At 69.4% G+C, this 57,671-nt stretch carries 47 protein-coding genes, 1 other RNA gene and 1 riboswitch (1 of these 49 running past the window's edge); of the genes, 28 read left to right on the top strand and 20 right to left on the bottom strand.

Annotation, left to right across the window (positions count from 1 at the left end):
* Window positions 1–25: the 5' end (the start) of a sensor histidine kinase gene (locus tag D9R12_RS07545; RefSeq protein ID WP_244671948.1), read on the bottom strand. Its footprint begins 3,506 nt before the window's first position; the window shows 25 of its 3,531 coding nt (coding positions 1–25); its start codon is at window positions 23–25; its stop codon lies off the left edge, out of view.
* A gap of 223 nt (window positions 26–248) precedes the next feature.
* Between D9R12_RS07545 and D9R12_RS07540 the strand changes: the two genes are divergently transcribed.
* Genes D9R12_RS07540 through D9R12_RS07530 form a run of 3 tightly spaced genes read left to right on the top strand, consistent with a single transcriptional unit; the run spans window position 249 to window position 2,121 of the window.
* Window positions 249–965 (top strand): YceI family protein, encoded by a 717-nt coding sequence (locus tag D9R12_RS07540; RefSeq protein ID WP_244671955.1) that lies wholly within the window; start codon window positions 249–251, stop codon window positions 963–965.
* Window positions 962–1,549 carry a cytochrome b gene (locus D9R12_RS07535; RefSeq protein ID WP_122229517.1) on the top strand — a complete coding sequence of 196 codons (588 nt, stop codon included), beginning with the start codon at window positions 962–964 and terminating at the stop codon, window positions 1,547–1,549. The genes D9R12_RS07540 and D9R12_RS07535 overlap by 4 nt, the downstream gene beginning before the upstream one ends.
* Window positions 1,550–1,551: 2 nt before the next feature.
* Complete coding sequence (locus D9R12_RS07530; protein ID WP_122229515.1) at window positions 1,552–2,121, top strand: YceI family protein; 570 nt, start codon at window positions 1,552–1,554, stop codon at window positions 2,119–2,121.
* A 61-nt stretch (window positions 2,122–2,182) separates the two neighbouring features.
* On the opposite strand, the gene D9R12_RS07525 is transcribed toward D9R12_RS07530, so the two are convergent.
* On the bottom strand, window positions 2,183–2,410 hold the full coding sequence (locus D9R12_RS07525) for a glutaredoxin family protein (protein WP_122229512.1): 228 nt from the start codon (window positions 2,408–2,410) through the stop codon (window positions 2,183–2,185).
* A gap of 76 nt (window positions 2,411–2,486) precedes the next feature.
* On the opposite strand from D9R12_RS07525, the gene D9R12_RS07520 reads away from it, so the two are divergent.
* The 3 genes from D9R12_RS07520 to D9R12_RS07510 all read left to right on the top strand — a co-directional run bounded on the left by D9R12_RS07520 (window position 2,487) and on the right by D9R12_RS07510 (window position 8,730).
* Entirely contained in the window at window positions 2,487–3,869 is a 1,383-nt protein-coding gene (locus D9R12_RS07520) for an L-serine ammonia-lyase (protein ID WP_122229510.1), read from the top strand.
* A gap of 60 nt (window positions 3,870–3,929) precedes the next feature.
* A complete protein-coding gene (locus D9R12_RS07515; RefSeq protein ID WP_122229508.1) occupies window positions 3,930–7,025 on the top strand; it encodes a ligand-binding sensor domain-containing diguanylate cyclase in 3,096 nt (1,031 codons plus the stop codon).
* Window positions 7,026–7,176: 151 nt separating this feature from the next.
* The gene (locus D9R12_RS07510) at window positions 7,177–8,730 is read left to right on the top strand and encodes a sulfatase family protein (protein WP_122229506.1); all 1,554 of its coding nucleotides are present in this window, start codon (window positions 7,177–7,179) and stop codon (window positions 8,728–8,730) included.
* A 14-nt stretch (window positions 8,731–8,744) separates the two neighbouring features.
* Here D9R12_RS07510 and D9R12_RS07505 read toward each other — a convergent pair whose 3' ends face one another.
* Window positions 8,745–10,490 carry a GGDEF domain-containing protein gene (locus tag D9R12_RS07505; protein WP_043291346.1) on the bottom strand — a complete coding sequence of 582 codons (1,746 nt, stop codon included), beginning with the start codon at window positions 10,488–10,490 and terminating at the stop codon, window positions 8,745–8,747.
* Between the two features lie 312 nt (window positions 10,491–10,802).
* Between D9R12_RS07505 and D9R12_RS07500 the strand changes: the two genes are divergently transcribed.
* Window positions 10,803–11,792, top strand: a complete 990-nt coding sequence (locus D9R12_RS07500; protein WP_425476622.1) for an alpha/beta fold hydrolase — start codon at window positions 10,803–10,805, stop codon at window positions 11,790–11,792.
* A 107-nt stretch (window positions 11,793–11,899) separates the two neighbouring features.
* Window positions 11,900–12,187, top strand: a complete 288-nt coding sequence (locus D9R12_RS07495) for a hypothetical protein (protein ID WP_147475063.1) — start codon at window positions 11,900–11,902, stop codon at window positions 12,185–12,187.
* Window positions 12,188–12,245: 58 nt separating this feature from the next.
* Here the strand turns inward: D9R12_RS07495 and D9R12_RS07490 are convergent, their stop codons facing one another.
* Together D9R12_RS07490 and metX are read right to left on the bottom strand one after the other, a co-directional pair.
* A complete protein-coding gene (locus D9R12_RS07490) occupies window positions 12,246–13,463 on the bottom strand; it encodes an O-succinylhomoserine (thiol)-lyase (RefSeq protein ID WP_122229502.1) in 1,218 nt (405 codons plus the stop codon).
* Window positions 13,460–14,494, bottom strand: coding sequence for a homoserine O-succinyltransferase MetX (gene metX / locus D9R12_RS07485; RefSeq protein ID WP_122229500.1), 1,035 nt, complete (start codon window positions 14,492–14,494; stop codon window positions 13,460–13,462). The genes D9R12_RS07490 and metX overlap by 4 nt, the downstream gene beginning before the upstream one ends.
* 82 nt (window positions 14,495–14,576) lie before the next feature.
* Window positions 14,577–14,701, bottom strand: a riboswitch (SAM riboswitch).
* Window positions 14,702–14,833: 132 nt separating this feature from the next.
* On the opposite strand from metX, the gene D9R12_RS07480 reads away from it, so the two are divergent.
* From D9R12_RS07480 to D9R12_RS07455, 6 genes are all read left to right on the top strand, one after another.
* Complete coding sequence (locus D9R12_RS07480) at window positions 14,834–15,934, top strand: NHL repeat-containing protein (protein WP_122229498.1); 1,101 nt, start codon at window positions 14,834–14,836, stop codon at window positions 15,932–15,934.
* Between the two features lie 44 nt (window positions 15,935–15,978).
* Window positions 15,979–16,833 carry a M23 family metallopeptidase gene (locus tag D9R12_RS07475; protein ID WP_244671952.1) on the top strand — a complete coding sequence of 285 codons (855 nt, stop codon included), beginning with the start codon at window positions 15,979–15,981 and terminating at the stop codon, window positions 16,831–16,833.
* An 83-nt stretch (window positions 16,834–16,916) separates the two neighbouring features.
* Window positions 16,917–17,435, top strand: a complete 519-nt coding sequence (locus D9R12_RS07470) for a MarR family winged helix-turn-helix transcriptional regulator (protein WP_170159196.1) — start codon at window positions 16,917–16,919, stop codon at window positions 17,433–17,435.
* Window positions 17,432–19,588 carry an FUSC family protein gene (locus D9R12_RS07465; protein ID WP_122229491.1) on the top strand — a complete coding sequence of 719 codons (2,157 nt, stop codon included), beginning with the start codon at window positions 17,432–17,434 and terminating at the stop codon, window positions 19,586–19,588. Before D9R12_RS07470 ends, D9R12_RS07465 begins: the two co-directional genes overlap by 4 nt.
* Entirely contained in the window at window positions 19,575–19,778 is a 204-nt protein-coding gene (locus D9R12_RS07460; protein WP_014161499.1) for a DUF1656 domain-containing protein, read from the top strand. The genes D9R12_RS07465 and D9R12_RS07460 overlap by 14 nt, the downstream gene beginning before the upstream one ends.
* A gap of 9 nt (window positions 19,779–19,787) precedes the next feature.
* On the top strand, window positions 19,788–20,813 hold the full coding sequence (locus D9R12_RS07455) for an HlyD family secretion protein (RefSeq protein WP_122229939.1): 1,026 nt from the start codon (window positions 19,788–19,790) through the stop codon (window positions 20,811–20,813).
* Between the two features lie 402 nt (window positions 20,814–21,215).
* Here the strand turns inward: D9R12_RS07455 and D9R12_RS07445 are convergent, their stop codons facing one another.
* The 4 genes from D9R12_RS07445 to D9R12_RS07430 all read right to left on the bottom strand — a co-directional run bounded on the left by D9R12_RS07445 (window position 21,216) and on the right by D9R12_RS07430 (window position 26,534).
* On the bottom strand, window positions 21,216–22,496 hold the full coding sequence (locus D9R12_RS07445) for a citrate synthase (protein ID WP_122229489.1): 1,281 nt from the start codon (window positions 22,494–22,496) through the stop codon (window positions 21,216–21,218).
* Between the two features lie 235 nt (window positions 22,497–22,731).
* On the bottom strand, window positions 22,732–22,974 hold the full coding sequence (locus tag D9R12_RS07440; RefSeq protein WP_014161502.1) for a type B 50S ribosomal protein L31: 243 nt from the start codon (window positions 22,972–22,974) through the stop codon (window positions 22,732–22,734).
* Between the two features lie 77 nt (window positions 22,975–23,051).
* Window positions 23,052–23,990, bottom strand: a complete 939-nt coding sequence (locus tag D9R12_RS07435; RefSeq protein WP_122229487.1) for a nucleoside hydrolase — start codon at window positions 23,988–23,990, stop codon at window positions 23,052–23,054.
* 114 nt (window positions 23,991–24,104) lie between these two features.
* Window positions 24,105–26,534: an ATP-dependent DNA helicase RecG gene (locus tag D9R12_RS07430; protein ID WP_122229485.1), complete on the bottom strand. Its 2,430-nt coding sequence runs from the start codon at window positions 26,532–26,534 to the stop codon at window positions 24,105–24,107.
* Between the two features lie 235 nt (window positions 26,535–26,769).
* Here D9R12_RS07430 and D9R12_RS07425 point away from each other — a divergent pair, with 235 nt between their 5' ends.
* A complete protein-coding gene (locus D9R12_RS07425; protein WP_014161505.1) occupies window positions 26,770–27,126 on the top strand; it encodes a hypothetical protein in 357 nt (118 codons plus the stop codon).
* A 65-nt stretch (window positions 27,127–27,191) separates the two neighbouring features.
* Here the strand turns inward: D9R12_RS07425 and D9R12_RS07420 are convergent, their stop codons facing one another.
* The 6 genes from D9R12_RS07420 to D9R12_RS07395 form a co-directional block, all read right to left on the bottom strand.
* A complete protein-coding gene (locus tag D9R12_RS07420) occupies window positions 27,192–27,575 on the bottom strand; it encodes a RidA family protein (protein ID WP_122229483.1) in 384 nt (127 codons plus the stop codon).
* 233 nt (window positions 27,576–27,808) lie between these two features.
* On the bottom strand, window positions 27,809–29,974 hold the full coding sequence (locus D9R12_RS07415; RefSeq protein WP_122229481.1) for a RelA/SpoT family protein: 2,166 nt from the start codon (window positions 29,972–29,974) through the stop codon (window positions 27,809–27,811).
* A 90-nt stretch (window positions 29,975–30,064) separates the two neighbouring features.
* Window positions 30,065–32,581, bottom strand: a complete 2,517-nt coding sequence (gene glgP / locus D9R12_RS07410; RefSeq protein ID WP_122229479.1) for an alpha-glucan family phosphorylase — start codon at window positions 32,579–32,581, stop codon at window positions 30,065–30,067.
* A gap of 307 nt (window positions 32,582–32,888) precedes the next feature.
* Complete coding sequence (rpoZ, locus tag D9R12_RS07405) at window positions 32,889–33,185, bottom strand: DNA-directed RNA polymerase subunit omega (protein ID WP_014161509.1); 297 nt, start codon at window positions 33,183–33,185, stop codon at window positions 32,889–32,891.
* A gap of 237 nt (window positions 33,186–33,422) precedes the next feature.
* On the bottom strand, window positions 33,423–34,037 hold the full coding sequence (gene gmk, locus D9R12_RS07400) for a guanylate kinase (RefSeq protein WP_014161510.1): 615 nt from the start codon (window positions 34,035–34,037) through the stop codon (window positions 33,423–33,425).
* A 104-nt stretch (window positions 34,038–34,141) separates the two neighbouring features.
* Window positions 34,142–35,002 carry a YicC/YloC family endoribonuclease gene (locus D9R12_RS07395; RefSeq protein ID WP_122229477.1) on the bottom strand — a complete coding sequence of 287 codons (861 nt, stop codon included), beginning with the start codon at window positions 35,000–35,002 and terminating at the stop codon, window positions 34,142–34,144.
* A gap of 102 nt (window positions 35,003–35,104) precedes the next feature.
* Here D9R12_RS07395 and rph point away from each other — a divergent pair, with 102 nt between their 5' ends.
* The 7 genes from rph to pepQ all read left to right on the top strand — a co-directional run bounded on the left by rph (window position 35,105) and on the right by pepQ (window position 42,082).
* Complete coding sequence (rph, locus tag D9R12_RS07390) at window positions 35,105–35,830, top strand: ribonuclease PH (protein ID WP_014161515.1); 726 nt, start codon at window positions 35,105–35,107, stop codon at window positions 35,828–35,830.
* 10 nt (window positions 35,831–35,840) lie between these two features.
* Entirely contained in the window at window positions 35,841–35,987 is a 147-nt protein-coding gene (locus tag D9R12_RS15755) for a hypothetical protein (protein ID WP_170159195.1), read from the top strand.
* Window positions 35,984–36,589 carry an RdgB/HAM1 family non-canonical purine NTP pyrophosphatase gene (gene rdgB, locus D9R12_RS07385; RefSeq protein ID WP_170159194.1) on the top strand — a complete coding sequence of 202 codons (606 nt, stop codon included), beginning with the start codon at window positions 35,984–35,986 and terminating at the stop codon, window positions 36,587–36,589. The genes D9R12_RS15755 and rdgB overlap by 4 nt, the downstream gene beginning before the upstream one ends.
* Window positions 36,590–36,621: 32 nt before the next feature.
* Window positions 36,622–37,785: a radical SAM family heme chaperone HemW gene (gene hemW, locus D9R12_RS07380; protein WP_122229473.1), complete on the top strand. Its 1,164-nt coding sequence runs from the start codon at window positions 36,622–36,624 to the stop codon at window positions 37,783–37,785.
* Window positions 37,786–37,874: 89 nt separating this feature from the next.
* A complete protein-coding gene (locus D9R12_RS07375; protein WP_122229471.1) occupies window positions 37,875–40,250 on the top strand; it encodes a DUF1631 domain-containing protein in 2,376 nt (791 codons plus the stop codon).
* The gene (locus D9R12_RS07370; RefSeq protein WP_122229469.1) at window positions 40,247–40,585 is read left to right on the top strand and encodes a PilZ domain-containing protein; all 339 of its coding nucleotides are present in this window, start codon (window positions 40,247–40,249) and stop codon (window positions 40,583–40,585) included. Before D9R12_RS07375 ends, D9R12_RS07370 begins: the two co-directional genes overlap by 4 nt.
* Window positions 40,586–40,753: 168 nt before the next feature.
* Window positions 40,754–42,082, top strand: a complete 1,329-nt coding sequence (gene pepQ, locus D9R12_RS07365) for a Xaa-Pro dipeptidase (RefSeq protein WP_425479066.1) — start codon at window positions 40,754–40,756, stop codon at window positions 42,080–42,082.
* Window positions 42,083–42,143: 61 nt separating this feature from the next.
* On the opposite strand, the gene glgB is transcribed toward pepQ, so the two are convergent.
* The 5 genes from glgB to D9R12_RS07340 all read right to left on the bottom strand — a co-directional run bounded on the left by glgB (window position 42,144) and on the right by D9R12_RS07340 (window position 53,040).
* Window positions 42,144–44,318, bottom strand: coding sequence for a 1,4-alpha-glucan branching protein GlgB (glgB, locus tag D9R12_RS07360; RefSeq protein WP_210538940.1), 2,175 nt, complete (start codon window positions 44,316–44,318; stop codon window positions 42,144–42,146).
* A 20-nt stretch (window positions 44,319–44,338) separates the two neighbouring features.
* A complete protein-coding gene (gene treS / locus D9R12_RS07355; protein WP_122229467.1) occupies window positions 44,339–47,689 on the bottom strand; it encodes a maltose alpha-D-glucosyltransferase in 3,351 nt (1,116 codons plus the stop codon).
* Window positions 47,686–50,805: an alpha-1,4-glucan--maltose-1-phosphate maltosyltransferase gene (locus D9R12_RS07350; protein ID WP_122229465.1), complete on the bottom strand. Its 3,120-nt coding sequence runs from the start codon at window positions 50,803–50,805 to the stop codon at window positions 47,686–47,688. The genes treS and D9R12_RS07350 overlap by 4 nt, the downstream gene beginning before the upstream one ends.
* Before the next feature lie 367 nt (window positions 50,806–51,172).
* A complete protein-coding gene (locus D9R12_RS07345; protein ID WP_014161525.1) occupies window positions 51,173–52,501 on the bottom strand; it encodes an aminopeptidase P N-terminal domain-containing protein in 1,329 nt (442 codons plus the stop codon).
* A complete protein-coding gene (locus tag D9R12_RS07340) occupies window positions 52,501–53,040 on the bottom strand; it encodes a UPF0149 family protein (RefSeq protein ID WP_122229463.1) in 540 nt (179 codons plus the stop codon). Before D9R12_RS07340 ends, D9R12_RS07345 begins: the two co-directional genes overlap by 1 nt.
* Window positions 53,041–53,197: 157 nt before the next feature.
* Between D9R12_RS07340 and D9R12_RS07335 the strand changes: the two genes are divergently transcribed.
* The 6 genes from D9R12_RS07335 (at window position 53,198) to D9R12_RS07310 (ending at window position 57,523) form a co-directional block, all read left to right on the top strand.
* Window positions 53,198–55,447 carry a putative bifunctional diguanylate cyclase/phosphodiesterase gene (locus D9R12_RS07335; protein ID WP_122229461.1) on the top strand — a complete coding sequence of 750 codons (2,250 nt, stop codon included), beginning with the start codon at window positions 53,198–53,200 and terminating at the stop codon, window positions 55,445–55,447.
* 69 nt (window positions 55,448–55,516) lie between these two features.
* Complete coding sequence (locus D9R12_RS07330; protein WP_014161528.1) at window positions 55,517–55,735, top strand: TIGR02449 family protein; 219 nt, start codon at window positions 55,517–55,519, stop codon at window positions 55,733–55,735.
* Window positions 55,732–56,022: a cell division protein ZapA gene (locus D9R12_RS07325; protein WP_014161529.1), complete on the top strand. Its 291-nt coding sequence runs from the start codon at window positions 55,732–55,734 to the stop codon at window positions 56,020–56,022. The genes D9R12_RS07330 and D9R12_RS07325 overlap by 4 nt, the downstream gene beginning before the upstream one ends.
* Window positions 56,023–56,224: 202 nt before the next feature.
* Window positions 56,225–56,408: non-coding RNA, 6S RNA (gene ssrS, locus D9R12_RS07320), on the top strand.
* A 54-nt stretch (window positions 56,409–56,462) separates the two neighbouring features.
* A complete protein-coding gene (locus D9R12_RS07315; protein WP_122229459.1) occupies window positions 56,463–57,050 on the top strand; it encodes a 5-formyltetrahydrofolate cyclo-ligase in 588 nt (195 codons plus the stop codon).
* Window positions 57,047–57,523: an EVE domain-containing protein gene (locus tag D9R12_RS07310; RefSeq protein WP_122229457.1), complete on the top strand. Its 477-nt coding sequence runs from the start codon at window positions 57,047–57,049 to the stop codon at window positions 57,521–57,523. The genes D9R12_RS07315 and D9R12_RS07310 overlap by 4 nt, the downstream gene beginning before the upstream one ends.
* The last annotated feature ends 148 nt before the right edge of the window (window positions 57,524–57,671 follow it).

Here is a 57,671-nt window from a genome sequence, read left to right as displayed (position 1 = left end):
ACAGGAACAATCGTCGTGCCCACATCTGCTGTTGCCCTCATGGCATTGGCGCATGCACGGCTGCGGCCGTCCGGGGCGTGCGGCCTGCGCGCAGCGCCATCGTGCAAGCAAGCATGGAGGCCTGGCAACCGTTGCATGGCGTGTGCGAACCCCGCGCCGGCGACCGCGACACGCCGCCGTGGGCGTGGACCGTGTGCAGCTTCGGCAGCGCCAGCGGGCAGGGCTGGCAGATGTCTACAATCCGCGCCATGCCTCGATCCGCCACCCTGCTGCGCCTGATTCCCGCCGCCTGGCTGTCGTGGGCCGCGCTGTTGCCCTGCGGCCCGGCCTGGGCGACGCCTGCGGCCTACCAGCTCGATCCGGTCCATACCCGGGTGCTGTTCGCCGTCTCCCATGCGGGGTTCTCGCAAGCGATGGGCACGATCTCGGGCAGCACCGGCGTGCTGGAATTCGACCCGGACGACTGGGCCAGCGCGCGGGTGGAAGTGGCCGTGCCACTGGACCGCGCCGACCTGGGCGATGCGGCCTGGAACAAGGCCGTGGCCGCCGGCAACCTGCTCGACAGCGACGACCATCGGCAGGCGCGCTTCGTCTCCACCGGGGTGGTCGCCCACGATGCCAGGCGCGCGCAGGTCACCGGCAACCTGACCCTGCGCGGGGTGACCCGGCCGGTCACCCTGGAGGTGGTCTTCAACCAGCTCAAGCGCCATCCGCTGCCGCCATTCCGGCGCACCGCCGGGTTTTCGGCCACCGCCACGATCAGCCGCGCCGACTTCGGCATCACCGCATGGAAATCGGTGATCGGCGACACCGTGCAGCTGATTATCCAGGCCGAGGCCACCCGCACCGGCCAGGACCTGGACACGCCGATGCCCGATGCCACGCAGATGCCGGCCACCGCTGCCGCCGAACCCGGCGTAGACTCACAGCCAGCACAGTCCACGCCACAGGATTCCACGCCATGACCAGACCCAACGCCGAACGCTGGGGCGCCGTCAGCCAGGCCCTGCACTGGCTCATCGTGCTGATGATCTTCGGGCTGGCGGTGGTCGGCCTGACCCTGGACGAGCTGCCCAGGACGCCGAGCTACTTCTGGGTGTACACCGCGCACAAGTCGATGGGCATCACCGTGCTGGCGCTGGTGCTGGTGCGCCTGGCCTGGCGCCTGTACGCCGGTGCGCCGCGGCCGGTGCCGGGCACGCCCGGCTGGCAGCACGCCACCGCCGTGGTCACCCACGTGCTGCTGTACGCGGTCATGTTCGCCATGCCGCTGTCGGGCTGGCTGTACGACTCGGCCAGCGGGCTGCGTCCGTTCAAGCTGTTCGGCCTGTTGGAGATGCCCAAGCTGGTCGCGCCCGATGAGGCCATCGCCGCGACCGCCCACGAGCTTCACGAGTGGGGCCTGTACGTGCTGATCGTGCTGGTGGTGGTGCATGCCGGCGCCGCGCTGTACCACCACCTGTTCCTGGGCGATGCCACCCTCACCCGCATGCTGCCGCGCGGCTGGTTGCGCGCGTCCGCTCCCGCGGCGCCGGGCAAGGAGCCCTGACCATGTCCGGCAAGTTGCTCTCCCCCGCGCTGACCGCTGCCGCGCTGGTGGCGATGTTCTGCACCGCTGCGGCCAGGGCCGCCGACTACGTGCAGGCGCCGGGCTCGACCCTGGCATTCGCCAGCAGCTACGACGGCGAGGCCTTCACCGGCACGTTCGGCAAGTTCGACACCACGGTCAGTTTCGACCCGATGCGCCCGGACCAGGGCTCGATCGAGGTCACCATCGGCCTGGCCAGCACCAATACCGGCAACGGTGACCGCGACGCGACCCTGGCCGGCGCGGACTTCTTCGACGTGGCCAGGTTCGCCCAGGCCACCTACAGGGCCAGGGGCTTCAAGGCGCTCGGCGGCAATCGCTACAGCACCGACGGCACCCTGACCCTGCGCGGGGTGTCCAGGCCGGTGACGCTGACCTTCCTGTGGACGCCCGGCCCGCAACCGACGCTGGCCGGCAAGGCCACGCTCAAGCGCCTGGACTTCGGCGTGGGCGGCGGCGACTGGAAGGACACCGACACCATCCCCGATGCGGTGGCGGTGAGCACCAGGGTCATCCTGAAGCCGGCCAGCTGATTGCCGCGCGGATCCGGGATCGCGCGCAGGCGCCCGGTGCCCGGCATTCGCGCACGGCCGCTCAGCGGCCCAGGAATGTCGCCACCGCCTGCGCATCGAACGGCCAGTCCAGCTCACGGCCGCTGCGTGGATCGCACAGCACCGGGACACGGGGGCCATAGCGCGCTTCCAGGGTGGGGTCCTCGTCGATGAAGACACTCTCCAATGCCGGCGCGCGTGCCGTGGCCAGCACCTCCAGCGCCAGGTCGCACAGGTGGCAGTCATCACGCTGGTAGAGGATCAGGGGCATGCGGCAAGCCTGCACCAAAACCGGCGGCCTGTTGTACCGCGCAGCAAGCCTGGCGGGCGCGGCCTAGAATAGGCCCATGGCGGTCAGCACCTTTGATTTGTTCAAGATCGGCATCGGGCCCAGTTCCTCGCACACGGTCGGCCCGATGCGGGCCGCGGCGCGTTTTGTCTCGCGCTGGCTGGGCGAGCCCGGGCGCCTGCCCGAGGTGGCCCGGATCCGCGCCGAAGTCTACGGCTCGCTGGCGCTGACCGGCCGCGGCCACGGCACCGACAAGGCCGTGCTGATGGGCCTGGAAGGACACCTGCCCCACCTGATCGATCCGGACATCATCCCGGCCACGCTGGCGCGCGTGCGCGGTGAACAGCGCCTCATGCTGGGCGGCAGCCACGCCATCGCCTTCGAGGAAAAGCGCGACCTGGTGATGAACAAGCGCCAGAAGCTGCCCTTCCACAGCAACGGCATGCGCTTTACCGCCTTCGATGCAGCCGACCAGGTGATCGCCACGCGCGACTACTACTCGGTTGGCGGCGGCTTCGTGGTCAATGCCGATGAAGCCGCCGATGACCGCATCGTCGCCGACCAGACGCCGCTGCCGTATCCGTTCCACAGTGGCGATCAATTGATCGCACGCAGCGCGCACAGCGGCCTGTCGATCGCCCAGCTGATGTTCGAGAACGAAAAGAGCTGGCGCAGCGAGGCACAGATCCGCGCCGGCCTGCGCCAGATCTGGACGGCGATGCAGGCCTGCGTGGCCCGCGGCATCGTCCAGGAGGGCACCCTGCCCGGCGGCCTGCAGGTGTCGCGGCGCGCCCCGGCGCTGCATCGCGAACTGTCGGCCAAGCCCGAGGCGGCCATGCGCGACCCCCTGACCACCCTGGACTGGGTCAACCTGTACGCGCTGGCGGTGAACGAGGAAAACGCCGCCGGCGGACGGGTGGTCACCGCCCCCACCAACGGCGCGGCCGGGATCATTCCGGCGGTGCTGCATTACCTGGACCGGTTCTGCGCCGACAGCGACGAGCAGAAAATCTTCGATTTCCTGCTGACCGCCGCGGCGGTGGGCATCCTGTACAAGGAAAACGCCAGCATCTCCGGCGCCGAGGTCGGCTGCCAGGGCGAGGTCGGCGTGGCCTGTTCGATGGCTGCCGCCGGCCTGACCGCGGCCCTGGGCGGCAGCACCAGCCAGATCGAGAACGCCGCCGAGATCGGCATGGAGCACAACCTGGGTCTGACCTGCGACCCGATCGGCGGATTGGTGCAGATCCCGTGCATCGAGCGCAACGCCATGGGTGCGGTGAAGGCCATCAACGCCAGTCGCATGGCCATGCGCGGCGACGGCAAGCACAAGGTGTCCCTGGACAAGGTGATCCGCACCATGCGTGACACCGGCCGCGACATGCGTGACAAATACAAGGAAACCAGCCGGGGAGGCTTGGCGGTAAACGTCATCGAATGCTGAGTCGCTTCAGCCGCTGACCTTGCTGCCGTTAACCGGATCAGGGGAAAAGGCGACGTCAGCATGGGCGAGGCGGTTCCGGGATTGCACCAGCACACGCGCGGCGGCCACTGGCTGCGGCGCGGCTTGCTGTGCGCGCTGGCCGCCTGCGCCCTGCCCGGGCACGCGCTGCAGCCGGACAAGCGCTTCCAGGACTACGTCACCAGCAACTGGTCGGTCGAACAGGGCCTGCCGCAGCTGAGCGTCACCGCGCTGGCCCAGGACAGCACCGGCTATGTGTGGATGGGCACCCAGGCCGGACTGGCGCGTTTCGACGGCATCCAGTTCACCAGCTACGACGGCCACGCCTGGCCGGGCCTGAACAGCGGCGACATCCGCGCGCTGCTACCCGAGGCCGATGGCCGGCTGTGGGTCGGCACCAGCCGGGGGCTGGCGGTGTTCGCACAGGCCCGCTTCCGCCAGCTCGATCCGCAGCCGGCGCCGGCCGGCCCGTTCGAGGTCACCGCCCTGTCCCACGACCCGCAGGGCCGGGTGCTGGTGGCCTCCAGCCAGGGCGTGTACCGGGTCGACGGCGATCACCTCACCCGCCTGCCCGGCCTGGAAAGACCCGCCACCGCCCTGTTGCACGAGACCGGCACGCTGTGGGTCGGCGGCGTCGGTCAGGTCCAGCGGATCGACGCGCAGGGCCAGCGCACCACCCTGGCCCTGCCCGATCCGGCCACCACCGCCTCGGTGCACCTGCTGCAGCGCGCGCAGGACCGGCTGTGGGCCGGCACCAGCGCCGGGTTGTATGTCCTGCAGGCCGGGCGCTGGCAGCCGTATACGGCCGATCCGCTGCTGCGGCGCGCCCCGGTGGAGGCCATGCTGCTGGACCGCGACGACAACCTGTGGATCGGCACGGCCGATCACCTGATGCGCCTGCGCGCAGGCCAGGTGGTCGAACGGATCACCGGCGATGTGCGCCTGGCCGCGCGCAGCCTGATGCAGGACCGCGAGGGCAACCTGTGGATCGGCACCCTCACCTCTGGCGCCACCCGGGTGTGGAACGGCACCACGCGCCGCTATTCGCGCAGCGACGGGCTGAGCGACCCGCTGCTGTGGTCGGTTGCACCCGGCCGCGAGGGTCAGATCTGGGTGGGCAGCAACGATGGCGTGGCGCTGTTCGACCAGGGCCGCTTCCGCACCCTGGTCACCGGCCGCCAGCTGCCACATCCGGCCGCCTACACGCTGCTGGTGGAAAGCGAGCGCACCTGGATCGGCACCCGCGCCGGGGTGGCGGTGCTGCGCCAGGGCGTGGTCCAGCGCCCTGCCGAGCTGACCCCGATGGACGGCGCGCAGATCAACGGCATCATTCGCGACGGCCAGGGCACGCTGTGGTTTGCCACCTCCAACGGGCTGTTCCGGCTCAGGGGCCAGGCCCTGACCCGCTACGGCATCGCCCAGGGCCTGGCCGACCCGCGCGTGCGGGTGCTCCATGTCACCGGCGACGGGCGCCTGCTGGTCGGCACCTACAGCGGCCTGTACCAGTGGCGCGACGAGCGCCTGGTGCCGCTGGGGCGCGACACCGGCTTTCCGGCCCAGACCCACGTCACCGCCCTGTACGAGCTGCCCAACCACCAGCTGCTGGTCGGCAACCTCTCGCGCGAAACGCTGCTGCTGTTCGACGGCCGGCGCTGGATCGAGCTGGGCCGCGAGCGCGGCGTGCCGGCCAATCCGGTGTTCGCCATGGCCGCCGACACGCGCGGCCAGCTGTGGCTGGCGGGGCTGCGCGGCATCTACCGCTTCCCATTGAGCGAGATCGCCAGGGTCCAGGCCTCGCCCAGCGCCAGCCTGCAGATCCGGCAGCTGCTCAACGAACGCGGCGACCGCCACGGCGGCCAGAAAGGCGACTGCTGCAACGGCGCCGGCAACGCCCGCGGCCTGCTGCGCGATGGCGCGTTCTGGCTGCCCACGCGCGATGGCCTGCTAGCCATGGAGACGGCCCGGGACCACAGCAACCCGGTGCCGCCGACGCCGCGCGTGGAGCGCGTGCAGGTGCAGGGCCAGTGGCGCGATGTGGAAGCCGGCGGCGACTGGACCCTGCCGGCGCAGGCCCGCGACCTGCGCTTCCAGTTCACCGCGCTGAGCTTCCAGGCGCCCGAGCACATCGACATCCGCTACCGCCTGCGCGGCTACGACGCGCAGTGGATGACCCTGGAGAACATCGCCCAGCGCAGCGTCAACTACACCAACCTGCCGGCCGGGCAGTACGTGTTCGAAGTGATCGGCGTGAACAACAGCGGGGTGCAGAGCCTGCAGCCGGCGCAGCTGGCCTTCCGGATCCAGCCGTTCTTCTACGAGCAGCTCTGGTTCGGCCTGGGCGCCGGGCTGGGCGTGCTGCTGCTGATCGCGCTGGGCTACGGCTGGCTCTCGCGCCGCCACGCGCGCCAGCGCGCGGTGCTGGAAGCCCTGGTCCAGCGGCGTACCCAGGCCCTGCAGGATGCAAACCAGCGACTGGAGGCGCTGACCGTCACCGACCCGCTGACCGGCCTGCACAACCGCCGCTACCTGGGGCGGCAGATCCCGCTGGACCTGGCCTTCTACGAGCGCGACACCGGCGTGGACATGCAGCGCGACGCGCTGATGTTCGGCCTTCTGGACCTGGACCACTTCAAGCAGATCAACGACCGCTTCGGCCACGACGCCGGCGACCGGGTCCTGCAGCAGGCGGCCCAGTGCCTGCGCCAGCTCACCCGCGAGGGCGACTACGTGGTGCGCTGGGGCGGCGAGGAATTCCTGCTGGTGTTCCGGCCGATGCCGCGCGCGCAGCTGCATGCGCTGGGCGAACGGGTCTGCCAGGCCATCGCGCAAAAGCCCTTCGCGATCGGCCAGGGCCGGACGCTGCAGGTCACCGTGTCACTGGGGCTGATGGAGTACCCGCCCTTCCCCGAGGCGCCGCACCTGCTGGGCTGGGAACAGATGGTCACCCTGGCCGACCGCGCGCTCTACCACGTCAAGACGCATGGCCGCAACGGCTGGGCCGCGTATCGGCGCGCCCCGCACGCCACCCAGGCCGGCATTGAAGCGTGCAATGGCAATCCCGCGCAGCTGGTTGAAACCGGGCAGCTGGTGCTGGTCGGGTCCAGCCCGCAGGTGGACCAAGCAGCCCCGCCAAGTTAGCCATCGGCGGGATCAAGCCGCCCGCCGCTGCGCCCATGCACGGCGCAGCCTGCGTTGCGCAGCGCGGCGTGTAACCGCTTCCAATCGCCGCTAGGATGGACAGCCCCCGCGCGGTCACGCCGACGGCCGCGCCCACACCCGGGAGCCGCCCATGCCTTCACGCTTCAACCGTCGCACCGCCCTGCAGCTGCTCGGCGCCGGCACCGTCCTGCCGCTGGCCGCGCGTCTGGCCGCCGGCACGCCGGCCGACGACGCGCCGCGGCGTAGCGCGCCCAAGGGCGCGCCGAACATCATCTTCATCATGACCGACGACCAGGCGCAGGACGCGCTGGGCATCTACGGCAATCCCATCCTCAAGACGCCGAACATGGACCGGATCGGCCGCGAGGGCATCCGCTTCAACCGGGCCTTCGTCACCACCTCGGTGTGCGCGCCCAGCCGCGCCTCCTACCTGACCGGGCTGTACGCCCACAGCCACGGGGTGACCAGCAACGGCGAGGAGCCGGGCTGGTACCAGCAGATGGGCCTGCGCCACGACCAGATCACCTACCCCATGCTGCTGCGCCGGGCCGGCTATCACACCGCGATGGTGGGCAAGTGGCACATCAAGTCGATGCCGACCGGCTTCGACCATTGGGCCATCCTCCAGGGCCAGGGCAGCTACTTCGACCCGCAGTTCATCGTCAACGGTGCGCCGGTGCGCTTCCGCGGTCACACCGACGATGTGATCGGCGACCAGGCCATGGCCTATCTGCAGCAACGCCCCACCGACCGGCCGTTCTGCCTGTGCTACCAGTTCAAGGCCCCGCACGGGCCGTGGGAGCCGGACGCGCGCTTCTACGATGCCTTCAAGGACGTGCAGATGCCGATCCCGCCGGGCTTCGGCCAGCCGCAGCCCGAAGGCGCCCCGGAGGCCTTTTCCAGGACCACCCAGCAGGTCATCCCCAACATGCGCGACTTCTTCCACAAGGCCGAGCGCAGGCCGCCGCAGGTGGACCAGAACCTGCCGCGCCCCGAGCGCGACCACGCGGTGCTGCAGGCCTTCCTGCGCAACTACTACCGGGTGCTGCTGGGCGTGGACGAGAACGTCGGCCGGGTCCTGGATTTCCTGGACCAGAACGGGCTGGCCGAGAACACCATCGTGATCTACACCTCCGACAACGGCATGTTCCTGGGCGAGCACGGCTTCTACGACAAGCGGATGATGCTGGAGCCCTCGATCCGCGTGCCGATGCTGGTGCGCTGGCCGGCCCGGATTCATCCTGGCCGGGTCAATGACCAGGACATGGTGCTCAACATCGACGTGGCTCCCACCCTGCTGGACATGGCCGGGCTGACGCCGCCGGACTGGATGCAGGGCCGCAGCTGGCAGAAGATCGCCCTGGACCAGGGCAACGCCGGCTGGCGCCAGGATTTCCTGTACGAGTGGTTCGAGTACCCGGCCGTGCACTGCGCACGCAAGCACCGTGGTGTGCGCACCCAGCGCTGGAAGCTGATCCACTTCTGGGAAACGCCGGAGGAATGGGCGCTGTACGACCTGCACGCCGATCCGGGCGAATTCCACAACGTGGTCGACGAACCCCAGCACGCCGAGCTGGTCGCCCAACTCAAACAGCGCATCACCCAGTTGCGCGCACAGACCGGCGATGTCGACCCACCCGGCGACGTGCCGCCCCGGCGTGAAACCGGCAAGTGCCCGGCCTGAGAGGCTGAGTCGGCTCACTGCGACAGCACGAACACCCCGCGCTGCTGGCGCTTGGCCTGGCGCTTGGCGCTGGCCGCCAGCGAGGCGATCTCCTCTGCACTGGTGAATTGCCCCGGCAGTGGATACACCACGCCGATGGCCAGCGTGGTCAGGGCAAAGGTCGCATAGCGGCCGCTGCGGTCCTCGCCTTCCAGCGAACCGCGCGCGGCATCTTCCGGGTCGAACAGCGCTATGGCCGCGGCGTTGAACTCGGCCACGATGCGCTCGCAGCGCACCTGCCAGTCCTCGCTCTGCAGCAGCACCACGAAATCATCGCCACCCACATGGCCGACGAAATCCCAGCGCGGGTCAGTGTGCCGGGCCAGGGTCGTGGCGACCAGCTGGATCATGCGGTCGCCACGGAAATAGCCGTACTGGTCGTTGAACGGCTTGAAGCTGTTGAGGTCGCAGTAGGCCGCGGCAAAACTCTGCCCGCTCTCCAGCAGCCGGCCGATGTGCTCGGTGATCGGGATGTTGCCCGGCAGCAGGGTCAGCGGATTGGCGTAGCGCGCCGCCTCGATGCGCAGCTCGGTGACCCGGCGCACCAGTGCCTCGGACGCGCCCACGCCCCGGTACCTGCCGTCCTCGACGATGATGAAACCGTCGGACAGGTAACGCTGGTCCTCGCCCAGCAGGATCTCGGACATCGCATCGATGCTCTGGCCGATATCGCACACCACTGGCGCGCTATGCATGTACATCGTGCAGGGCTTGCGCCCGCTCAGCTCGCGGGCGAAGGGCATCGCCATGCGCTCGTTGAACACGCGCCGGTTGAGCAGGCCCAGCGGGATGCCCTGGCTGTCCACGACCGGTAGCGCCGGCAGCTGCGGGTTGTTGCGAAACAGCTGCTCGGCCTCGGCATTGCACGCATCGTGCAGCAGGTATGGCGCCTCGATCATCAGGTGCTCGGCGGTGATCCGGCGGAAACTGCTGTTGCGCGTACTGCGCGGCAGCACCGGCAGCTTGCCGCCCTCGGTATCGAAGGCGCCACTGCTGACCTGGGTAGCCACCTGCACGTGCGGGCGGCCGAGCAGATAGCCCTGCGCGTAGGGAATCCCCAGGTCCTGGAGGATGCGCAGGTCCTGCACGTCTTCCACCCCTTCGGCCACCAGCTCGGTGCCCAGGCTTTCGGCGACCTGGACCAGCGCCTTGACGATGCTCAGGCGGCCGGCGCTTTCGTGGATGCGATGGACCAGGTAGCGATCGAGCTTGACGAATTCCGGCGCCAGCTCGTGCCACAGCTCGAAGTTGGAATGTCCGTTGCCGAAATCATCCAGCGCGATGCGCACGCCGGCCGCGCGCAGGAACCCTAGCGCATGCGCCAGCCGGGCCGAATCCTCGACGATGTCGCGCTCGGTGATCTCGATGACGAACCGGCGCAGGTCGTAGCCGCAGGACTGCAGGCTTTCCAGCACCTGCTGCGGGCGACGTGGACTGTGCAGCACGGCGTGCGCACTGAGGTTCAGGAACAGCAGCCCGCCGTGGGCGAAATCGAAACAGGACGTCGCCCGGCGCACCGCCAGGGTTTCCAGCTCACCCAGGCGGCCGACATCGCGCGCCGCATCCAGCAGCGCCAGCGGCGACTGGCCATCGTGCGGCCGCATCAGGGCTTCATGCGCAATCACCCGCTGGCTGTCCAGGCGCACGATCGGCTGGAACACCATGCCGAATGCCTGCGCGCCCGGTTCCAGCGGCGACGCGGTGGTCTGCAGCTCAAGCACGGCGACCTCCGCCCATGGCATGGGCAGCGAACAGGACATCGTTGAATGGCGCGAACATCTTCGCGCGAGGGCAGGCAGAGGCAGGCATTGCAGGTTCCAGGCAGGTAGAGGAAACGCGCCGACCTGGCCGGGGGATGTTTCAGGCCCGGGGCATCCCGCCCCCGCAATGCGGTCCGTTGCAATCGCGCGATTAGACATGTTCAACATGACGCCCGCAAGACACTCCTCCCTGACCGTGGCCTCACCCGAGCTCGGCGCCGACGCCGCTAGCCTGAAGGCCCTCCGCCGTTGCAAGGAATCCCCGTGCGTCCGATCCTCACCGCCCTGGCACTGGCCATCGCCCTGCCCGCCTCCGCCGCCGAACAGCCCGCCTATGGTCCGCGCCTGGAAGGCTTCGACTATCCGCATCCGGTCAGGACCCATGCGTTCAGCTCGCAGAGGCAGGACCTGGAAATGGCCTACATGGACATCGCCCCGACCGGTCCGGCCAATGGCCGCACCGCGCTGCTGCTGCACGGCAAGAACTTCTGCGCGGCCACCTGGAAGGACACCATCACCGCGCTGGCCGGGGCCGGCTACCGGGTGATCGCGCCGGACCAGGTCGGCTTCTGCAAGTCCTCCAAGCCTGCCCATTACCAGTTCTCGCTGGCGGGGCTGGCCGACAACACCCATGCGCTGCTGAAGGCGCTGGGCATCGACAAGCCGGTGGTCATCGGCCATTCGATGGGCGGCATGCTGGCGATCCGCTACGCGCTGATGTTCCCGCAGGAGGTGCAGCACCTGGCGCTGGTCAACCCGATTGGACTGGAAGACTGGAAATCAGTCGGGGTGCCCTACCAGAGCGTGGACCAGTGGTACGCCAGCGAGCTGAAGACCAGCTTCGAGCGCATCAGGCAGTACCAGATGGACGTCTACTACGCCGGCACCTGGAGGCCGGAATTCGAACGCTGGGCGCGCATGCAGGCCGGGCTGTACGCCGGTGCCGGCAAGCAGGTCAATGCCTGGGACCAGGCGCTGACCGACGACATGGTCTACAGCCAGCCGGTGGTCTACGAGTTCCCCCGGATCGCGGTGCCCACCACGCTGTTGATCGGGCAGCTGGACCGTACCGCCATCGGCAAGGCCGCCGCGCCGGCCCAGATCCGGCCCACGCTGGGCAACTATCCGGTGCTGGGCAAGCGTGCGGCCCGGGCGATCCCGGGCGCGCGGCTGGTCGAGTTCGCCGAGCTGGGCCACTCGCCGCAGGTCCAGGACCCGGCGCGGTTCAACGCCGCCCTGCTGCAGGCGCTGGCCACGCCGTGACGGCGGGCGCGGCGTGAGCCCACGCCGCGCCAAACCGTGGCTGTCACGGCGTCACGGACGATTTTTCAGGCGAGGTCACAGTTTCACAGGCGGATTTGGCACGCACCATGCGCCAGGGTATTGCAGGCATCTGCAATTCCAGGGAAACACCCGTCATGCAACCCGAATCACTGACCGCCGCATGCTTCTGCTGCGACACAAAACTGCATTTCACGCCAGATTCTGACGCCGGGCAGGTCATCGAACGCTACGGCGTCGTCGTCTGCACGCCGTGTTTCCAGGCCAATGCCGCCGGCTGGGCGCCCAAGTACGAGGAAAAACTGCTGCGCCAGCTGCAGCGCAGCCACATTGCGCCGCCGGCGCGCAACCGGTCCGGCCGGCTGCCGCTCGACTGAACAGGACGGCTGTCAATTCCACACCGTTGCCGTCCCGCATCGAGCCGGACCACGCGCTTCATGCATCGACCAGCTTCCGCTGCCCCTGGACCTGCACCGCGCGCGCGCGGGCCAGGCCGGCCTGCAGATCGGCGACCAAATCGGAGGTGTGCTCGATGCCCACCGATAGGCGCAGCAAGCCATCGCCGATGCCGGCCTTGGCACGCGCCTGGGCACTCATCGCCGCGTGGGTCATGGTGGCCGGGTGGGCGACCAGGCTTTCCACGCCGCCCAGCGACTCGGCCAGGGTGAAGTACTTCAGGCCATCGACAAAGGCGCGCACGGCCGCCTGGCCGCCGTCCAGCTCGAAGGAGATCATCGCGCCGAAGCCACGCTGCTGGCGCGCGGCCACGGCGTGGCCCGGATGCGCGGCCAGACCGGGGTAGTAGACCTGCGACACCGCTGCATGGCCGTCCAGCAGCGCGACGATGGCCGCGGCGTTTTCCTGGTGCACGCGCAGGCGCGCATCCAGCGTGCGCAGGCCACGCAGGGTCAGGAACGCATCGAACGGCGATCCGGTCAGGCCCAATGCATTGGCCCACCACACCAGCTGCTCGTGCAGCCCGGCATCGCGCGCGATCACCGCGCCGCCGACCACGTCGCTGTGGCCGTTGACGTACTTGGTGGTCGAGTGCAGCACCAGGTCGGCGCCGAATTCGATTGGCCGCTGCAGCGCCGGCGACAGGAAGGTGTTGTCCACCACCACCAGTGCGCCGACCTTGTGCGCGGCCTCGATGACAAAGCGCAGGTCGGTGATGCGCAGCAACGGGTTGGACGGGGTTTCGATCAGCACCAGCCTGGGCGAGGCGGCCAGCGCATCAGCCAGCGAGCGCGGATCGGTCAGGTCGGCGGTGATCAGTTCGAAGTGGCCCTTGTCTGCCAGCGCGTTGAACAGGCGCCAGCTGCCGCCATAGGCATCGTGCGGCACCACCAGCTTCTGGCCCGGCTGCAGCAGCGCGTTGAGTACCAGGTTGATCGCGCCCATGCCGGTGGCGGTGATCACCCCGCCGGCGCCGCCTTCCAGCTGCGCCAGCGCCTCACCCAGCAGGTCGCGGGTGGGATTGCCGCTGCGCGTGTAGTCGTACTGGCGCTTGTTGTTGAAGCCGTCGAAGGAGAAGTTGGACGACAGCACGATCGGCGGGGTGACCGCGCCGTAGGCGGTGTCGCGGTCGATGCCCGCGCGCACCGCGGTGGTGGCAGCGCTGCAGGGGATGTCGTGGTGGCTGGAACGGCTCATGCGGTGTCTCCGGTGGAGCGAAGGGCAGTGGCGAGGATCGCGTCGATGCGATCGGTTTCTTTCAGGAAGGCGTCGTGGCCGTACGGCGAGCGCAGCACGCGCAGGTGGCCGTTGGGCCCCAGGCCTTCGACCAGCGTGACCAGGTCGGCCAGCGGCACCAGCCGGTCGCCTTCGACGGCCACCACGGTGGTGGGCACGGCAATCGTGGCCGGGTCGATGCGGTGCAGGTCGATCGATTCGGACAGGCGCAAAAAGGCGGTGACCGGGGTGCGCGCCACGTACTGCGCGCCGGCGGCATCCAGATAATCCTCGGCGGCCACGCGCACCCGGCCGTTGACCAGTTCCGGCGCGGCGTCGAAGCGCTCGCCGAATTCTTCCGGGGTGCGGTAGCTGAGCATTGCGAACTGGCGCGCCAGCGACAGGCCCTGCTGCTCGGCGCACTGGAGCTGGCCCAGCGCCACCGCGTGGCGCTGCAGCGCGCGCCAGGCCGAAGCGAACGGATGCGGGCGATGTGCGCCGCTGACTGCGACCAGGCGCTCCAGGCGCTGCCGATGGCGCGCGGCCAGGTGCTGGCCGACCAACGCACCGTAGGAATAACCGACGAAGGCGCGCAGCCGCGGGATGTCCAGCGCATCGAGCAGGGCGGCGATCGCGTCGGCCTGGTCGGCCGGATCGATCGGTGCATCCAGGGTCCCGTCGGCGCCGATGAAATCGAACGCCAGCACGCGCACGCGCGCCGGGTCCAGGGTGCGGCCGGCGCCGACCAGCGCGTTGGCCCAGCCGGCTTCGGGGAACTCGACGCTGGCGGCGGCATGGCGATGGGCGGAGATGCCGCCGGCCAGGAACACCACCGGCGCATCGCCCGGCCCCTGCAGCTCGTAGCGCAGGGTCAGCGTGTGCACGCCGGCATGGCGCAGCGCCAGCGCCACCGGCAGCTCGCCGCGCATCGCGCGGGCACGGCTGGCCGGCGTCGGCGACGCGGCTTCATCGAAGCAGGGGGCAGTGGCGGTGGCGGTGTTCACGAGGCGCATGGCGGATCCGGGAGGAACGGCCATCGAGCCTTCGCGGGGAAGCTCGCGTTCGTCGTGCAGGCAATCCACTGCTGCGCGGGACGAACCATCTTTCGGTCAAAACGCAAAGGCGTCGCCGCAGGATTTGGCACCGACACGACACGCTGGACTGGGTCGCTGGCTGCCCCGGCTTCAAAGGGCCTGTCCCTCTGCCGGTCTCGATGGTGGCGCAAGGTTGCCAGCCTGCGGGGGTGATGTCAATCGCTCCATCAAGATGGAGCGATGGTTGCTGCAGAAACCGCTGTCAGGCCCGTGCCAGGTGCACTTGGCGGTGACATGGCATGCGCATAATCGCGTTCCATGATCCGCCTTTCCTCGTTCAGCACCGCCGCCGCGCTCCTGCTGCTGGCCGGCTGCGCCAGCCTCGCCCCACCGGCCGCCGCGCCGGTTGCCGGTCCCGCCCTGCCCGCTGCGCGCGCCGACGCGGTGGTCAAGGAGGCCTGGATCTCCGAGCAGATCCCGGACGCCGGGCTGGACTCGCTGGCGGTCTGGCCGACCGAGGACGACGGTGCCTGGCTGATCGCCACGGCCAAGGCCGCCGACCAGCTGGTCGTGTTCGACGCCGACACCGGCCGGCATCTGCGCACCGTCGGCGGGCCGGGCGAGCTGCCCGGGCAGTTCAGGCGGCCCAACGGGATCGCGGTGTGGGCCGACCTAGCGTTCGTGGTCGAGCGTGACAATCACCGCGTGCAGGTGCTTGGGCTGCCCGACTTGCGCCCGCGCGGCTTCATTGGCGCCGACACGCTCAAGGTGCCCTATGGCCTGTGGCTGCAGGAGACCGCGCCGGGCGAACTGGAACTGCTGGTCACCGACAGCTTCATGACCGATGTCCAGGCCGGCGTGCTGCCGCCGCGCGCGCAGATGGACCAGCGCGTGCGCCGCTTCAAGGTGCAGCTGGACCAGGACGGGTCGATCACCGGCACCGACGCGGGCAGCTTCGGCGACACCGGCGAGGCGGGCATGTTGCGCCTGGTCGAATCGATCGGCGGCGACCCGGCCCACGACCGCCTGCTGATTGCCGACGAAGACCGGCGGGTCGGCTCGACCCTGCGCGACTACACCCTGGCCGGGCGCTTCCGCGGCGGCAGCCTGCCGGTCTTCAGCGCCGATGCCGAAGGGGTCGCGCTGTGGGACTGCGACATGGACAGCGGCTGGTGGATCGCGGTGGATCAGCTGACCCCGACCCTGTTCCGGGTCTACGACCGGGTCAGCCTGGCGCCGCTGGGCACCTTCACCGGCGCGCAGGTCAGCCAGACCGATGGGATCGTGCTTTACGCCGCGGGCACGCCGCGGTTTCCCGCCGGGGCGCTGTTCGCCCAGCACGACGATCGGGCCGTGGCCGCCTTCGACCTGCGCGATGTGGCCCGCGCCCTGCAGCTGCACGGCCACTGCCTGCCGTGACTCCACGCGCGGCCGCCGCGCTGGCGCTGGGCGCGCTGCTGCTGATGGCCGGGATGTCCGGCGCGCAGGCCCAGTGGCTTGAGCGGTGGAAGCCGGCCCGGCAGGCCGCAGGCCCGCCTGCGCGCCAGCCCGGCAGGGCCGGCGATGCCATTCCGTTTCCATCCACCGCCAGCGCCCTGGCCCGACTGCGCCTGGAGAAGACCCCCACCCGCTACCGGGCCTGGGCCGACAACCCGCTGCCCGGCCCGGTCCAGGTCGAACTGCGCGCCATGCGCAGCAGCGGCGTGGTGGCCTCGCCGGCGCTGCCGGTGCGCACACGGGTGCCGGCGCGCGGCAGCGTGCTGCTGGCCACGCTGATCGTGGCCGATCCACGCGCCGCCAGCGACTTCCAGCTGCAGCTCGACGCCGTGCCCGGCGAGCCCGGCGCCAAGCCGCTGGGGGTGCGCTACCAGCTGCCGTTTGCCGCGCCGGTGCGGGTGGACCAGGGGCCGGGCGGGCATTTCAGCCACGACGATGCGCAGAACCGGGACGCGGTCGATTTCGCCCTGGCCGAAGGCACACCGGTGCTGGCCGCGCGCGATGGCGTGGTGCTGCAGGTCGAGGGCGACTTCAACCAGACCGGCCTGGACCGGGAAGCGTTCGACGGGCGCAGCAACTTCATCCGCATCCTGCACGGTGACGGCAGCATGGCGCTCTATGCCCACCTGCAGCCCGACGGGGTGCTGGTCCGCCCGGGCCAGTCGGTGCGCGCCGGCGAGCGCATTGGCCGCTCGGGCAACACCGGGTTTTCCAGCGCGCCGCACCTGCACTTCGTGGTCCAGGTCAATGCAGGGATGCGCCTGGTGTCGGTGCCGTTCCAGCTGCGCGGGCCGTTGGGCACCCTGCACTTGCCGCGCTGAGTTGGCCCGCAGATGGCAGGCCGGCCGGCATCTTGTTGCGATTGCCAGCTGCGAAATTTATTACACAAGTGTAATATCGGCCGGTGAATCGACCCGACCCTGCCGCCAGCCGCTTCGATGCGACCCAATTGCGCCTGCAGGCCACCTGCCGCAAGCACCGCAGCTTTCCCAGGCCGGCGGCCACGCTGGTGCGGTTGGTCAAACTCCTGCACCGGCTCGCCGTGGACCATGGCAACGAGCTGCTGCGCGCACACGGGCTGGGCTACCCCGAATACAACGTGCTGATGATGATCGATGCCAGCCCGGACGGCGCGCTGAGTCCGTCACTGATCGCCGAGGCCGCCGGCGAAAAATTCGCCAACGTCACCCGCCTGACCAACCAGCTCGTCGACAAGGGCCTGCTCGCGCGCGCGGCCAGCGCGCAGGACCGGCGCATGTCGCTGCTGCGGCTCACCCCGGCCGGCCATGCGCTGATCGCTGCGTTCCTGCCCCAGGTCAGCCGCCAGCTGCGCCACTACACCCGGCACCTGGACACCAGTGAACAGGCCCAGCTGCAGGCCCTGATGCTCAAGCTGCTGCGTGGCATGGAGGAGCCGCTGTGAATGCCACCAGCCCGCAGGCCGCCGCGGCCGCGCGCGTGTCCTGGCCCGACCAGGTGCGCCAGGCCCTGCGCGGCGAAGGCGCGGCGTGGATGTTCGTGTTCAAGGTGCTGCTGTCGATCTACCTGGCCGGGATGATCGCCATGCGCATGGGTTTCTCCTCGCCGTCCACCGCGATGATCACGGTGATCGTGGTGATGAACCGGCAAAGCGGCATGGTCCTGGCCAAGGCGTTCTATCGCATCCTTGGCACCATCGTGGGCAGCATCGCGGCGGTGGTCATTACCGCGCTGTTCCCGCAGCAGCCGGTGTTGCTGCTGCTGGCCACATCGATCTGGGTGGGCCTGTGCGCCGGCGGGGCGCTGATGTTCCGCAATTTCCTCTCGTATGGCTTCGTGCTGTCCGGCTACACGGTGGCCATCATCGCCCTGCCCGCGGTCAACCAACCCACCGAGGTGTTCGACCTTGCCGTCTCGCGCCTGACCGAGGTGCTGCTGGGTCTGTTGGTCAGTGCGGTGGTGTTCGACGTGGTGTTCCCGGCGCGCCTGCGCAACAGCCTGCGCACAACCACCGAAGGCCTGATCGCAGGCTTCCTGGATTTCGTCCGTGACGGCACGCGCGGTGCGCTGCCGCGCGAGAAGATGGAGCAGGCGCACCTGCGCTTCGTGCGTGGGTCGATGGCGCTGGAGGACCTGCGCGCGTCGGTGGTGTTCGAAGACCCGGAGGCACGGGTGCGCAGCCGGCGCATGCGTCTGCTCAACCAGCGCTTCATGGCCGCCTCGACCCGCTTCCAGTCACTGCACCACCTGATCAACCGCCTGCTGCGCGGCGATCCGGATGATGCCGTGGCCGGCGCACTGATGCAGCTGTACCGGCCACTGGGTGATGCCCTGGCCGCGCGCCAGGCCGGCGACCACGACGATGTGACCGTACGCCTGGACGCGGTGCTCGCCGCCCAGCCGGCACGGGCGGCGGCGCTGCGCGCGACGCTGCCGGCGGTGCGTCTGGACGACTTCGAGACCGGCGCCTCGCTGCTGCTGCGTTTTACCAGCGAACTGCGCGACATGACCCATACCGCCGCCGCATTGCGGCGCCCGGGACTGAGTGGCCCGTTGGCGCGGGCCAGCGAGAAGGTGCGCTTCAGCTATGCCACCGACTACTTTTCGGTGGGCGTGACCGTGCTGCGCAGCTTCCTGGTGTCGCTGATCCTGGGCCTGGCGTGGATCCAGAGCGGCTGGGCCAGCGGCGCCAACGCGATGGCCAACGTCATCGCCTTGACCGCGATCCTGGCGGCGGTGCCAAACCCCCACGTGACCGCTGCACAGATCGCCAAGGGCTTTTCGATCGGCCTGGTCTTCGCCTTCCTGTGCCTGACCCTGGTGATGCCGCGCATCGACAGCTATCCGATGCTGGTGCTGGGCACTGCGCCGTTCCTGATGCTGTCGGTGTACCTGTCCACGCGTCCGCCGCTGTTCGGTCTCAGCCTGGGAATGTGCCTGGGCACGCTGGTCCCGCTGGGGGTGGGGCTGGAGCCCAATTTCGACGTGGCTGCCTTTCTCAACAACGGCGTGGCGTTCCTGGTCGGCGCGGTGCTGGCGCTGGTGGCCTTCCAGCTGATCCCCTCGGTGATCGGCACGCTGGGCCAGCGCCGTCGCCTGCTCACCGAACTGCGCCACCAGGTGGCCCTGGCCGCGCGCGCGCCGCTGGACGGCCTGGCACCGCGCTTTGAGAGTGTCAGCCGCGACCTGTTCCTGCAGGTGGTCAACCACACCCCGCCGGGCAGCGCCGAATCACGCACCCTGCTGGCCTGGGCGCTGGCCGTGCACGAAATCGGCCGGACCCTGATCGAACTGCGCCACGACAGCATCGACGCCGCAGTGCCGCGCGCGATCGAGGCGCACATCGACGCGGCGGTTTCGGCGATCGCCCGCCTCTACGAGCACCTGGATCCCGCCGACCACGAAGCAGCGCTGTCGCACCTGGACTCGGCCCTGGCCGACACGCTCGTCCAGGGCGCGGTGCCGGCGGCGCTGCGCGCCGTGCGCCAGCACCTGCACCTGCTGCGCAGCGCACTGCGCGATGCCGACTCGGTCCTGGCCGTCGCTGCCGGCGGCGACATTCATCTCCCCGCGGAGCCGTCGCATGCTGCCTCCTGAAATTTCCATCGGCGGCGTCTACGCGCCGGGCCTGCTGATCCTGGCCATCGCGGTGTTCGTCCTGTTCTGGATCCTGGACGGCATCGCCGGCCACATCGGCCTGTACCGCCACGCCTGGCATCCCCCCCTTTTCCGCCTGGCCCTGTATGTCTGCGTGTTCGGGCTGCTTGGCCTGACCCTGCTCAACTGAACGATGACCATGAACCCCCAGTCCCTGATCCGCATTGCACTGACCACGGTCGTGGTGGCCGCCGCCGCCCTGATCGGCTATGCGCTGTGGAAGCACTACATGTATTCGCCCTGGACCCGTGATGGCCGCGTGCGCGCCGAAATCGTGCACGTGGCACCGGATGTCTCCGGCCTGGTGGCGGAGGTCCAGGTGCATGACAACCAGCTGGTGAAGGCCGGCCAGGTGCTGTTCCGCATCGACCCGCGCCGGTTCCAGCTGGCCCTGGCCCGTGCCGAGGCCGACCTCGGTGCGGCGCAGGCCGCCGCACGCGCCGCTGGCGCCAGCATCTTCGCCGCCAGTGCCGGCACCGCTGCCAGTCAGGCCGACTACGAGAAATACCGGGCCCAGGCCGAGCGCCGCGAGCGCGCGGCCTCGGTGATTTCCGCCGAGGCCCGCGCCGATGCCGTGGCCACCGCGCGTGCAGCCCAGGCCGCGGTCGAGCGTGCCCGCGCCAACCGCGATGCCGCCACCGCTTCGCAGGCCCAGGCCCTGGCGGCAGTCGAACAGGCCCAGGCCGCACTGGAGCTGGCCAAGCTCAACCTGGAGCGCGCCACCGTGCGCGCCAGCGCACCGGGCTATATCACCAACTTGAACCTGCGCGTGGGTGACTACGCCAGCGCCGGCAGCGCGCGCCTGGCGTTGGTGCGCAGCGACAGCCTGTGGGTCTACGGCTACTTCGAGGAAACCAAGCTGCCGCGGATCCACACCGGCGACGCGGCCGAGGTGCGCCTGATGAGCGGTGGCCGCGCGCTGCACGGGGTGGTGGAAGGCATCGCCCGTGGCATCACCGATGCCGACAACCCCACCGGCAGCGATGACCTGCTGGCCTCGGTCAGCCCGACCTTCAACTGGATCCGCCTGGCCCAGCGGGTACCGGTGCGGGTCCGGATCGACCCGGCCAGCATCCCCAGGGACATGGTCCTGGCCGCCGGCATGACCGTCTCGGTCAGCGTGCATCCGGCAGACAGGAGCACCAGCGGCACCAAGGCGGACTGACCGCCTGTCAGGAGCAACCTCGTGGAGCGGTCGAGCCCCTTCACTTCTTTCATCGCAAGCTTCGACCAGCCCCGCAGGAGCGGCCCACGGCCGCATCGCTGGGATTTGCCCCCTCTCCCCCGCTCGCGGGGCGAGAAGGCAAGGCTTGCGCGCCACTGGCGCGCAAGCCTTGGAGCGCCCGCGCCGCTGGCGCGGGCCGGGGTGCGAAGCAGAGGGTCGGGGTGAGGGGGATAGGGGTGACGGCGATGCCGACGACGACACATCAACGTTCCGGAGCCGGCTGCGGTTTGCTGGGCTTCAAGCAAAAGCCCCCCTCACCCCAGCCCTCTCCCCCGCAAGCGGGAGAGAGGGAGCCCCCGAACGCGTCGAGCAGAAAGTTGCTCCCACCCAGCCAGGCTGCGATCAGCCCCTGGTGTAGTCGCGGCTCGGCGAGCCGGTGTAGATCTGGCGCGGGCGGCCGATGCGCGCTTCCGGGTCGGTCTGCTGTTCCAGCCAATGCGCCACCCAGCCCGGGGTGCGGCCGATGGCAAACATCACCGTGAACATCTCGGTCGGGATCTTCAGCGCCTTGTAGATGATGCCGCTGTAGAAATCCACGTTCGGGTAGAGCTTGCGCTGGACGAAGTAATCGTCCTGCAGCGCGGCTTCTTCCAGCTTCATCGCCACTTCCAGCAGCGGATCGTTGACGCCCAGTTCGCCCAGCACCTTGTGGGTCATCTCGCGGATGATCTTGGCGCGCGGGTCGAAGTTCTTGTACACCCGATGGCCGAAACCCATCAGGCGGAACGGGTCGTTCTTGTCCTTGGCCCGCTCGACCGCCTTGGCCACGTGCCTGGCGTCGCCGATCTCGGCCAGCTGCTTGAGCACGGCCTCGTTGGCACCGCCATGGGCCGGACCCCACAGCGCGGTGATCCCGGCGGCGACCGAGGCATACGGATTGGCGCCGGTGGACCCGACCAGGCGCACGGTCGAGGTCGAGGCGTTCTGCTCGTGGTCGGCATGCAGGATGAACAACAGGTCCATGGCCTTGGCCACCACCGGGCTCAGCTCCAGCTCCTCGCTCGGCACCTCGAACATCATGTGCAGGAAGCGCTCGACGTAGCCCAGGCTGTTGCGCGGATAGCGGATCGGTTGGCCCGCGGTATAGCGGTGCGCGGCGGCGGCCAGGGTCGGCATCTTGGCGATCAGGCGGATCGCGGCCAGGCGGCGCTGCTCGGGATCGTTGAGGTCGAGCGTGTCGTGGTAGAACGCCGAGAGCGAGGCGACCGAGGCGGCCAGCATGGCCATCGGATGCGCATCGTGGCGGAAGCCCTGCAGGAAGCTCTTGAGCGACTCATGCATCATCGTGTGATGGGTCACTTCGTCTTCGAACTCGCCCAGCTCCGCTGCGCTGGGCAGCTCGCCGTGCATGAGCAGGTAGGACACCTCGGTGAAGCTCGACCTGGCGGCCAGCTGGTCGATGGGATAGCCGCGATACAGCAGCACACCCTGGTCGCCGTCGATATAGGTGATGGCCGATTTGCAGCTGGCGGTCGCGCCAAAACCGGGGTCGTAGGTAAACAGCCCCGTTTCCTTGGTCAGCTTGGAAATATCGACACAGTCGTTGCCAAGGGTGGGTTTCAGTACAGGCAGGGCCACCGATTTTTCGCCGGCGGTCAGCGTGACCTGGTCAAGTTCGGACACAGTGCACTCCTTCGTGGGGAAGCGCCAAAGCCTGTCGGCCGTGGCACAGGACAGGATCCGCAGCAACAGCCGCTACGGAGTCCGAGAATTATCGCATACGGCCCCGCAGCGATGCCTGTCTTGAAAGACCGGCAGCAAGCCCTCCGATGACGTTCCGGCCACGATGGGCAAACGAAAACGGCCGCGCCCCAAGGGGACGCAGCCGTGGTCCGGACTGCCGGAACGAACCGTTCGCTCAGCGCGCGTAGCGCTTCTGGAACTTGTCGATGCGCCCGCCAGTGTCCATGACCTTGTGCTTGCCGGTGTAGAACGGGTGCGAGGCGGAAGACACTTCAACCTTGACCAGCGGGTATTCGTTGCCGTCTTCCCACTTGATGGTGTCCTTGCTGGCAAGGGTCGAGCGGGTCAGGATCTTGAAGTCGGAAGTGACATCGTGGAAGACGACGTCACGGTACTGCGGATGGATGTCGGCTTTCATGCGGCACCAGGAAGATGGAAAATTCGAGCCGGTCATTCTAGCGGCCTGGCCGAGCCCGTGCAAGCCAAAGCCAACGCTCAGGTCGCGGCCAGGGCCGCCTGGACCAGCGCCTCGAAGCGCCTGCGATCGTAGGCCAGCAGCAGGCGCGCGTTGTCCGGACGTCCGGTCTGGCGATTCCAGTCGGTGACGGTGGCGCCGCGGGTCAAGATGCCGGCCAGTTCCACCGCCAGCGGGCGCTCGGCCAGCGAGGTCGCGCCTTCCGGGTGCAGGGCCAGCGCCATGGCCAATGCATCGGCGCTGTGCCAGTGGTCGCCGCGGCGGTCGGCCGACCACAGCCGGGTCTGGCGCGAGATCTGCTCGTAGAAGGCCGCCCGCGGTGAGGGCGCAGCCAGCCACTGCTCGACGCTGGCATGGGGCAGGCCGTGGGCCAGGGTCGCTTCCCAATCGACCACGTCGAATGTGGGAAAGGCATCGAAGACCAGGTGCGCCGCCTCCGGATCGAAGGCCACGTTGAACTCGGCCGCCGGGGTCAGGTTGCCGTGCGCCGACACCGCCCCGCCCATCACCACCAGGCGTGCCACGCGATGGGGCAGGGTCGGGTCCAGCTTCAGCGCAAGCGCCAGATTGGTCAGCGGACCCAGGGTCACCAGCAGCAACCTGCCGGCGTGCACGTGCGAGAGGCGCAGGATCGCCAGCGCCGCATGCTCGGCCTGGGTGCCATGGGCGGCCGGCGCGTAGCCGACATCGCCAAAACCATCGCGCCCGTGCACGTCGGCCGCATCCGGGGAGGGATGCAGCAGCGGGCCGGGACAGCCGGCGTAGACCGGCACGTCGCTGCGGCCGGCAACTTCGCACAGCTTCAAGGCATTGCGCACGGTGCGGCCCAGGCCGACGTTACCGGCGGCCACGGTCAGGCCCACCACTTCGTGCGCGGTGTCGTTGAAGGCCATCAGCAGGGCGAGCGCGTCATCCACGCCCGGGTCGGTATCGATCAACAGCGGAATCTTTTCGGTCATTGCCCATTATCGCCGGTCACGCGCCACCACTGTCCAACGCCGCGGGCATGCGCCGCCAGGGCGGCAACTGGCGCTTGGCCGCGGCCAGTAAGGCATGGGCGGGTCGGCCCCGGCTCAGGCGCTGGCATAACGCGCGGCGCCGCCGGTCCAGCGCTCGCTGATGCGCTCGGCCAGGGCAGGTGATGAAGCCAGCAGCGTGTCGGCCAGCGCGTGCACCTGCGGCAACAGGTCCGCATCCCGTGCCAGGTCGGCGACACGGAACGCTGCCAGGCCGGTCTGGCGGGTGCCGAGCAGCTCGCCGGGGCCGCGCAGTTCCAGGTCCTTTTCGGCGATGACGAAGCCGTCGTTGGTCTGGCGCATGGTGTCCAGGCGCTGACGGGCCAGCGCAGACAGCGGCCCCTGGTAGAGCAGCACGCACGAGGAAGCCGCCGCACCGCGCCCGACCCGGCCGCGCAGCTGGTGCAGCTGGGCCAGGCCCAGGCGCTCGGCGTTTTCCACCACCATCAGCGAGGCGTTGGGCACGTCCACGCCGACCTCGATCACGGTGGTGGCCACCAGCAGATCGGCCTGGCCGTCCTTGAAGGCACGCATCACGGCCTGCTTCTCGGCCGGCTTCATGCGCCCGTGCACCAGCGCCACGCGCGCCTGCGGCAGCGCCTGGGTGAGCTGCTCGAAGGTGGTCTGCGCGGCCTGGGCTTCGATCCGCATCGCAGGACCACCGCGCGTAGCGGGTGCGGCCTTGGGGTCGTCCTCGGCTTCTTCGATCAGGGTGCAGACCCAGTAGACCTGGCGGCCTTCGGCGCAGGCGGCGCGGATGCGCTCGATCAGCTCGGGCCGGCGCTCGGCGCTGAGCGCGATGGTCTGTACCGGCGTGCGGCCCGGTGGCAGTTCGTCGATCGCCGAGACATCCAGGTCGGCGTAGGCGGCCATCGCCAGGGTGCGCGGAATCGGGGTGGCGGTCATCACCAGCTGGTGCGGAAACAGACGCCGAACGGATGCTTGATCACCGTCCCCGGCGCTTTGTCGCTCGCCCTCCATGGCACCCGGTGCTGAAGTCGACGCACCGCCTGCCAAACCTTCCGTGGGGCATGGCCGCTCGCCATCCATGGCACTCGGTGCTGAAGTCGACGCACCGCCTGCCAAACCCTCCGTGGTGCATGGCCGCTCGCCCTCCATGGCGCTCGGTGCTGAAGTCGACGCATCGCGTGCCAAACCTTCCGTGGTGCATGGCCGCTCGCCATCCATGGCTCGCCCGGACGGTGCCTGCGGCTCCGCCCGACCCTTGTCGCGCAGCGCCAGGCGCTGGTGCACGCCGAAGCGGTGCTGCTCGTCGACGATCACCAGGGCCAGGTCGTGAAAGGCGACCGATTCCTGCATCAGCGCATGGGTGCCGACCACCACCTGGGCGTGGCCGCAGGCGACCTCCTCCAGCACCCTGGCCCGGGCCTTGCCGGTGACCTTGCCGGCCAGCCAGGCCACGCGCACGCCCAGCGGTTCCAGCCAGCCGCGCAGGGTGGCCAGGTGCTGCTCGGCCAGCAGCTCGGTGGGTGCGGCAAGTGCGACCTGCTTGCCGGCTTCCACCGCCAGCATCGCGGCCAGCGCGGCGACCACGGTCTTGCCACTGCCCACATCGCCCTGCACCAGCCGCAGCATCGGCCGCGGCCGGGCCAGGTCGGCGCGGATCTGGGCGAAGACCTTCTGCTGGGCGCCGGTGAGCTGGAACGGCAGCGCCTGCAGCAGTTGCGCCACCAGCGTGCCCGGCCCGGCCAGGGCATGGGCGCCGTGCTGCTGCAGGGCGATGCGCTGGCGACGCAGGCTCAGGTGATGGGCCAGCAGTTCCTCCAGCGCCAGACGCCGCTGCGCCGGATGGGTGCCGGCCGCGAGCGCGGCGACATCGGCATCGCGCACGGGCCGATGCATGGTGAGCAGCGCCTCGCGCAGGGTCGGCAGCTGCAGCGCGCGCAGCAGGTGCTCGGGCAGCAGCTCCAGCGTGGCCTGGTCGGGCAGCCGATCCAGCGCCTGGGCAATCAGCTTGCGCAGGATCGCCGCAGGCACGCCTTCGATCGCCGGATAGACCGGCTCCAGCGTGTCGGCCAGCGGCGCCTGGCCAGCGGCGCCGATCAGCTTGTAGTCCGGATGGACGATCTCCAGGCCCTGCTGCCCTGGCCGCGGCGTGCCGTAGACGCGGATCCGCGCGCCCGGCGTGAACTGCCCGACCTGCGCGGGGCGGAAATGGAAGAAGCGCAGCACCAGCGTGCCGCACGCGTCATCGCCGATGGCCACGCGCAACACCGGCCGATAGCGGAAGCCACGCTCGACCGCCTCGATCGTGCCTTCCACCTGCGCCGCCACGCCGGGCCGCAGCTGGGCGATGGGCGTGAGCCAGGTGCGGTCCTGGTAGCGCAGCGGCAACTGCAGCCACAGGTCCTGCAGGGTCGAAAGGCCGCGCGCGGCGAGTTTTTCGGCAATCTTCGGGCCCACCCCGGACAGGCTGGTGATGGGCTGACCGAAGGTGGATTGCAGGCTGCGAACGAGCGCGGGCATGCCACTAGGATGCCGGCCGTGCCGCGGCTTTGCCACTCAATCCAGCGCATGTGGTTGTCGGAAAACACCGCGCACGGCCTCGCTCGCGGCTCGATCGCTCCGCCGGCCCGCGGGATCGGCAGGCAAGGACCGACGTCGATTTCATTGATCCTGATCAAGGCCGGCCGGCGCGCGCGCCCCGACACTGTCGGCCGGGGATCCTGACCATGGCATTGCCCAATCCCAGGAGAGGACCATGATCGGTACTGGACGCACGGATCTGATTCGGCACGCGGCCTGCGCCGCGCAACGGGCTTCCACCATGCAGGCGGCACTGCGCAGCAGCGCCAATCGGCTCGGCCACGCCAACGCGCGCGAACCCATGCCGGCCAGGCTCCTGGTCATCGTGGATGACTTCCGCAGGCGGATGCTCGATGCGCTGGGCCAACTCACCGTTGCCGATGCGGCCCAACTGGATTCGGCGTGGTGCCGGTTCCTGGTGCGCTATGAAGACCACATCGAAGCAATTCGACAGGCCCGCTGCGAACTGGCCCAGGATGAATATGGCCAGATGCCCGCGCCCGGTTCGCGCGCGGAGTGCCGACGCGACTGAGCCCGGGCTTCACTGCATGCGGGTGCCTGATGAGAGACACCGCGCACGTCGGCCGCGGCCCAGGCTCAGCCCAGCACCATCACCGCATCGACCTCGAACAGCGCGCCCTTGGGCAGGCCGGAGACCTCGATGGTGGAACGGGCCGGGAACGGGGCGATGAAGTATTCCTGCATTACCGCGTTGACCGCGGCGAACTGGCCCAGGTCGGTCAGGTACAGGCCCAGACGCACGATGTCGCCCAGCGAACCACCGGCGGCTTCGGCCACCGCCTTGAGGTTGTCGAACGAACGGCGCGCCTGCGCACTGATGTCGCCTTCGACCAGATTGCCGGTGGCCGGGTCCAGCGGGATCTGGCCGGAAAAATACACGGTGTTGCCGGCGCGTACGGCCTGCGAATATGGGCCGATCGCGGCCGGTGCCTGGGTGGTGTGGATGATCTGGCGGGACATTGAGGCTCCGGGTCGGGGAAATGGCCGTGCATTGTAGGGCGGGTCTTGACCCGCCATTGCGACCGGCACGACCCGCCAGGCTGACGGTGACATGAAGTGCATTGTAGGGCGGGTCTTGACCCGCCGATGCGACGCCGGCTGGACCGGCGCGGCGGGCTTGGACCTGCCTATGTTCCTGTCCCGCCAGGCATGGCCGTGCCGAAGACCATGGCAATGGCGGGTCAAGACCCGCCCTACGCCCGTCGTACCCCCAGCACCGCCGGCAGGCGGCGCAGGCGACGCATCACCGCGGCCAGGTGGCTGCGGTCGCGCACCTGGATGTTGAAGCGCATCACCGCCGCGTTGATGTCGCGCTCCAGGTATTCCACCCGCTCGATATTGGACTGGGCCTGCGCAACGGCCGCGGCCACCTGGGCCAGCGCGCCGGTACGGTTTTCCACTTCGATCAGCAGGCTGGCGTCGTAGTCGCCGCTGACGCTGGAATCCCAGTCGATCGGCACCCAGCGATCGGGCGACTTGCGGAACTCGACCACGTTGGGACAGTCCAGCCGGTGCACCACGATGCCCTTGCCGGCGGTGTGGAAGCCCATGATCTCATCGCCCGGGATCGGCTGGCAGCAGTTGGCGAAGCTGATCACGCCGCGCTCGCCGCCGGTGATCAGGATCTTTTCCTGCGAGTGCTTGGAATGACCGCCGCCGCGCAGCTCGGCGAAGGCCATCATCGCCTGCGCGGCCTGGGCCGGCATCCAGTTGCCCAGCGCCACGTCTTCCAGCAGGGCCTCCAGGCGCGGGTATTTGTGCTCGCTCAGAAACGCCTCCAGGCGCTGTGCCGGCATGCCGTCCAGCGAACTGTCGAGCTCTTCCAGCGCGCGATCGAGCATGCGATGGCCCAGCTGCACGGCATCCTCGTGGCCCAGCTGCTTGAGCTGGTGGCGGATGGCGGTGCGCGCCTTGCTGGTGACCACAAATTCCAGCCACTGTGGCTTGGGTGCGGCCGACTTGGCGGTGATGATCTCCACGCTCTGGCCACTGCTGAGCTTGGTGCGCAGCGGCACCAATTTCTTGTCCACGCGTGAGGCCACGGCCTGGTTGCCCACGTCGGTATGCACCGCGTAGGCAAAATCCAGCGCGGTGGAATTGCGCGGCAGCGAGAGGATCTTGCCCTTGGGCGTGAACAGGTAGACCTCGTCGGGGAACAGGTCGATCTTGACGTTGTCCAGGAATTCCAGCGACGAGCCGGCCGATCGCTGGTTTTCGATCAGTTCGGAAATCCACGCGTGGGCCTTGCTCTGCGCGCTGCTGGGCATCTGCGTGCCGAACTTGTAGGTCCAGTGTGCGGCGATGCCGCGTTCGGCCACCAGGTCCATCTCCTCGGTGCGGATCTGCACCTCGATCGGCGAGCCATAGGGACCAAACAACACCGTGTGCAGCGACTGGTAGCCGTTGGCCTTGGGGATGGCGATGAAATCGCGGAAGCGCCCGTCCAGCGGCTTGTACTGCGCGTGCACGGCGCCCAGGGCGTGATATGCCTCCGGTACCGAAGCCACCACCACCCGAAAGCCGAACATGTCCATCACCTGGTCGAAGCTTTTCCCCTCGCTGCGCATCTTGGTGTAGATGCTCCAGGCGGTCTTGACCCGGCCGACCAGGCGGTGGGGGATGCCCTCGCGGTTCAGGCGCTGGGACAGCTCGGTCTCGATCTGGGCCAGCGCCTCGCGGCGCATCACCGGCTGGCTCTGGATGTGCTTGCGGATGACCGCATGGCGCCACGGATACATCGCGGCGAAGCTCAGGTCCTGCAGTTCGGACTTGACCAGGCTCATCCCGAGGCGCTGGGCAATGGGGGCGTAGATGTCCAGCGTCTCGCGGGCGATGCGCGCGCGCGCCTCCGGACTCTGCGCGCCAAGGGTGCGCATGTTGTGCAGGCGGTCGGCCAGCTTGATCATGATCACGCGCAGGTCGCGCGACATGGCCAGCAGCATCTTGCGGAACGATTCGGCCGCCGCTTCCTTGCGGTCGCGGAACTTGAGCTTGTCCAGCTTGGTGACGCCATCGACCAGCTCGGCCACCGCCTCGCCGAATGCGCCGGCGATCTCCTCGCGGGTCAGCGGGGTGTCTTCCATGGTGTCATGCAGGACCGCGGCGATCAGCGTCTCCACGTCCATGCCCAGCTCGGCCAGCACCTGGGCCACGGCCACCGGATGGGTGATGTAGGGCTCGCCCGACTTGCGGGTCTGGCCTGCGTGCGCGGCCGCGCCGACTTCCCAGGCCCGGCGCAGCAAAGGCCGCTGGTCGGCAGGCAGGTAGCTGGCAGCGGCCTCGAAACGGCGCACATACTCTGGCACCTCGTCCTGTGGCGGCGGGGTGCGGATGGCCTTGCGGGAACGCCCGGGGTTCATTGTCGAAGCCTATGCCAGTGGCGTGATTGCGGCAACGCGGCAACGCCACGGTGGCGTGGCCTGCCCGTCGCCGGCCCGGTCCACCTGCGGTCAGTGCTGCCAGGCGATCAGAGGCAGCTCCAGCGGCACCGCCAGCCCGCAGGCGTCGGACGGGATGACCCGCGCGGTGTAGTGCTCCACAGGGCGGTCGCCGGGGATGCTGCCGCGGTAGCGCGTCGGCGCACCGGCCTGGCCGCCCGGCACCGCCTCCAGCGCCAGCACCCGTGCCGGCTGCCCGGCGATGCCGTCCGCATACATCTGCACCTGCAGCCACTCCGGCGCGATTGCGCCGGTCTCGAGCGACAGTTCGACCTGGTGGGCCGAGGCGCCCGGCTGCACCTGCACCGATCCGAATCGGATCTGCGGCCAGTGCTGGCGCAGCTGCTCGGACACCTGTGCCAGTCGGGTGGCCCGCCCGGGATCGAGGGTGGTCCGGGTGAGATGGGCGCTGGCCCCGGGCAGGTAATAGCGTTCGGTGTAGTCGCGCACCGCGCGTTCGGCGGTGAAGCGTGGCACCAGCTCGGACATGCTGCGGCGCATGCGCCGCAACCACGCCTGCGGCAGGCCCTCGGCATCGCGCTGGTAGAAGGCCGGGACGACCTCCTCCTCCAGCACCGTGTACAGCTGCTCGGCATCGATGGCATCGTGGGAAGCGTCGTGCTCCTCGCCGTCGCCGATGCTCCAGCCGACTTCTCCTTCGCAGGCCTCGGCCCACCAGCCATCGCGCTGGGACAGGTTGAGCCCGCCATTGGCCAGGACCTTCATGCCGCTGGTCCCGCTGGCCTCCCAGGGCCGGCGCGGCGTGTTCAGCCACAGGTCCACGCCCTGGATCAGATGCCGGGCCAGGCGCACCTCGTAATCCTGCAGCAACACGACCCGACCCTGGGTCTGGGCCTGACGGGTGAATGCATGCCAACGCTGCAGCATCTGCTGACCTTCGAGATCTGCCGGGTGGGCCTTGCCCGCCACCAACAGTTGCAGCGGACGCTTGGGGTGGTTGAGCAGGCGCAGCAGGCGCTCCGGATCGGACAGCAGCAGGTTGGGCCGCTTGTAGCTGGCAAAGCGGCGGGCAAAGCCGACGGTCAGGCGATGCGGATCCAGCCCCTGCCCGGCCGAGGCAATGCGTTCGGGCGTGTCGCCGTGTGCGGCCCGGCTCCGGGCCTGATGGGCCCGGGCGAACACGATCAGCCGGGTCCGCGCCTGGTTGCGCAGGTCCCAGAGCCGCCCGTCGCTGGCCTGCGCCACGGCATTGGGGACATCCACCGCCCCGTCCCCGATGCAGTCCTCGGCCTGCGCCCCGGGGGACAGCGCGGCGCGCATCCGCCAGGACATCCACATCGGCAGGTGGACACCGTTGGTGACATGGCCCACCGGGACTTCCGGCGTCGGCCAGCGCGGGAACAGACCCTGGAAGATATCCCGGCTGGTCTGCCCGTGCAGGCTGCTGACCGCATTGACCGCCCCGGCGCAGCGCACCGCCAGATAGGCCATGTTGAACGGCTCGGCGTCGGCCTCGGCGTGCTGGCGGCCCAACGCCAGCAATGCCGGCAGCGACAGGCCCAGTTCCTGCTCGGCGTAGCCGCCCAGGTAACGGGCGATCAACGCCGGCGCGAACCGGTCGAAGCCGGCCGCCACCGGGGTATGGGTGGTGAACAGGTTGCCGGGCCGGGTCGCGGCCAGGGCCACCTGGAAGGACACGTCGTGGGCCTGCATGTAGCTGCGGGCGCGTTCGAGCACCGCCAGCGCCGCATGGCCATCGTTGAGGTGGCAGATGTCCGGCTCCACGCCGGCCGCCAGGAGCATCCGCCAGCCGCCAATCCCCAGGACCAGTTCCTGGCGCAGGCGCATCTCGCTGTCGCCGCCGTACAGCTGGCCGGTGGTCAGACGGATCGGCACCGGATTGGCCGGGTCGTTGGTATCCAGCAGCAACAGCCGGGTGCGACCGACCCGGGCCTGCCAGCCGCGGATCCAGATGTCCAGGCCGCGCAGGTGCATGGTCAGGCGCACCCGGTTGCCGTTGGCATCCAGCAATGGCTCGACCGCCATCTCGTGCGCATCGTTGACCGGATACAGGGCGTGCTGGCGACCCTCGCCGTCGATCTCCTGGCGGAAATAGCCCTGCTGCCAGAGGATCCCCACCGCGGTCACCGGGACGCCCAGTTCGCTGGCGGCCTTGAGCTGGTCGCCGGCGACATTGCCCAGGCCGCCCGAATAGATCGGCAGCGACTCGCCGAGCATGTACTCCATCGAGAAGTAGGCCACCGACCGCAGCGCCGGGGCCGCCGGCAGCCCCTGCAACCAGGATGGCGCCGCCAGCGCGCGCTGGCGCCCGGCCATCATGGCCTGGACCAGGACGCGGAATTCGGGAACCTCGCATTGCACCCGCAACGCCGATGCAGAAATGGTGTTCAGCACCAGGGTGGGATTGCGCGTGAGTCGCCACAGCTGCTGGTCCAGGGTGCGCCAGATGCCGTCGTTGGCACCGGTCCAGTGAATGGACAGGTCGCCGGCCAGCTCACGCAGGCACAGGCTGATGTCGTCGAAGTTGCTGCCTGGAACGTGGGCCATGCGGATCGCTCATGTAGGGAGGGGACAGATGCCGGGCCGGGCCCTTGCCTGGTGGCAGGCCTTGCCCGCGGGCAAGGCCCGGCTGCCGGGCTGCCGGTCCGGCCGCACTGGATCGTCGTGATCGTCGTCCAGCCGGACGCCCTTTTCGGGCCATTGTCGGCGATGTTCTTGACAGGTGGGCAGATGCCGGCATGGGCAGTGTGCTGCAAACCTGCCCACGGATGCACCCGGTCCCGGGCGCACCAACGCAAACGGCCCGCACAAGGCGGGCCGTCGGCTCAGGCAGCGCGGAACGGTCCGCCAGCGATCAGTCGTCGCCCTTGGACATGTCATCGTCGGCGACCACTTCGGCGGCGGCCCATTCCAGCGCTTCGCGTTCGGCGCGCTCACGCTCGGCCTTCTCGACGCGGTCGATCAGCGCGTTGTCGATCTTGCGGGCGGCGATCTCGCGCAGCGCCAGCACGGTCGGCTTGTCGTCGGTGTCGTTCTCGATGGTCGGTTCGACGCCGTTGGCCAGCTGGCGGGCGCGCTTGGCGGCCATCATGACCAGCTCGAAACGGTTGTCGACGACTTGCAGGCAATCTTCTACGGTGATGCGGGCCATGTGGGGCTCCAGGCGGACTGCCACCGGCAAGGTGGGCCGCACGACTAGCGAAAGGGACCGGCGATTGTAGGCCCGTGCTGGCCAGCTTGCAATCCGTTCCTTTGAAATCAACCGGTTAAGCAGGCCGGGCGCCCATCTGCCCCCCGCTGGTAACGCGGCATGGGCACAAGCGGTTCGACGGCCAAGCCCGATGCAGACGGACAGCAACGTTCAACGCGTGGGGCCGGTGGGTCGGCTTCAATCGTCCAGCAGCGCCTGGATCAGGTCGCGATGCTCGGCCGCCTGCCGCTCGCGGCGCAGGCGGCTGGCGGTGAAGATCGCGCACATCTCATCCACGGCCGTATCGAACACCTCGTTGACGATCAGGTAGTCGAACTCGTCGTAATGGGACATCTCCTCGCGCGCGGCGGCCAGGCGCCGGGCGATGACCTCCTCGCTGTCCTGGCCGCGCTTGCGCATGCGCTGCTCCAGCGCCTGGCGCGAGGGCGGCAGGATGAACACGCTGACCGCATCGGGCACCTTCTCGCGCACCTGGCGCGCACCCTGCCAGTCGATCTCCAGCAGCACGTCCTGGCCGGCGGCCAGCTGCGGTTCCACCGACTGGCCGGCGGTGCCTTTCCAGTCGCCGTGGACGAGCGCGTACTCGAAGAAATCGCCCGCCTCGATCATGCGCCGAAACTCCTGCGCGCTGACGAAGTGATAGTGCTGGGCGTGGCGCTCGCCCGGACGTGCCGGGCGCGAGGTGAACGAGATCGACAGGCTGATGCGCGGATCGCGCGCCAGGGTGGCGTTGACGATGCTGCTCTTGCCGGCGCCCGAAGGGGCCGCGACGATATAGAGGGTGCCGCGCATGGACGAAGGTGGCCTTGGCATCGCCGCGCGAAAGCGGCGGTTGCGGAAAAAGGCGGGCAAGTCTAGCAAAGCCGCACCGGGCCGCCAGCCGCCGCCGCAGCCGCTCATTCCAGGTTCTGGACCTGCTCGCGGATCTGGTCGATCAGGACTTTGAGCTCCACGGCGATGTTGGTGGTGCGGATGTCCACCGACTTGGAGCCCAGGGTGTTGGCCTCGCGGTTGAACTCCTGCAGCAGGAAGTCCAGGCGCCGGCCGACTGCACCGTCCTGCTTCAGGGCGCGGCGGATCTCCTTGATGTGGCTGCCCAGGCGGTCCAGTTCCTCGTCCACATCGAGTTTTTGCAGCGACAGCACCAGCTCCTGTTCCAGCCGGCCCGGGTCGGCCGGCTGGGCCAGCTCGGCCAGGCGCGCTTCCAACTTCTGGCGCTGGCTGCTGCGGATCTGCGGAATCAGTTCGCGCGCCTGCGCGGCGCAGGCCTCGATGGCGTCCACGCGCTCGGCAATGGCTTCGGCCAGCTTGCTGCCTTCGCGTTCGCGGGCAGCGGTGAACTGGTCCAGCAGCGCCTCCAGCAACACCAGCGCCTGGGCCTGCAGCACCTGCGGATCGATGTCGCGGCTGCGCAGCACGCCGGGGAACTGCAGCAGTTCGGTCAGGTTGGTGCGCAGGCCGGGAAAGCGCGCGGCCAGGCCGGCGCTGACTTGCGCCAGTTGCTCGACCATCGCCTGGTCCAGATGCAATCCGCCCTCGCCTTCGGCCGCGCGCAGGCGCACCACCAGCTCCAGCTTGCCGCGCGCCACCCGGGCGGCGACCCGCTCGCGCAGGGCCGGTTCCAGGGCGCGCAGTTCATCGGGCAGGCGCAGGCCCAGTTCCAGGAAGCGGTGGTTGACCGCGCGCAGTTCGGCGCTGAGCGCGCCGCCTTCGATCGGGCGCTCGACGGTGGCGTAGGCGGTCATGCTGCGGATCACGGCGGGCGGCTTTCCGGGGGAAAAGGGGCGTGGATGGTACCCTAGGGTCCTGTCGGGCCGGCACCTCACGCCGACGCGACCCACTCTTTCAAGCGATCCTCCATGACCTTTTCCCGTCCCAGCGGTCGCGCTGCCGACCAGCTTCGTCCCGTGTCGATCCAGCGCGGCTTCACCCGGCATGCCGAGGGCTCGGTGCTGGTGTGCTTCGGCGAGACCCGCGTGCTGTGCACGGCCAGCGTGGAAAACCGCGTGCCGGCCTTCCTGCGCGGCAAGGGCGAGGGCTGGGTGACGGCCGAGTACGGCATGCTGCCGCGCTCGACCCATACCCGCAGCGACCGCGAAGCCGCGCGCGGCAAGCAGGGCGGGCGCACCCTGGAGATCCAGCGCCTGATCGGCCGCTCGCTGCGCGCCTGCGTGGATCGCGGCGCCCTGGGCGAACGCACCATCACCCTGGACTGCGACGTGCTGCAGGCCGATGGCGGCACCCGCACCGCCGCGATCACCGGCGCCTATGTGGCCCTGGCCGATGCGGTCAACGGCCTCAAGGCCCGCCGCGAGATCAAGCGCGATCCGATCTTCGGCGCGATCGCCGCGGTGTCGGTGGGCATCTACAAGGGCGTGCCGGTGCTGGACCTGGACTATGCCGAAGACAGCGACTGCGACACCGACATGAACGTGGTCATGAACGATGGCGGCGGCTTCATCGAGGTCCAGGGCACCGCCGAAGGGCACGCCTTCCGCCGCGAGGAAATGGACGCGCTGCTGGGCCTGGCCCAGGCCGGCATCGACCAGCTGGTGCAGGCCCAGCGCGACGCACTGGCTGACTGAAGCCTTGGGCATGCTGGCGATCAGACGCATGTTTGCCGATGACCCCGCACGCGGCGTGCAGACCGAGCAGGCACCGCGCCATGCATCCTGCGCCGCGCTCGCGGTGTTCGGCGATGCCTACGCAAACCAGTGGGACCTGCTGGAGCCCGGGAGATGAAACGTCTTGTCCTGGCCAGCGGCAACGCCGGCAAGCTGGCCGAATTCAACGCCATGCTTGCCCATCTGCACTGTGAAATCCTCGCGCAGAGCACCCTCGGCGTTGAAGAGGTGGCCGAGACCGGCCTGAGCTTCGTCGAGAACGCGCTGATCAAGGCGCGCCATGCCTGCACGGTGACCGGATTGCCGGCGCTGGCCGACGATTCGGGCCTGATCGTCGATGCTCTGAACGGCGCGCCGGGCCTGTACAGCGCGCGCTATGCCGGCCAACCCGGCGACGATGCAGCCAACAACGCCAGGCTGCTCGAGGCGATGCGCGATGTGCCCGATGGCCAGCGCCACGCGCGCTTCTACGCGGTGATCGTGCTGCTGCGCCACCGCGAAGATCCGCAGCCGCTGATCGCCGAAGGCGTCTGGGAAGGCCAGGTCCTGCGCGAACTGCGTGGCGATGGCGGCTTCGGCTACGACCCGTTGTTCCTGGACCCCGACTACGGCCTGACCGCGGCGCAGATGGACACCGCGCTGAAGAACCGCCTGAGCCACCGCGCGCGTGCCCTGGCAACGCTCAGGGATGCGCTGGCGGCGCTGTTCGCCCACGCCTGAACCGCCAGGCGGTCACGCCGCCACAGCCCCTCATGTCCGTCGCCCTCATCCCGCCTCCTTTATCGCTGTACGTGCACCTGCCCTGGTGCGTGCGCAAGTGCCCGTACTGCGACTTCAACTCGCATGAAGCCAAGGGTCCGCTGCCTTTCGATGAGTATGTGGATGCGCTGATCCGCGACCTGGACCAGGACCTGCCGCTGGTCTGGGGCCGCAGCGTGCACAGCGTGTTCTTCGGTGGCGGCACGCCCAGCCTGTTCCCGGCCGAACAGATCGACCGCTTCCTGCAGGCGGCCAGCGCGCGGCTGCGCTTCGCGCCCGGCTGCGAGATCACCCTGGAGACCAATCCTGGCACCGCCGAGCACGGGCGCTTCGATGGCTATCGCGCGGCCGGCGTGAACCGGCTGAGCTTCGGCATCCAGAGTTTCGATGATGGTTGCCTCAAGCGGCTGGGCCGGATCCACGACAGCGCCCAGGCGCAGGCCGCGGTCAAGCTGGCCCAGGACGCCGGTTTGGACAACCTCAACCTGGACCTGATGTACGCCCTGCCCGGCCAGGACCTGGACATGGCCCTGGCCGATCTGGAGCGCGCCCTGGCCCTGCAACCGGCGCACATCTCGCACTACCAGCTCACCCTGGAACCCAACACGGTGTTCTTCGCCCGCCCACCGCAGGGCCTGCCGGACCAAGACGCCGCCTGGGACATCCAGGAAGCATGCCAGGCGCGCCTGGCCCAGGCTGGCTATGGCCACTACGAAGTCAGCGCCTACGCCAGGCCGGGCCGCCAGTGCGCGCACAACCTGGGTTACTGGCGCTACGGCGACTACCTGGGCCTGGGCGCCGGCGCCCACGGCAAGATCACCTCCGGCGGCGAGCAGACCATCCTGCGCCGCTGGAAGGTCAAGCACCCGACCCGCTACCTGGCCAGCGCCGGCACCGCGGCCAGCATCGGCGGTGACGAGCTGATCGACCCGCAGCGGCGCCCGTTCGAGTACATGCTCAACCTGCTGCGCCTGCGCGAAGGCTTTGCCCTGCGCGATTTCCAGGTGCGCACCGGCGTGCCAGCCGCGCACATCGCCCCGACGCTGGAGCAGGCCGCCGAACGCGGCTGGCTGCAAGTCACCGACCACAGGGTGACCCCCACCGCGCTGGGATTACGTTTTGCCAACGACGTGATGGAGCTGTTCCTGGACGCGTGAGCGCGCCACCACGCCGGCGCTGCACCTCGGTGCGATTGACAAGTGTGTTAGAAATCGGTGGCAGAGCGTCAAGGCCGAAACGGAATCCAATGGCTGCTTCAGGGGCTGCTTCACCCATCGACACCACCACCGATACGCTGGCCGCGGCGTCGCTGCCGGCGCGCGTGCGCCACATCCTGGAGAGCCTGCTGGCCCGGCTGCAGCCGCATCTGGCCACGCGTCTGGAAGCGACGGCCGATGCCTTGGAGCAGGAATTGTTCGCGCAGGCCGAACGCGCCCGCAGCAACGAGCTGCAGGGCACCCACATGGCCAACCTGCAGCAGCTGCGTAAGCACCGCGCGCGCCTGCTGCCGCGCATGGCGGCGGTGCTGGAAAGCGAGCTGGCCAACCTGCGCAGCCCGCGCCAGGCGCCGCAGGAGCCGGCCACGATTCCCTCGATGCTGACCCTGGTAGCCGACGAGGACATCGACCAGGACATCGTCCTGCAGGACATCGCCCGCCGCCACGAAAACCGCCACCACCAGGCGCTGCACCTGTTCTCGCAGCGCCTGGGCGTGCTGGCCGGGAGCCCGGCGCTGGAGGAAACCCTGCAGCCGCTGTCGCCGCAGTCGCTATGCCGTGCCCTGCGGGCGGCCTCGGCCGAACTGGACCTGGACCTGCCGACCCAGCTGCAGCTGTATCGCAACTTCGAACAGCGCGGCATGGCCAGCTACGGCCGGATGCTGGAGGAGCTGAACGATCTGCTCGGCCAGCAGGGCGTGCTGCCCGGCCTGGTGTTCGCGCCGCAGCGTGCCCGCACCTCGTCCGGCCGCGTGCCGGTGACCCGCGACACCCAGTCGCCGGAAGTGGCCGCATCGCAGGCGCCCCCCACCCGGCCGCCGCCGGGACAACAGGACAGCGCGCCCAGCTGGGCGCGTCCGCAGCAGGCCCCAGCCACCTTCGCCTCGCTGCAGCGCCTGCTCTCGGCCGGGCACGCGCGGGCCCGGGGGAACTTGCAGGGGCAGGCCGATGGCAGCATTCCCGGGTGGCCGGCCGATCCGGCCAGGACCGGGCCTGCCGCTGCATTTGCCGCATCGGCGCCTGTCGGCGGCGCGCATCCGGCAGCCGGACCGGGCTCGGCTTCGCCGGCACCGGGCGCAGCCGGGCCGGGGGGCCGCCCCGGGGCCGTCGGCGCGCACGCCACGCCGCTGCCCACCGGCAAGCTGCTCGACACCTTGCAGGTGCTGCAGCTGCAGGTCGCCCAGGGCCAGGTGCCGCAGGCACCGACCTCGCTGGCGGAGGTGCGCGAGCGCACCCTGGCCGGCCTGCGCCGCGCTCACGGCCCCGATGCGGCCCTGACCCGCGAGGACCAAGACACCTTCGAACTGCTGGACCTGCTCTACCACGAGATCGGCCGCGAAGTGCGCAAGGGGCCGGCCTCGGACCTGCTCGGCCAGCTGCAGGTGCCGGTGGTCCAGGCCGCGTTGAAGGACCGCGAATTCTTCCTGCGTCCACAGCATCCGGCGCGCGAACTGCTCAACGCGGTGGCCGAATCCGGGGCCAGCTGGCTGGGCGAGGACGAGATCGATCCGGTCCTGCTGCACAAGCTGCGCGCGGCGGTGGCCAAGGTGCTGGCCGAATATACCGGCGAGGAGGCCGTGTTCGAGCAGGCCCAGCGCGAGGTCCAGGACCACTTCCAGGTGGCCGCGCGCAAGGCCGAGGTCGCCGAACGCCGACACGTGGAGGCCGCCCGTGGCCGCGACCGGCTGGAGCTGGCCAAGCGCAGCGCCACGGATCTGATCGCCAGCACCCTGGACGGACGCCAGCCGGCGCCGTTCGTGCGGGCCCTGCTGACCCAGGCCTGGGCCGATGTACTCACCCTGACCCACCTGCGCAATGGCCAGGACTCGGCCCAATGGCAGGAAGTGGCCAGCATCACCGGCCGGATCGCGCAGGCCATCGGCGGCGCCGACGCCACGCCCGAACCGGCGCTCTCGCCACGGATCGAACGGGCGCTGGTGCAGCTGGGCTACCACAGCGACGAGGCGGCGGTGATCGCCCAGCGCCTGTCCGGTGCCGATGTCGAACCGCCCGGCGCCGCCGACCTGGCCGCGCGCCTGCAGGCCCGCGCCAGGACCGCCGCGGCCGAAGCCTCGGTCAAGGTGGTGCTGCCGCCACGCACCCTTGCCGAACAGGCCAGCTACGACACCCTGCGCAAGCAGCCATTCGGCACCTGGTTCGAGTTCGTCCACAACCAGCAGGGCGACGTGCGCCGGCTGCGCCTGTCCTGGTTCAACCCGACCAGCGACCATGCCCTGTTCGTCAACCAGCGTGGCCAGAAGGTCGGCGAGCACACCCTGGACAGCGTGGCCCGGCTGATGGCGCGCGACCAGGCACGGGTGCTCACCGAGGACCGCGGGCGCCTGATCGACCGCGCCTGGCAGGCCACGGTGGGTCGGCTGCGCGAGATGGCGGGGATGGCATGAGCATCACCGACGCCCGCCGCGCCCAGCGGCGCAATCCGACCGGGGTCATCGTCGTCAGCGACGTGATGACCGCGCAGGTGATCGGCCGGATCGGCAACGTCTCCGAGACCGGCATGCTGCTGGTGGCCAGCGAGCACCTGCGCGAGGACGCGCTGTACCAGTTGCAGTTCACCCTGCCCGGCAGCAGCAGCACGCGCGAGGCCAGCATCGACGTCGGCACGCACCTGCTGTGGACCGGCGCGGCGCACACCCCCGGGCAATCACTGGCCGGGCTGCGCTTCCTCACCATTTCGCCGGCACACCTGGCCGCGTTGCGGGACTGGTTGGGGCGCTGATCCAGCGCTGCACAAGCGATCCTTCGACGAAGCGCAGCGCCCGAAGCCCTCATCGCCTCGTTCGTGGCACCGAGGGGCCTGCACGGCGCGCGCAGGCCGGCACCAGACCAACGCCAGCATGGCGATTGCGGCAAGATTGCAGGCTCATCCGCACCACGAGCCTTCGCCATGACCTCCCTGCCCGATCCCGCCGCGTTGTATGCCGCCCACCTGGCCGGGTTGAAGGCGCACGCGGACCAGGCCCTGGCCCGTGGCGGCCTGGATCACCTGGTCATCCCCAGCGGCCGCCTGCACTACCAGGCCTTCGACGATCAGGCCTATCCGTTCCAGGTCAGCCCGCAGTTCAAGGCCTGGCTGCCGCTGACCCGGGTGCCGGACAGCTGGATCGTGTACACGCCGGGGAAGCGCCCGCAGCTGATCTTCCTGCAGCCGCGCGACTACTGGCACGCAGTGCCGGACGCGCCCGGCGGCTGGTGGGTCGAGCACTTCGACATCCACATCATCCGCACGCCCGATCAGGCCCTGGCCCTGCTGCCCAAGCCGGCCCGCCTGTGCGCAATCCTGGGCGAGGCACACAGCGCGCTGGGCGAATATGCCCCCAACAATCCAGAAGCGGTGATCGATTACCTGGCCTGGCAGCGCTCGTACAAGACCCCCTACGAAATCGCCCTGATGCGCCAGGCACAGGCGCTGGCGGTGCGCGGCCATCGCGCGGCCGAGGCCGCCTTCCAAGGCGGTGCCAGCGAATTCGACATCCACCTGGCGTACTGCGCTGCGGTCGGCCAGGATGCCAGCCAGCTGCCCTACGCCAACATCGTCGGCCTCAACCAACACGCCGCGGTGCTGCACTACACCGAGCTGGAGCGCAGCGCGCCGACGCAGCGGCGCAGCCTGTTGATCGACGCCGGTGCCAGCGCGGCCGGCTATGCCAGCGACATCACCCGCACCCATGCGGCCGAGGTCGGCAGCGAGTTCCAAGCGATGATCGAGGCGGTCGATGCGGCCCAGATCGCGATGGCGCAGGCCGTGGCCCCCGGCGTGGACTACAGGCAGCTGCACCTGGATGCACACCTGGCGCTGATGGGCATCCTCAGGGACTTCGGCCTGATCACCGTCTCGCCCGAAGCGGCCCTGGAAAGCGGCGTGTCGGCCGCGTTCTTCCCGCACGGCCTGGGCCATCTGCTGGGCCTGCAGGTGCACGATGTGGCCGGCTTGGCCGAATCGGACCGCGGCGGCCGGATCCCGCGCCCGGCCGGACATCCCTACCTGCGCATGACCCGCGTGCTGGAACCGGGGATGGTGGTGACCATCGAGCCGGGCCTGTACTTCATCGACATGCTGCTGGACCAGGCCAGGGCAAACGGTCACGGCGCCGCCATCGACTGGGACCGGGTGGCGCAGTTCAGGCCCTTCGGCGGCATCCGCATCGAGGACAACGTGCTGTGCACCAACGACGGCGCCGACAACCTGACCCGTCCGGCGTTCGCGGCGGCGTGAGCGGCTGCTGCTCGCGCCCGGGCTGAAGGTCCACCGCTGCGCGCATGGCAGCGGCCCCGGGTCAGTCCTGGGGCGCCAGCACCAGCACCCCCAGCGGTGGCAGCACCAGCGGCAATGACGTCGATTGGCCATGCAGCGCCTGCGGCTCGGCCATCACCGCGCCGCCATTGCCGACGTTGGAGCCGCCGTAGCACGCTGCATCGCTGTTGAACAGTTCGCGCCACAGTCCGGCCCGCGGCACGCCGACGCGATAGTCGCGGTACACCACCGGGGTGAAATTGATCAGCACCAGCAGCGGCGCATCATCGCCGCCGCCCTTGCGCAGGTACGCCACCACGCTCTGCGCGGCGGCATCGCCGATCACCCAGGAAAAGCCGGAGGGATCGTCGTCGTGCGCGTGCAGTGCCGGGTATTCGGTGTACAGCCGATTGAGGTCGCGCACCAGGCGCTGCACGCCCCGGTGCGCGGGCGCATCGAGCAGGTGCCAGGGGATGCCGATGTCATGGTTCCACTCGCTGGGCTGGCCGATCTCGCAGCCCATGAACAGCAGCTTGCGTCCCGGATGGGTGAACATGAAACCCAGGTAGGCGCGCAGGTTGGCGAAGCGCTGCCACTCATCGCCGGGCATGCGCCCGAGCAGCGAACCCTTGCCGTGCACCACCTCGTCGTGCGAGATCGGCAGCACGAAGCGCTCCGAATACGCATAGATCATGCTGAAGGTCAGTTCGCCGTGGTGGTAGCGGCGATAGATCGGGTCCAGCGCGATGTAGTGCAGGGTGTCGTGCATCCAGCCCATGTTCCACTTGTAGTGGAAGCCCAGCCCGCCATGGGCCACATCGGCGGTGACGCCCGGCCAGGCGGTGGATTCCTCGGCGAGGGTGACCGCACCAACGGAGTGCTCACGCACCACCTGGTTGAGCCGGCGCAGGAAGGCGATGCTCTCGTAGTTCTCCCGGCCGCCATGAATGTTGGGCACCCATTCGCCGGCATTGCGGCTGTAGTCGCGGTACAGCATCGAGGCCACCGCATCCACGCGCAGCCCATCGACGTGATAGCGCTGCAGCAGTTCCAGTGCGCTGGCGATCAGGAAGCCGGACACTTCGCGCCGGCCGTGGTTGTAGACCAGCGTGTTCCAGTCGCGATGGAAGCCCTCGCGCGGGTCGGCATGCTCGTACAGGGCGGTGCCGTCGAAGTGCGCCAGCCCGTGTGCGTCGGTGGGGAAATGCGCCGGCACCCAGTCGACGATGACGCCGATGCCTTCGCGGTGGCAGCGGTCGACGAAGCGGGCAAAACCCTCCGGCGCACCGAAGCGTGCGGTCGGCGCGAACAGCCCCAGTGGCTGGTAGCCCCAGGAGCCGCCAAACGGGTGCTCGGCGATCGGCAGCAGCTCCACGTGGGTAAAGCCCATGTCGACCACGTACGGGATCAGCCGCTCGGCCAGCCCATCCCAGTCCAGGTGCACGCCGTCCTCGCGCAGCCAGGAGCCGGCGTGGACCTCGTAGATGCTCATCGGCGCGTCGGTGGCCTGGCGCCGCGCGCGCATGGTCATCCAGCCATCGTCGTTCCACCTGTACGGCGTCGGGTCGGCGACGATGGAGGCGGTGCCAGGCGCCAGCTCGGCCTGGCGCGCCACCGGATCGGCCTTGGCCGGCAACTCCTGGCCATGTGGCCCGCGCAGCGCGTACTTGTAGCGCGCACCCGGCGCAACGTCGGGGATGAAGATCTCCCACACCCCGGCCTGGTGGCGCAGCCGCATCGGGTGGCGGCGCGCATCCCAGCTGTTGAAGTCGCCGATCACCGCCACGCGCGCGGCGTTGGGCGCCCATACCGCGAAGCGGGTGCCACCCACCCCGTCGATTTCCATGGGATTTGCGCCCAGCGCATCGGCCAGCTGCAGGTGATGGCCCTCGGCGATCAGGTGCAGGTCGAAGTCGCTCAGCAGCGGCCCGAAAGCGTACGGGTCCGCGGTTTCCTGCACCCCGCCGGGCCAGTGGATGCGCAGCCGGTAGCCACCGGTGGCCGGCAGCATCGCGGCGAACAGGCCCGGTTCCGGGCCTGGCTCCAGCGCGATCTCGCGCCCGTCCTCGAGCACCGCGCTCACCGCGCTGGCGCCTGGCTGATAGCTGCGCAGCAGGCGCCCGCCTTCCATCGGGTGCGGACCGAGCAGGGCGAACGGATCGCCGTGGCGCGCCTCCACCAGGGCACGTACCGCGCCGGGATCCCATCGATTGGTCACCGCATTCACCGCTTCGTTCATCATCCATCCCCTGCTTCGGTGTCCGAACCCTGCAAGAGGCGCAGCAGGCCCTGGACGGGCACCAGCAACCAGGTCGGCCGGTTGGCCGCTTCGTAGCGCACCTCGTAGCAGGCCTTCTCGACCAGGAACAGCAGGATCGCCGCGTCCAGCGCCGCCGGCGCGATCCACGGATGTGCGCTGGCCTGGAGCACCTTGCGGTAGGCGTCGAGGAACGCGGCGGTGGCACGGCGACGGAACCGCGCCAGGAACTCCTCCAGGTGCGCATCCACGCCCACGCCCGAGCGCGCGGCGGTGCCTTCCTCGCCGCGCGCGGCCACCACGCTGGCGTAGTCGAGCGAGCGCAGGAAACCGGCCACGTCGCGCAGCGGACTGGCCTTGGCGCGACGTTCGGCCAGCGGCTTGGCCGGTTCGCCTTCGAAGTCGATCAGCACCACGTCATCGAACGCCACCAGGATCTGGCCCAGGTGGAAGTCGCCGTGCACGCGGGTCAGCAGCGAGCCGATGAGCGCTTCGGGCGCATGCGCCAACAGCGCATCCAGCTGCGCGCGCCCGGTCAGCAGGGCCTCCAGCGCAGTGCGCTCGGCGACGTCCTCGCTGCTTTGCAGCCGCGCCGACAGCGTCGCCCACGTCTCCTCCACCTGCCGCGCCACCGCCTGGGCCACCGCCCTGGCGGTGGCCGGCTCGACCTGCTGTGGCGCGAAGTCGGGATCGTCGGTTGGGCCCGACAGCACCTCGTGCAGCTCCGCCAGACGCTTGCCGACCACAGCGGCGAAGGTGCCATAACCGTCCACGCTCTCGGCGCGGGCCTGGTCGCTTGGGGCGGTGGCGAACTCATCGAAGCTGCGCGCCAGGTGGTCCAGGGTCCAGCGCCAGGCATCGCCCTGGTTGCGCACGAAGCCTTGCAGCAGCGCGATCGTGGTGACGTTGCCTTGGGCATCAACGTGGCTGACGCTGCCCAGCAGCGGTGCGGCATTGGCGTAGCCGGCCTCGGTCAGGCGCCGGCCGATCTCGATTTCCGGATTGATCCCGGAGACCGCGCGCCGCAGCAGCTTGAACACGGCCTTGTCGGCGATCACCAGCGAACTGTTGCTCTGCTCGGCCGACAGCCAGCGCACCTCCGGATCGTCGGCGATCTCCACCGCCGCCAGCGCCGCGGTCGCCTCGAAGCGGATCTGCCCCTGCGACGCGGCATCCTGCTCGCCCTGGACCTCCAGCACGGCGTTCTGCCGCAGCGCCGCGATGATCCCGCGCACCATTGCCTTGAGCGCGAATGCATCGGTCAGGTAGCCGACCTCGCGGCCCTGCCGCACCCGCGCCAGCGCCAGCTGCTCGGCCAGCGTGCTGGGCTGCTCGCGCTCCCAGACGATGCCCACCGGCAGCATGTAGCACTCGTGATGGCCGTCCTCCAGCTCCACATCCAGCTCCAGCAGGGTGATCGGCTCATCGCCTGGCAACGGCGTGCGCCGCCACACCCGCACCCGCTTGACCGCCCGGTCCTTGGCCGAGAACCAGCGTCGCGCAGCCAGCCAGGCCGGCAGGATCTCCCGTTCCAGGGTCGCCAGGTGCGGCAGCAGCGCGCTGCTTTCGTCCACGCCACTGCGCAGCACCAGGGTGCGGTAGTCCGGCAGTGGCACCGGGCTGGGCACGTGCCAGTCGGGCATGGCGCCCTCGCTGACCAGTTGGAACGCGTAGAAGCCGAACGCGGGCACGGTGAGCAGGTAGGTGAGCCGCCCGATCGGCGGAAAACTGCCGCCGCCGACGATGTCCACCGGCACCCGACCCTCGAATTCGGACAGGTCCAGCTCGACCGCCTGCAGCGTGTGCGACAGGTTGGCCAGGCACAGCACGATCTCGTCCTGGTAACAGCGCAAATAGGCCAGCATGCGGCGGTTGCCTGGGTAAAGGAATCGCAGCGAACCGCGGCCGAAGGCGTGGTAGCGCTTGCGCACGCTGAGGACGCGCCGGGTCCAGGTCAGCAGCGAATGCTGGTCGCGCATCTGCGCCTCGACATTGACCGCCTGGAAGCCGTACAGCGGATCCATGATCGGCGGCAGCACCAGCGCCGCCGGGTCGGCGCGCGAGAAGCCACCGTTGCGGTCGATCGACCACTGCATCGGCGTGCGCACGCCGTCGCGGTCGCCCAGGTGGATGTTGTCGCCCATCCCGATCTCATCGCCGTAGTACAGCACCGGGGTGCCGGGCATGGTCAGCAGCAGCGAGGTCATCAGTTCGATGCGGCGGCGGTCACGCTCCAGCAGCGGTGCCAGGCGCCGGCGGATGCCCAGGTTGATGCGCGCGCGACGGTCCGAGGCGTAGGTCTGCCACAGGTAGTCACGCTCGGAGTCGGTGACCATCTCCAGGGTCAGCTCGTCGTGGTTGCGCAGGAAGATCGCCCACTGGCAGGACTCGGGGATTTCCGGCGTCTGGCGCATGATGTCGGTGATCGGGAAGCGGTCCTCGCGCGCGATGGCCATGTACATGCGCGGCATCAGCGGGAAGTGGAACGCCATGTGGCATTCGTCACCATTGGCGCCGAAATACTGCTGGGTGTCCTCCGGCCACATGTTGGCCTCGGCCAACAGCATGCGGTCGGGATATTCGGCGTCCACGGTGGCACGGATCCGACGCAGGATCGCGTGGGTTTCAGGCAGGTTCTCGTTGGAGGTGCCGGGGCGCTCGATCAGGTACGGCACCGCGTCCAGGCGCAGCCCGTCCACGCCCATGTCCAGCCAGAAGCGCATCACCTCCAGCACTGCTTCCAGCACTGCCGGGTTGTCGAAGTTCAGGTCCGGCTGGTGCGAATAGAAACGGTGCCAGAAGTACTGCCCGGCGACCGGATCCCAGGTCCAGTTGGACTTCTCGGTGTCGCAGAAGATGATCCGGGTGCCGGCGTATTCCTGATCGGTGTCCGACCACACGTAGAAGGCGCGCTCCGGCGATCCCGCCGGCGCATTGCGCGCACGCTGGAACCAGGGATGCTGGTCCGAGGTGTGGTTGATCACCAGTTCGGTGACCACGCGGATCCCGCGCGCGTGCGCCTGCTCGACGAAGCGCTGGAAGTCGGCGATGCCGCCGTAGTCCGGATGCACCGCCATGTACTCGGCAATGTCGTAGCCGTCATCGCGACGCGGGCTGGGATAGAACGGCAGCAGCCAGACCGTGTCCACGCCCAGTTCGGCGATGTAGTCCAGCTTGGAGATCAGCCCGGGAAAATCGCCGATGCCATCGTCGTTGGAGTCGAAGAACGACTTGACGTGCACCTGGTAGATGATCGCGTCCTTGTACCAGAGCGCATCGGCCACGAGCGCGGAGGTCTCCGCCTCGGGGGCAAGGGAGCGAACCGCGTTCATGCCTGGTCTCCGGCGCGGATGCGCCATATCGCGAAGGGCCGCGCAGCCTCGAGCCGGATGCGCTGGAATTTTCCGTGCCAGTGGAAGCTGTGCCCGTCCCACAAATCCTCTGCCGCCACCGTCGCGTGGTCGGGCAGGCCCAGCTCCCACAGCGGGATCTCCACGTCCGCTTCCTGCGGCGCGTGGGGGTCCAGGTTGATTGCCACCAGCACCATGCTGCGGCTGCGCGCCAGATAGCCGGCATCGAGCAGCTTGCCGAAGTACAGCACCTGGTCGTTGTGCGCCAGATAAAAGCGCGTGCCCAGGTGCGACTGCAGCTCCGGGTGCAGGCGGCGCAGCTGGTTGAGCCGGGTGATCTCGTCGACGATGTCGCCCGGTGCACGTTCGGGCCAGCTGCGCAGCTGGTATTTGTCCGAATCCAGGTATTCCTCCTTGCCCGGCTGCAGCGCGGTGGCCTCGCACAGCTCGAAGCCCTGGTACATGCCCCACAGCCCGGACAGGGTGGTGGCCAGCGCGGCGCGGATCAGGTGCCCGTTGCGCCCGCCGGTCTGCAGGAACGGCGGATTGATGTCCGGGGTGTTGACGAAGAAGTGCGGGCGGAAGCACTCGCGCGGCACACCCTGGTTGAGCTCCTCGACATAGGCCTGCAGCTCGGCCTTGTGGTTGCGCCAGGTGAAGTAGGTGTAGGACTGGGAAAAGCCGCACTTGGCCAGGCGATACATCATCTTCGGCCGGGTGAAGGCCTCGGACAGGAACACCACGTCCGGACGACGTCCACGCACCTCGGCGATCATCCACTCCCAGAACGGGAACGGCTTGGTGTGCGGATTGTCCACGCGGAACAGGCTCACCCCCTCGGCGACCCAGAACAGCACCACGTCGCGCAGCGCGATCCACAGGTCGGGCACCGCGCCGCTGGCGTAGAAGTCGACGTTGACGATGTCCTGGTACTTCTTCGGCGGGTTCTCGGCGTAGGGGATCGAACCATCGGCGCGCCAGGTGAACCAGTCCGGATGCTCGCGCAGCCACGGGTGGTCGGGCGCGCACTGGATCGCAAAGTCCAGCGCCACCTCCAGGCCCTGATCGCGGGCGGCACGGACCAGCCGGCGGAACGCCTCCAGCCCGCCCAGCTCGGGGTGGACCGTGGTGTGACCGCCCTCGGGCCCACCGATTGCATACGGGCTGCCCGGCTCGCCCTCGGTGGCAGCGACCGCGTTGTTGCGGCCCTTGCGGTTGCGGTGCCCGATCGGGTGGATCGGCGGCATGTACAGCACGTCAAAGCCCATCGCGCGGATGTGCGGCAGCCGGCCAACGACGTCGTCGAAGGTGCCATGGCGCTGCGGATCAGGGCTCTGCGAGCGCGGGAACAGCTCGTACCAGCTGGCAAAATGCGCCGCGCGGCGCTCGGACTCGACCCGGAAGGTCACCGGATACTCGGACCGAAATGGCTTGTCATCGGCCAGCGCCATCACCTGCGCAGTGTCCGGTTCCAGCACCACGGCCAGTCGCTGCAGCGGGTCGGTGTGCGCGTCGATGCGCGCCAGCAGCGCCTGCAGCCGTTCGCGCAGCTCGCCCTGGCTGCGCGCCTGCGCGCGCTCGATCAGGGCGAGCGCCTCCTGTACGTCCACCGGCACCACCGTGTCGGCGGCGCGCTTCTTTTCCAGGTCCTCGTGCAGGGTGGCGAACACGTCGCGCCAGGCCTCGATGCGGAACTGGTAGGTGCCGATCCGCTCAAGCGGGAACTCGGCCCGCCAGCGGTCATTGCCCAGCGCCCGCATTGGCGCGCTGGACCAGTCGCGGGTATCGGCCGCACGCCACAGCACCGCCATCGCGATGCGGTCGTGGCCGTCGCAGAACGCGTCGGCCTCCACGCCGACGCGCTCGCCCACCGTGCGCTTGACCGGGAAGCGGCCGTTGTCCACCGCCGGGCTCACCGACTCGATGCACACCCGTGGCCAGGCGGCCGCGCTCGCCGCACGCACGCGCATCCGCGGCGCGGTGAGCACGTGGCGCGCCGGCACGGCCCGATACGTCCGCACCTGGCCCGGGTCCAGCGACTCGAACGCGGCGCCGGGCAGCAGCTGCTGCCCGTCCTCGTCGATCAGCGCCTCGGCATCACCGAGCAGCCGCAACAGGTCGGTGGCCGGAACCGGCACCACGTGATCGGCATTGCTGTTGATCAACACCAGCGAGGCGGGACCTGCCACCGGCTCGATCGCCAGCGCGGTCAGCCCGGTGGCCTCGCGCAGCAGCGGCCGCATGCGCAGCAGGCCGGCCTCGGCCTGGTCGGGGGCGGCCTGGCGCAGGCCGCCGGGCACCCCACCAAGCTGTCGTTCCCCGACCAGCCAGGCATCGCCCAGTGCCACTGCCAGCCTCCAGTGCCCGGGCCGCGGCGCGGTGGCACCCTCGTCGGCATCGACCACCGCCACCACGCGCTGGGCCAGCGAACGCAGCGCCGCATCCTCGTCGAAGAACCAGCTGGCCTGGCCGTCCCACCATGCCAGCGAGGAGAACGCAGCATCAAACCCAGCGCCGGCCAGCCCGTGCAGCCCCTCACGGCCCACACCCGGGGTCCAGGCCGCGAACACCGTGCCCGGTGCCTGGGCATGCACCCGCGCGATCAGCTCGCGCCAGCGCGGTGCCGGCACCTGCTGCGGCTGCAGGATGCGAAAGCCGGCCACGCCCAGCGCGGCCCATTCAAGCAGGCGCCCGGCCCACCATTGCACCAGCGCCGCGCCTTCCTGCGCGTAGGCAAACCGCGCCTGGGCCACCTCGCCGGTGGCGCGCGGCATGCGCGGATCGGGCACCGCTGAACTGCGCGCGCGGAACCAGTGCGGATTGTCCTGCGCCACCGGGCTGGCGCCGCCGATTTCGTCCAGGCGCAGGTCGATCAACAGCTTCAGCCCCGCCTGCTGTGCGGCCTGCACCTGTTGACGCAGGCGCTGGACCTGCTCGTCGCTGCCGCTGGGCGGCTCCAGCAGGCGATCCTCGCTGTCGCGCGCGAACGGCGGCGCGATCAACACGTAGTTGCAGCCGGCCTCGCGCGCCGCAGCGCAGCGCGCCTGCAGCCCGTCCAGTGGGCCGGCGCCGTCCTGGTGCAACCGGCAGATCCGCATGGCGCTCACTGCTGGCCTGCCGCGGCGCGTGCCGGGCAGCGGGAGCTGCGGCCGCGCACGTACTGGCGGCCACGGCCGTGCATGCGCCCATCGCTCCCGGTATTCCGGAGCCGGGGATGCAGGAGCGTTCCTGCCCTGACTGTACTCATTACGCGCCTCCGCCTCGATGGCTCTGGGCCACTACCCAAGCACCAAGCCTGCGAACACCGCGTGTCGGCCGCATTGACGCTGCGCGAACATGTAGCGCCACGCGCGGGCCGGATGGCCATGCAGCGCGCCCACATGAGGGTTCCCGCATCTGCGCAGCCCGCCACCCGCACCCAACAGCCACCGTCGCCGCCGAGGTGATCGGCAGCAACCTGCGCGTTCAGCCGTTTGCCGACATCACCGCTTCGATCTCGTCGGCACTGCGCGCCAGCGCCCCGGTCAGCACCCGATGGCCCTCGGCGGTGATCACCACGTTGTCCTCGGTGCGGATGCCGATGCCGCGCCACCTGGCGTCCACGCTGGTGTCATCGGCGCCGATGTACAGGCCCGGTTCGATGGTGAACACCATGCCCGGCTCGAGCAGGCGCGACTGGCCATCGATGCGGTAGTCGCCCACATCGTGCACGTCCAGGCCCAGCCAGTGGCCGGTCTTGTGCCGATAGAAGCGCCTGTAGCTGCCATCGGCGATCCGCGCCTCCAGCTTGCCCTTGAGCAGGCCCAGCCGCAGCAGGCCCTCGGTCAGGGTTTCCACCGCGGCGTCATGGCCGGCTTCGTATGCCAGGCCCGGGCGCGTCTGCGCCATGGCCGCAGCCTGCGCTGCGCCGACCAGGTCGTGCAGCGCGCGCTGGGCCGGACTGAAGCGGCCATCGACCGGAAAGGTGCGGGTGATGTCGGCGGCATAGTTGCGGTATTCGGCACCGGCATCGATCAGTACCAGCTCGCCGGCCCGGGCCTGGGCATTGTTGGCCACGTAGTGCAGGGTCACCGCATTGGCGCCGGCACCGACGATGCTGCCGTAGGCCGGCCACGCATCCTGGCTGCGGAACACCCATTCCATCAACGCCTGCAGCTGATATTCGTGCATGCCGGCGCGCACGCCACGCATGGCGGCCAGATGCGCCTGGACGCTGATGTCGGCCGCGCGCTGCATCAGCTTGAGCTCGTCCCTGGACTTGAACAGGCGCTGCTCGTGCAGCAGATGGCCCAGTTCCAGGAACTCGTGCGGCGCCTGCGCGCCGCTGCGCACCTGCGCGCGGACCTGGTTCACCCAGCCGATCAGCTTGAGGTCGAACTCGGTATCGCGGCCGAAGTGGTAGTAGACCCGCGAGCGGCCTTCCAGCATTCCCGGCAGGATCTCGTCCATGTCCTCGATCGGATAGGCATCGTCCATGCCGTAGTGGTCCACCGCGCCCTGCTGGCCTGCACGCGGGCCGTCGTAGACCTCGCGCGCCGGATCGCGATCGCGGTTGAACAGGATCGCCTCGCCATGGCGGCGGCCCGGGATCAGCACCAGCACCGCATCGGGCTCGGGGAACCCGCTCAGGTACCAGAAATCCGAGTCCTGCCGGTAGGGGTAGTGCGTGTCGTTACTGCGCACGCGCTCGGGTGCGGCGCGCAACACCAGGATGGCGTCCTCGCCGGCCATGCGCATGAGCTGCTTGCGCCGGCGTGCGAACTCGGCGGCGCTGATCCCGCTCGCCGCCCGCATCAGTTCAGGCTCTTGCGGTGTCTGGGGCCCAGCACGCAGTCGCCATGCAGCAGCAGCACGGCCACGCGCACGAATTCCTCGATCTCGGCCAGGGCGTCTTCGTCCTCCTCGCCCTCGCTCAGCTCCGGGCTGGCCTGGGCCAGCCTGGCCAGGTCGGCCAGGGCTTCCTGGCCATCCTCGGACAGCGGCGGGCTTGCGCCGGCGGCCAGACCGAAGCCGCCCAGGAACGCCCGGCACCAGTCGAACAGGCCCTGGGCGCGCTCATCCAGGCCGGCACCGCCCTGCGGCAGCAGCAGGTCGAAGCCGAATCCACGGTCCTCCAGCTGCGCGGAAGTGGCGCTGCGCAGCTGCTCCAGCGGGCTGTCGGCGGCAGGGGTGGCCGCCGCCCGATCGGCCAGCACCCGCGCGGGCCAGTCGGTGACATTCTCGCCGCCACCGGCCAGCCAGCCACACAGGCCGCCATGGAGTTCGAAAGGCGTGGCGCCAAGGCCCAGGCCGCGCGCGGCCTGGTCGACGTCTTCGGGAGTCGGCAAGGTCATCGCCAGGCGGCCTGCGGGCGGTCAAAGGCATCAGGGTGCATGGCCAAAATTGTAGAACGAAAAAAGCCGTGCAACCGCTTGTTGGGTGACGCTTGGCACGCCTACACTCGGGCGCATTCCCGACGCTGGCGAACGGGGCGGAGCCGTTCCGACAGTCATGCCAACGTTCCCCCCGTCCCTGCTGCTGGGCGCCGTGCAAATACCGCCCAGCATGCGCCTGGCGCTGATTGCCGTGGCCGGCGTGGTCCTGGCCGGGGTGGTGGTGGCCGCCTTGCGCCGTCACTGGCTGCCGCTGCTGCGCCGGCGCCTGCCGCGCGCCGCGCCGGTGCGCGAAGCCGACGACCACCTCAAACTGGCGCTGTGGGGCTCGGGCGAAGTGTTCTGGGACTATGACCTAATCGGCCGGCGCATGCACCAGATGCGCGCCGACGAGCAGTCGCCGTCGAGCAACGCCATCACCATGCTCACTGGCGTGGGGCAAATGCCGGCGATCCATCCGCAGGACCTGCCGCTGGTGGTCCAGCGCCTGCGCAGCCACCTGCGCGGCGATGCGCCCCAGTTCACCTCCGAACACCGCATGGACATGGCCGGCGACGGCACCTGGTCGTGGGTGCGCGCACGCGGGCGGGTGGTCGAATCCGACGCCAGCGGCCGCGCCCTGCGCCTGGCCGGCACCGCGCGCGACATCACCGCCAGCCGCAACGCCGAGTACGAGCACCGCGTGGCCAGCCAGGTCATGCGCAGCATGAGCGAGGCGGTGGCGGTGCTGGATTCGGAATACCGCTTCATCACCGTCAACCCTTCCTTCAGCCGCATGACCGGCTACGACGGCGCCGAAGTGGCCGGCCAGCCGCTGTCGCTGCTGGACGGCCGTCAGCACCCCGGCGACGGCGCCGCGGGCATGAGCGCCCAGCTGCAGCGCGAGGGCCGCTGGTCGGGCGAAGCCTGGAAGGTGCGCAAGGACGGCGAGGAAATCCTCTGCCGGATCGAGGCCAATATGGTGCCCGATGCCAGCGAGCAGCGGCTGATGGTGGTGCTGGTGCTCAACGACATCACCGAGCACAAGCGCGTCGAGCAGGAGCTGCGCTACCTGGCCAACTACGACACCCTGACCAGCCTGCCCAATCGCTCGCTGCTGTTCGAGCGCCTGGCACGCGCTGTGGTGCGTGCGCGCCGCGAACGCAGCCGCGTGGCGGTGCTGTTCATAGACCTGGACCGCTTCAAGGACATCAATGACTCGCTGGGCCATGCCACCGGTGACCGGATCCTGCGCGCGGCCGCCGCGCGCGTGCAGCAGACCGTGGGCACCCAGCACACCGTGGCACGGCTGAGCGGCGATGAATTCACCGTGGTGCTCGAAGGCATCGCCTCGCCGGCCGACGCCGAGCGGGTGGCCGAACGCATCATCCAGGCCTTCACCCAGCCGCTGTCCTTCGGCGACCGGCTGGAACTGGCGGTATCGCCTTCGATCGGCATCAGCCTGTATCCCGACCATGCCCAGGTCCCGACCGAACTGCTCAAGCACGCCGACACGGCCATGTACCAGGCCAAGGCCGCCGGGCGTCACACCTGGGCGGTGTATTCCGAAGCGATGGACGAAAAGACCCGCCACCGCGCGATCCTGGCCAGCGCCCTGCGCCGGGCCCTGGAGCGCGACGAACTGCGCGTGGTCTACCAGCCCCGCCTGTCGCTGGCCAACAACCGGATCACCGGCACCGAGGCGCTGCTGCGCTGGGACAGCCGCGAGCTGGGCGAGATCTCGCCCGCCCAGTTCATCCCGCTGGCCGAGGAAAGCGGCCTGATCGTGGATATCGGCATCTGGACCCTGCGCCAGGCCTGCCAGACGCTGCGCCAGTGGCACGCGGCCGGGCTGGATCACCTGAACGTGGCGGTCAACGTCTCCTCGTTGCAGCTGCAGCGCGGCGACCTGGCCGACGTGGTCGCGCGGGTGCTGGCCGAGACCGGGATCGACGCTTCGCTGCTGGAACTGGAACTGACCGAAAGCGTGCTGATGGCCAACCCCGACCATGCCAGCGGCGTGCTGCGCGACTGCCGCGCGCTGGGGGTGTCGATCGCGATCGACGACTTCGGCACCGGCTATTCCTCGCTGGCCTACCTCAAGCGGCTGCCGCTGAACACGCTGAAGATCGACCAGGCATTCATCCGCGACATCGACCACGACCTCGAGGACGAGGCCATCACCAGCGCCATCATCGCCATGGCCCGGTCGCTGGACCTCAAGGTGGTCGCCGAAGGCGTGGAGACCTCCGCGCAGCTGGCCTTCCTGCGCCAGCGCGGCTGCGAGGAGGTGCAGGGCCATCATGTCTCGCGTGCGCTGGAGCCTGCGCAGTGCATGGCCTTCATCCGCGACTTCGACCCGCGGCCGGCCACCCTGGCCAAGGCCTGAACCGGCACCCCCGGCCGGCCCCTGCGCCGCGCTTGACCGGCCGCCGGGCGCGTGCCTATCGTGCCGCTCATGGACCCGTCCTCGATCGAACAGCTACGCGCCCTGGCCGCACGCCTGCAGGAACTGGGCGATCGCTGCCAACGGCTGTCCGAGGAGAACCGCAGCCTGCGCGTGCAGCAGGAACAGCTGGCCAGCGAGCGCTCGCAGCTGCTGGCCAAGAACGAACTGGCCCGCTCGCGCGTGGAAGCCATGATCACCCGATTGCGGTCGCTGGAGCAGCACACGTGAGCAGCAGTGAACCGGTCAACGTCCACATTCTGGACCGCGAATACACCATCGGCGTGGAACCGGGCGAACGCGGCAGCCTGATGGCCGCCGCCAAGCTGCTGGACACCCGCATGCGCGCAGTACGCGGCGCGCACCGCATGGCCTCGGCCGATCGCATCGCGGTCCTGGCCGCGCTCAACCTGGCCCACGAGCTGCAGCAGCTGCGCGACCAGCAGGCCGCGCAGGACAGCGAGCTCGCGCGCACGCTGGGCGATCTGCATCGCCGGCTCGACGGCTGGCTGGGCTAGCGATCCCCCGGTCGGAGCGGCCGCATCGCGGGGATTTTGCCCCCTCTCCCCCGCGGGGGAGAGGGGGCCCCGAATGCGTCGAGCAGACAGTTGCTCCTACGGCGGCGAACCCGTGCACGCCATCCTCGTTTTCACCACCGCGCACTGAACCGCGCCGACAGACGGGCTAGGCAAGAAAAGAGCCAGGGCTATACTGGCCGCACATCCTCTGCTGTGTGCGACAGCGTCAAAACATTCGCCTTGTCCCTTAATGACGACTACGGGGCATCAACGGAAGCCGGGAGCGCAAGTCCGCCTCGCAGCGGGAAGCCCGATGGCCCCCAAGGTGTCCCACTTGAACCCCGGGTTCAAGGTCGTTTCGAAGCATCGCCATTGGCGGAGGATGTCTTGAATCTTCTAGAATGCCGCGCCCTGAACCAGGACGCGGCATTGTTTTTTTCATGAGCGAAAACGACGCCCGCGCAGGCCTGCGCCGCGACCTGCGCCAGCGCCGCCGCGCATTGCCGCCTGCCCAGCGCATCGCCGCGGCCGAGGCCCTGGCCCAACGCCTGCTCGCCCTGCCGTTCCTGCCCGCCAGCGGCCACGTGGCCGGCTACTGGGCGATGGATGGCGAGATCGGCCTGCACGCCTTCCAGCTCAGGCTGCCGGCCGGGCTGGTGTACTGCCTGCCGGTGCTGCATGGCGAGGAACTGCGCTTTGCACCCTGGCGCGCCGGCGATGGCCTGGTCACCAACCGCTTCGGCATTCCCGAACCCGACGTGGCGCCGTCCTCGGCGCTGGCGCCGGAACAGATGGCGCTGGTGGTGATGCCGCTGGTGGGCTTCGATGATCAGGGACACAGGCTGGGCATGGGCGGCGGCTGGTACGATCGCAGCTTCGCTTTGCGCATCGCCGCGCCCGCGCCGCCCTGGCTGGTGGGGGTGGGCTTCGAGGTCCAGCGCACCAGTGCCCTGGACGTCCAGGACTGGGACGTGCGCCCCGATGCGATCTGCACCGAATCGGACACCTTGCTGGCATACCTTCGATGAGCACGCGCACCCGCTACTGGTTGATGAAGTCCGAACCGGAGGACTTCTCCATCGACGACCTGGCGCGCGTGGGCACCGAGCCGTGGACCGGCGTGCGCAACTACCAAGCACGCAACTTCATGAAGGACGGCATGCAGGTCGGCGATGGCGTGCTGTTCTACCACTCCAACACGCAGGTCCCAGGCATCTACGGCATCGCGCGGGTGGCCAGCACGCCGTATCCGGACCCGACCCAGTTCCAGAAGACCTCCAAGTACTTCGACCCCAAGGCCACGCCCGAGCAGCCACGCTGGTTCCTGGTGGACGTGGCCTTCGAGCGCAAGCTCGCTGGCGGCATCGCGCTGGACACCATCCGCCAGCATGCCGAGCAGCTGGGCGAGGACTTCGCCCTGATCCGCAAGGGCACGCGCCTGTCGGTGCTGCCGGTGAGCGCGGCGCAATGGAAGCTGCTGCTGTCGCTTGAGACCCCGTAGGAGCAACTGTCTTCTCAGGCGCCTGTCATTCTCCATTCAGTTTGGTCTCTGGCCATGGCGTTGAGGCGGGTGAGCAGTACCCGCATGCAGGCGGTGATGGCGACCTTGGCGCACTTGCCCCGTTGGCGCAGGGCTTCGTATCGCGTCT

It is taken from the genome of Pseudoxanthomonas spadix (genome assembly GCF_003703395.1).
Lineage (GTDB): Bacteria > Pseudomonadota > Gammaproteobacteria > Xanthomonadales > Xanthomonadaceae > Pseudoxanthomonas_A > Pseudoxanthomonas_A spadix.
This window is presented reverse-complemented; position numbering and strand designations above follow the sequence as displayed.

Bases quoted from the DNA above. Each gene is read 5' to 3' on its own strand.
- D9R12_RS07540 (WP_244671955.1), top strand. From the start codon at position 249: ATGCCTCGATCCGCCACCCTGCTGCGCCTGATTCCCGCCGCCTGGCTG.
- D9R12_RS07535 (WP_122229517.1), top strand. From the start codon at position 962: ATGACCAGACCCAACGCCGAACGCTGGGGCGCCGTCAGCCAGGCCCTG.
- D9R12_RS07530 (WP_122229515.1), top strand. From the start codon at position 1,552: ATGTCCGGCAAGTTGCTCTCCCCCGCGCTGACCGCTGCCGCGCTGGTG.
- D9R12_RS07525 (WP_122229512.1), bottom strand. From the start codon at position 2,410: ATGCCCCTGATCCTCTACCAGCGTGATGACTGCCACCTGTGCGACCTG.
- D9R12_RS07520 (WP_122229510.1), top strand. From the start codon at position 2,487: ATGGCGGTCAGCACCTTTGATTTGTTCAAGATCGGCATCGGGCCCAGT.
- D9R12_RS07515 (WP_122229508.1), top strand. From the start codon at position 3,930: ATGGGCGAGGCGGTTCCGGGATTGCACCAGCACACGCGCGGCGGCCAC.
- D9R12_RS07510 (WP_122229506.1), top strand. From the start codon at position 7,177: ATGCCTTCACGCTTCAACCGTCGCACCGCCCTGCAGCTGCTCGGCGCC.
- D9R12_RS07495 (WP_147475063.1), top strand. From the start codon at position 11,900: ATGCGCCAGGGTATTGCAGGCATCTGCAATTCCAGGGAAACACCCGTC.
- D9R12_RS07490 (WP_122229502.1), bottom strand. From the start codon at position 13,463: ATGAGCCGTTCCAGCCACCACGACATCCCCTGCAGCGCTGCCACCACC.
- metX (WP_122229500.1), bottom strand. From the start codon at position 14,494: ATGCGCCTCGTGAACACCGCCACCGCCACTGCCCCCTGCTTCGATGAA.
- D9R12_RS07480 (WP_122229498.1), top strand. From the start codon at position 14,834: ATGATCCGCCTTTCCTCGTTCAGCACCGCCGCCGCGCTCCTGCTGCTG.
- D9R12_RS07475 (WP_244671952.1), top strand. From the start codon at position 15,979: ATGGCCGGGATGTCCGGCGCGCAGGCCCAGTGGCTTGAGCGGTGGAAG.
- D9R12_RS07460 (WP_014161499.1), top strand. From the start codon at position 19,575: ATGCTGCCTCCTGAAATTTCCATCGGCGGCGTCTACGCGCCGGGCCTG.
- D9R12_RS07455 (WP_122229939.1), top strand. From the start codon at position 19,788: ATGAACCCCCAGTCCCTGATCCGCATTGCACTGACCACGGTCGTGGTG.
- D9R12_RS07440 (WP_014161502.1), bottom strand. From the start codon at position 22,974: ATGAAAGCCGACATCCATCCGCAGTACCGTGACGTCGTCTTCCACGAT.
- D9R12_RS07435 (WP_122229487.1), bottom strand. From the start codon at position 23,990: ATGACCGAAAAGATTCCGCTGTTGATCGATACCGACCCGGGCGTGGAT.
- D9R12_RS07430 (WP_122229485.1), bottom strand. From the start codon at position 26,534: ATGCCCGCGCTCGTTCGCAGCCTGCAATCCACCTTCGGTCAGCCCATC.
- D9R12_RS07425 (WP_014161505.1), top strand. From the start codon at position 26,770: ATGATCGGTACTGGACGCACGGATCTGATTCGGCACGCGGCCTGCGCC.
- D9R12_RS07420 (WP_122229483.1), bottom strand. From the start codon at position 27,575: ATGTCCCGCCAGATCATCCACACCACCCAGGCACCGGCCGCGATCGGC.
- D9R12_RS07415 (WP_122229481.1), bottom strand. From the start codon at position 29,974: ATGAACCCCGGGCGTTCCCGCAAGGCCATCCGCACCCCGCCGCCACAG.
- glgP (WP_122229479.1), bottom strand. From the start codon at position 32,581: ATGGCCCACGTTCCAGGCAGCAACTTCGACGACATCAGCCTGTGCCTG.
- rpoZ (WP_014161509.1), bottom strand. From the start codon at position 33,185: ATGGCCCGCATCACCGTAGAAGATTGCCTGCAAGTCGTCGACAACCGT.
- gmk (WP_014161510.1), bottom strand. From the start codon at position 34,037: ATGCGCGGCACCCTCTATATCGTCGCGGCCCCTTCGGGCGCCGGCAAG.
- rph (WP_014161515.1), top strand. From the start codon at position 35,105: ATGACCTTTTCCCGTCCCAGCGGTCGCGCTGCCGACCAGCTTCGTCCC.
- D9R12_RS15755 (WP_170159195.1), top strand. From the start codon at position 35,841: ATGCTGGCGATCAGACGCATGTTTGCCGATGACCCCGCACGCGGCGTG.
- rdgB (WP_170159194.1), top strand. From the start codon at position 35,984: ATGAAACGTCTTGTCCTGGCCAGCGGCAACGCCGGCAAGCTGGCCGAA.
- hemW (WP_122229473.1), top strand. From the start codon at position 36,622: ATGTCCGTCGCCCTCATCCCGCCTCCTTTATCGCTGTACGTGCACCTG.
- D9R12_RS07375 (WP_122229471.1), top strand. From the start codon at position 37,875: ATGGCTGCTTCAGGGGCTGCTTCACCCATCGACACCACCACCGATACG.
- D9R12_RS07370 (WP_122229469.1), top strand. From the start codon at position 40,247: ATGAGCATCACCGACGCCCGCCGCGCCCAGCGGCGCAATCCGACCGGG.
- pepQ (WP_425479066.1), top strand. From the start codon at position 40,754: ATGACCTCCCTGCCCGATCCCGCCGCGTTGTATGCCGCCCACCTGGCC.
- treS (WP_122229467.1), bottom strand. From the start codon at position 47,689: ATGAACGCGGTTCGCTCCCTTGCCCCCGAGGCGGAGACCTCCGCGCTC.
- D9R12_RS07350 (WP_122229465.1), bottom strand. From the start codon at position 50,805: ATGCGGATCTGCCGGTTGCACCAGGACGGCGCCGGCCCACTGGACGGG.
- D9R12_RS07345 (WP_014161525.1), bottom strand. From the start codon at position 52,501: ATGCGGGCGGCGAGCGGGATCAGCGCCGCCGAGTTCGCACGCCGGCGC.
- D9R12_RS07340 (WP_122229463.1), bottom strand. From the start codon at position 53,040: ATGACCTTGCCGACTCCCGAAGACGTCGACCAGGCCGCGCGCGGCCTG.
- D9R12_RS07335 (WP_122229461.1), top strand. From the start codon at position 53,198: ATGCCAACGTTCCCCCCGTCCCTGCTGCTGGGCGCCGTGCAAATACCG.
- D9R12_RS07330 (WP_014161528.1), top strand. From the start codon at position 55,517: ATGGACCCGTCCTCGATCGAACAGCTACGCGCCCTGGCCGCACGCCTG.
- D9R12_RS07315 (WP_122229459.1), top strand. From the start codon at position 56,463: ATGAGCGAAAACGACGCCCGCGCAGGCCTGCGCCGCGACCTGCGCCAG.
- D9R12_RS07310 (WP_122229457.1), top strand. From the start codon at position 57,047: ATGAGCACGCGCACCCGCTACTGGTTGATGAAGTCCGAACCGGAGGAC.